The sequence below is a fragment of the Pseudomonas sp. DF5 genome, from assembly GCF_058148225.1.
The window spans coordinates 1-53,572 of the sequence record NZ_JBYVYM010000037.1; the positions used below are offsets into that span (position 1 = coordinate 1).

The window sequence follows — 53,572 nt, forward strand, 5'->3', positions numbered from 1 at the left end:
CTTGATGTTCAGTGAACACGGAATAGGAGACGTCAGCGATCAAGTGTGGGAGCGGGCTTGCCTGCGAAGGCTGCGTTACTGACTCAACGCAATATCGATCAACCGATGCAACTCTTCAACCTCCAGCGCCTGCGCCGCAAACAGGATGCGAAACACCGTCGGTGCCACCACCATATTGATCAGCCGGTCGACACTTGGCCGTGATTGATCGGGATAGCGATCCAGAATCGTCTGCAACTGCCCGCCAATGATTGTCACGCAATAGCCCGGCGTGGCACTGGATTGCACGTCGCGCATCATGTTGCGCCCAGGTTCGGAACTCATTTCGTCCAGATACTGCTCCGCCCAGGCCCGCACGTCCCCGCGCAGGCTGCCGGTATTGGCCGGCTCACTGTCGGGGCGCATGCGGGCGAGGGCGACATCGGCCAGCAGTGCTGACAGATCACCCCAGCGCCGGTAAATGGTCGACGGTGTCACCCCGGCCCGGGCAGCAATCAGCGGCACAGTCACGCAGGCGCGGTCCTGCTCTGCAAGGAGCGCGCGGACGGCCGAATGAATCGACTCTTGAACCCTGGCGCTTCTGCCGCCGGGGCGTAAACCTTCTTTAATAGCCATGCGGCGGACCTTAACACAAAGTATTTGCTTTAAGCGCTGGCCAGTAGCAGACTCCACAAAAGCAAAAAATTAGCTTTTGTGGAGTGTGCTCATGTCTCTTCCGGCGACAAATCGTTCCAGCCTGTGGTTTCTGGCGATCACCTTACTTAGTTTTCTCGCCGCTTCCACCGCGCCGACTCCGTTGTATCACCTCTATCAGGAGCACCTGCAGTTCTCGGCTGCAACCCTGACCCTGATTTTCGGTGTCTACGCCCTCAGCTTGTTGGCGGCGCTGCTCACGGTCGGTTCGCTGTCGGATTATCTGGGGCGCAAACCGGTGATTTTTACCGCCGTGCTGTTGAATATGCTGGCGATGTTGCTGTTCATCAACGCCGACAGCGTCGCCTGGTTGATCGGTGCGCGAGTACTTCAGGGGTTTGCGACGGGAATGGCCACTGCCGTCTTGAGTGCGGCGCTGTTGGACACCGATCGCCAGCAAGGGCCGATGGTCAACAGTGTTGCGCCGTTGCTGGGCATGGCGCTGGGGGCCATGGGGTGCGGATTATTGGCCGAGTTTGCGCCCCTGCCGCTGCAATTGACCTATTGGGTGTTGTTCACGCTGTTTGTGATGCAAGCGCTGTACGTCTGGCGCCTGCCGGAAAGCGTCAGTCGACAACCGGGTGCCTGGGCCTCGCTGCGCCCGACCCTGCACGTGCCGATTCAAGCGCGGCGTATGTTGTGGCGGGTGCTGCCGATAGACCTCGCGGTGTGGGCACTCGGCGGCTTTTTCGCTTCCCTGGCACCGTCCCTGGTACGGACAGCCACCGGGTCCACATCGAACCTGATTGGCGGTGCGACGGTGGCCGTGTTGACGGTGGCCGGTGCCTCGATGATCTACACCTTGCGCAATCGGCCGGCCGACAGGATCTTGCTGCTGGGAGCGAGCTTGCTGCCCGCAGGCGTTACGCTGATTCTGCTGGCGGTCCACAGCGCCAGCCTTCCATTGTTTTTCATCGGCACGCTGGTGGCGGGCAGCGGATTCGGTGCGGGTTTCCTTGGCGCCTTGCGCAGTATCGTGCCACTGGCTTTGCCTCATGAGCGGGCCGGGTTGATGTCGGCGTTTTATGTGCTCAGTTATCTGGCGTTCTGCTTGCCGTCGTTGCTGGCCGGTAATCTGACCCGCAGCTTTGGGCTGGTGGCGACCACCGATGGTTACGGCGCGGTACTGATCATCCTGTCGCTCGGTGCGCTGATCGGGTTGCTTCGTGAGCGGTCCGTCAAGGTCTGTGGCGTCGATGTTCGATGACCGTTAGCCTTGGTGCAGCCATTCATCTCGACGGACCGTCCCATGCAAATCATCCGCAGCAAATCCTTCACCGGTGATCGCGCCTGGGCGGCGCTGGATATCGCCAACATGAACGGTATCTCCATCCGTTTGCACTGGACCGATCAACCGTATAAATGGCACATCAACGATGGCCAGGAAGTGTTCGTGGTGCTCGACGGTCAGGTACAGATGCGTTATCGCGAAGCAGGCCTCGAAAGGGAAATCCTGCTGGAGGTCGGCGATATTTTTTATGCCTCGGTGGGCACCGAGCATATGGCTCATCCGCAGGGCGTGGCGAGGATATTGGTGATTGAGACTGAAGGTAGCGTCTGAAGCTATATCTGCAAAACAGATAACAGTTAGAGAAATTACCCGTTATATCGATATTCTGTTCAGATCTATCATGGGTTCCTACCTCATCAGAGGACAGGAGTTCACCATGACCTGCACCCATAGCGTTAAACCCGGTATCAAACCGCTCAGTCATCTGCAGCATCCTAGAGAAGCCATCCGCCAATTCACCCCGAACTGGTTCGCCGCAACCATGGGCACCGGGGTATTGGCCCTCGCGCTCGCGCAACTGCCCCTCACGATGCCTGGCCTGCATGCATTTGCCGAAGGTTTGTGGCTGTTCAACATTGTTCTGTTTGTGTTGTTCACGGCCATGTATGCCGCGCGTTGGGTCATGTTCTTCGACGAAGCACGGCGGATTTTCGGCCATTCCACGGTTTCGATGTTCTTCGGCACCATTCCCATGGGCCTTGCGACCATCATCAACGGCTTTCTGCTGTTCGGCCTGCCGCGTTGGGGCGACGGTGTGATTCATCTCGCCGAAGTGCTGTGGTGGCTGGACGTGGCGATGTCGCTGGCCTGCGGCGTGCTGATTCCCTACATGATGTTCACCCGTCAGGAGCACAGCATCGACCAGATGACCGCTGTCTGGCTGTTGCCGGTGGTGGCGGCGGAAGTGGCGGCTGCCAGTGGTGGCTTGCTGGCGCCGCACCTCGCCGATGCTCATTCGCAGTTAGTGGTGCTGGTGACCAGCTACGTGCTTTGGGCTTTTTCCCTGCCAGTGGCGTTCAGTATTCTGACCATCCTGTTGCTGCGCATGGCGTTGCATAAATTGCCCCACGAAAACATGGCCGCCTCGAGCTGGCTGGCGCTTGGGCCGATTGGCACAGGTGCGCTGGGCATGTTGCTGCTGGGCGCCGACGCGCCGGCGATCTTTGCCGCGAACGGTCTGCCGGGGATCGGTGAAATAGCTGAGGGCCTTGGGCTGGTGGCCGGGATCACGCTGTGGGGCTTCGGGTTCTGGTGGATGCTGATGGCGCTGCTGATCACCGTGCGTTACTTGCGCGCCGGTATCCCGTTCAATCTCGGCTGGTGGGGTTTCACGTTCCCGCTGGGTGTCTATTTCCTGACTACGCTGAAACTGGCCAGCACCTTGAACCTGACGTTTTTCAGTGTCTTTGGTTGTGTATTGGTAGCCATGCTGGCGGCGATGTGGCTGATTGTCGCCAAACGCACGGTGCAGGGCGCGTGGCGTGGCGAATTGTTTGTCTCGCCGTGTATCGCAGGATTAAAGAAATAACCGGCCAAGATTAGGTAATGTGTGTGGCCTGGATCGACGTTCGATCATTCCAATAACAGTATCCACGCCACCCTTTACCAAAAAAATCAGGGACACATGGAAGATGAGTCACCCCTCGCAGTTCACCTTGCTTCGCACTCGGCGCTTCCTGCCTTTTTTTGTCACGCAGTCCCTTGGGGCCTTTAACGACAATATCTTCAAGCAGTCGCTGATCCTCGCCATTCTGTACAAGCTGACCATCGAGGGTGACCGTTCGATCTGGGTCAACCTGTGTGCGTTGCTGTTTATCCTGCCGTTCTTCCTGTTCTCGGCCCTGGCCGGGCAGTTCGGGGAAAAGTTCGCCAAGGACGCGTTGATCCGTCTGATCAAGCTCGGGGAAATCGGCATCATGGCGGTAGGCGCGGTCGGTTTCATGTTCGATCACCTGTCGCTGATGCTGTTGGCGCTGTTTGCCATGGGGACTCACTCGGCGCTGTTCGGGCCGGTGAAATATTCGATACTGCCGCAGGCCTTGCGCGAAGAAGAGCTGGTGGGCGGCAACGGTCTGGTGGAAATGGGCACCTTCCTGGCGATTCTCGCCGGGACGATTGGTGCCGGGATCATGATGTCCGCCAGCAATTACGCGCCAGTGGTGTCCACAGCAATCGTCGGTGTCGCGGTGCTCGGTTACCTGGCCAGTCGCAACATTCCCCGGGCTGCGGCGGCATCGCCGCAAATGCGCCTGAACTGGAATATCTTCAGCCAGTCCTGGGCCACGTTGAAGCTGGGCCTGGGGCAAACCCCTGCGGTATCGCGTTCGATCGTCGGTAACTCATGGTTCTGGTTTGTCGGGGCGATTTATCTGACGCAGATCCCGGCGTATGCCAAGGAATGGATGCACGGCGACGAGACCGTGGTGACGCTGATTCTTACCGTGTTCTCGGTCGGTATCGCACTGGGTTCGATGCTCTGCGAGAAACTCTCCGGGCGCAAAGTCGAGATCGGTCTGGTGCCGTTCGGCTCATTCGGCCTGACCGTGTTTGGCCTGTTGCTGTGGTGGCATTCCGGCGGAATTCCGGACAGCGTTGCCGGCCATGGCTGGCTCGAAATCCTCGGGTTCGGTCACACCTGGCTGGTGTTGATCGACATCCTCGGGCTTGGGGTCTTCGGCGGTTTCTACATCGTGCCGCTGTATGCGCTGATCCAGTCCCGCACCGTCGAGAACGAACGGGCCCGCGTGATCGCCGCCAACAACATTCTCAACGCCCTGTTCATGGTGGTGTCGGCGATTGTGTCGATCGTCTTGCTGAGCATCGCCAAGCTGTCGATCCCGCAGCTGTTCCTGGTGGTGTCGCTGCTGAACATCGGCGTCAACGCCTACATCTTCAAAATCGTCCCCGAGTTCAGCATGCGTTTCATGATCTGGCTGCTCGGCCATTCCATGTACCGCGTCGAGCATCGCAACCTGGAGTTGATTCCTGATGAGGGCCCGGCACTGCTGGTTTGTAACCATGTGTCGTTCGTCGATGCGTTGCTGATTGGTGGCGCGGTGCGTCGGCCGATTCGTTTTGTGATGTATTACAAAATCTACAACCTGCCGGTGCTGAATTTCATCTTCCGCACGGCCGGCACGATTCCGATCGCCGGGCGTCAGGAAGACATTCAAATCTACGAAAAAGCCTTCACCCGCATTGCCCAGTATCTGAAGGATGGCGAGCTGGTGTGTATTTTCCCCGAAGGCAAGTTGACCGCTGATGGCGAGATCAACGAGTTCAAGGGCGGGCTGACGCGGATTCTCGAAGAAACGCCGGTGCCGGTGATTCCGCTGGCGTTGCAGGGGTTGTGGGGGAGTTTCTTCAGCCGCGATCCGAACAAGGGCTTGTTCCGTCGGTTGTGGTCGCGGGTGACCTTGGTGGCAGGGCCGGCGGTGGCCGTTGAAGTGGCTGAGCCAGCGAAGTTGCAGGCGATGGTGGGGGATTTGCGTGGGGCCGTTAGATAGTTGGTGACTTTGCGGGCCTCATCGCGGGCAAGTCGGGTCGCCGCATCGCTCGCTCCCACAGGTTTTATGTTGTGCCACGTATTGTGGACACACCATCAATCCCTGTAGGAGCGAGGCTTGCCCGCGAAGACGGTAGCGGTCTAAGCGCTGATCTTGAGCCCAACCAGCCCGGTAATGATCAACGCCACACTGGCCAGCCGAAACAGCGCCATCGACTCACCAAACAGAATGATCCCGGCGATCACCGTGCCCACCGCACCCACGCCGGTCCAGATCGCATAGGCCGTGCCCAGCGGCAATTCCTTCATGGCAAGGCCCAGCAGGCCAAGGCTTATCGCCATGGCGGCAACGGTCAATGCGGTAGGGAGAGGGCGGCTGAAGCCGTCGGTGTATTTCAGGCCAACGGCCCAGCCAACTTCGAACAGTCCGGCGAAAAACAGAATGATCCAGGACATAAATGACCTCCATCGATGGATGGGGTCGTCCCCGGATTAAGCACTCGATCGAGCCGCGAGGTCGTCCTCGCGTTGCGCGATAGAGTGCCCATCATTAACCCGAGGATCAAGTTTTCGGATCAGTCAGCCACTTGCTGAGCAGCGATTTTCCGATCCTCTTTTTCGCTCATGCGACGGAAATAGGTGGAGAGCAGCGCCCCCGAAATGTTGTGCCAGACGCTGAACAGCGCGCTCGGCACCGCCGCCAGTGGTGAGAAGTGCGCACTGGCCAGTGCCGCACCCAGGCCGGAGTTCTGCATGCCGACTTCCAGTGCCAGGGATTTGCGCTGGGCCAGGGGCAAGTTGAACAAGCGCCCGGTGAAGTAACCCAGCAAGTAGCCGAAGCTGTTGTGCAGCATCACCACGGCCATGATCAGCAGACCGGATTCGGCAATCTTCGCCTGGCTGGCAGCCACCACGGCCGTGACGATGATCACGATGCTCACCACCGACACCAGCGGCAACACTTCTACCGCGTGACGAACCCGATCACCGAGCACGCGTTGGGCAACCACGCCAAGTACGATCGGCAACAGCACGACTTGCAGGATCGACCAGAACAGCTCCATGAACGATACCGGCAACCAGGCCGAGGCCAGCAGCCAGATCAGCGCCGGTGTCAGCAATGGCGCGAGGAGGGTGGTGACGGCGGCAATGGCCACCGACAACGCCAGGTCGCCGCGAGCCAGCCAGGTCATCACGTTCGACGAGGTGCCGCTCGGGCAACAGCCGACCAGAATCACCCCGACGGCGATCTCTGGCGGCAGATGGAATACCTGGCAGAGCAACCACGCCATACCGGGCATGATCACGAAATGGGCGACCACGCCCAGGGCCACGCGCCACGGATGGCGAGCGACTTCGGCGAAGTCTTCGAGCTTGAGGGTCAGGCCCATGCCGAACATCACCAGCCCCAGCAGCGGCACAATGGCGCCTTTCAAACCGATGAACCAGGCCGGCTGCAGAAACGCCACGATGGCGAAAATCAGTACCCAGTAAGCGAAGGTGTTGCCGACAAAACGACTCAATGCAGCGAGTGCGCGCATGGCCTGATCCTTGTTATTCATATTCGAAAATTGCGCAGATCCAATGTGGGAACGGGCTTGCTCGCGAAGGCGGTCGGACATTCAACAAGGATGTTGTTTGTCATGACGCCTTCGCGAGCAAGCCCGCTCGCACATTTAGACCGCGCGTCGGTTTAGATCCCTTGCGGCATCTCTTCACCACCCAACGCTTCAACCAGTGCCGGCAGGAAGTCGCCGAAGGTCAGCATCATCAGGGTGAAGCTGGCGTCCAGTTGGCCCAGTGCTTCGTCGCCACCGTCCTGTTCCGCCTGATCTTGCAGCAGGTCTTCGAACTTCAGGCGCTTGACCACCATTTTGTCGTCGAGCACGAACGACAGTTTGTCCTGCCAGGCCAGCGACAGTTGAGTGACCACTTTGCCGGTGCTCAGGTGCAGCTGGATCTCTTCGCTGGTCAGGTCCTGACGCTTGCAACGCACGATGCCGCCGTCTTCGTGGGTGTCGCGCAGTTCGCACTCGTCCAGCACAAAGAAGTCATCCGCAGCTTTCTGAGTGGTAACCCACTCGGTCATGGTCGCGGTCGGGGACATCTTCACCGTCAGCGGACGTACCGGCAGCGAGCCGATCACTTCACGCAGGGTGGACAGCAGGTCTTCGGCACGTTTCGGGCTGGCCGAGTTAACCAGGATCAGGCCCTGTTTCGGCGCGATGGCGGCGAAGGTCGACGAGCGACGGATAAAGGCGCGGGGCAGGAAGGCCTGGATGATTTCATCCTTGATCTGATCGCGTTCCTTTTTATAGACCTTGCGCATTTGTTCGGCTTCGATCTCTTCGACCTTTTCCTTCACTGCGTCACGCACGACGCTGCCCGGCAGAATGCGTTCTTCTTTACGGGCGGCGATCAGCAGGAAGTCTCCGCTGACGTGTACCAGCGGTGCGTCTTCGCCCTTGCCGAATGGCGCGACGAAACCGTAGGTGGTCAACTCCTGGCTTGCACATGGACGCGCCAGTTTGGTGGCCAGTGCAGTTTCCAACGCCTCGGCATCAAAAGGCAGATCTTGGGTCAGGCGATAGATAAGCAGGTTTTTGAACCACATGGGGTGAGTCTCTCCTTTATACAAAGGGGGGCATTATTGTCTTCGCCGGGTCATAGGCCAACCCTTCTCTAAGCCTTTGGAAGGCCTGAGAAAATTAATTTAAAAAGTGCTTGCCAGAGGTTGGGTCGCTCCGTAGAATGCGCGCCACACCGAAGCGAAGGGTGATTAGCTCAGCTGGGAGAGCGTCTGCCTTACAAGCAGAATGTCGGCGGTTCGATCCCGTCATCACCCACCATTCGTTTCAAGTGTTTAGCGCAGCGGTAGTTCAGTCGGTTAGAATACCGGCCTGTCACGCCGGGGGTCGCGGGTTCGAGTCCCGTCCGCTGCGCCATATTCGGTAACCTGGACCACTGAACGCCAGGTCACCACGGAAAAACCCGCTGAGGCGGGTTTTTTTCTGTCTCAAGTTTGTACCTTGTTCCATCGGGTTGTGTCGTTTCACCGGTTTTCGGATTTTTTTGAAAAAAACTTCAATTAAATCAACACTTTACGAAAACTTGTGGCATAATACGTCCCGTAACGAAGCGAAGGGTGATTAGCTCAGCTGGGAGAGCGTCTGCCTTACAAGCAGAATGTCGGCGGTTCGATCCCGTCATCACCCACCATTCGTTTCAAGCGTTTCGCGCAGCGGTAGTTCAGTCGGTTAGAATACCGGCCTGTCACGCCGGGGGTCGCGGGTTCGAGTCCCGTCCGCTGCGCCATATTCGGTATCTGGAACACTGAACGCCAGATCACCACAGAAAGCCCGCTTAATGCGGGCTTTTTGCTGTCTGGGATTTGGCTTTTTGCCGGATCCGCTGAAAAACGATCTTCCAGGTCAAGTGCAATCCATGTGGGAGCGGGCTTGCTCGCGAAAGCAGAGCGTCGAGCGACATCAATGTTGACTGTGCCACCATCTTCGCGAGCAAGCCCGCTCCCACAGGTTCCGCGCTTAGCTGAGTGGCATTACTTATTGTTCGGCGTTGCGGCTGTGTCGATAGTCGCTAACGGCTTCGTACACCGCTTTGCGCAACCGGTTGATCCCACCAATCGGCCGATGGGCTTCAAGGCCGAACCATGGATTGAACGACAGGTTGTCGCATTGCAGGTTCAGCGCCGGGGTGTCGAAATCCTGGGCGGGCAGCTTGATCCTGGCCACGGTTTCGAAAGGCGCGTCTTGTTCACGCCACTCGATGCTGGTGTCTTCGATCGGCATGTATTGGCTCGGATCCTGGCGCTGGACCTGTAACACGAAGCAGGCCGGCACCCGATCAGTCGACAGCTGCTGGTTCAGCGCACTGCGCAAGAAGTTCGGCAGGTTTTGATTTTGCGTGGGCAGCGTGTAGGTCGGGCAGCTCTCCGGATCCGGTATTACCCGGAATTTGACGTTGGCCTCACCAAACTTGTACGGCGAAACCGAAAAGTAGGTGGTCTGGGTCGGGCTTGCCGGGGCAGGGGAGAGTGTCGCCAGCGCAATAAACAGATGACGAACCTGCCAGGTGCGCGGGTCCCAGCCCGGGAAGAATGCCATTATCTTTTTGCCGTCAGCCTGAGCGGCCACATTCTGACGATACTCGGCGACATCACTGACAAAGAAGTTCGGATGGTTGAACATCACGAAATCCTGTTCGCTGCGCCCTTGTCGATCATTCAGCAACTGTTTACCCGGCACATCGAACAACTTGATCGCCATGCCCCGGGCATCGCGGATGCTGTCGAACTGCGGATAGGCATTGCCGTTGGACAGCCGCATCGTCGCTTGCCAGGTTTTGCCGGGTTCGCTGAACACGCCTTGGCGCAACGCCGTCGCCAGATCCGGCAGCACCTGAACCTCGGCCTTCACGCAACCATGGGCCTTGGCGTGAGCGTCGCGCAGATAGCGAGTACTTTCGCGGTGTTGATCGACGATCCGCACCGCTGTCTGGATGATGTCCCGGGTCATCGCCGCTTCGCCGTCCGGAATCAGTTCTTCAGCCGATACCGGGCCGCGATGTTGCCAGGCGAGCCATGCCATGGTCAGCGCCCAGCCGAGGACCCCCAAACCCAACATCCAAAGCAGGGTTTTACCAAGGAAGGCACCCAGACGTAGCCAGAGCGTGATCAGCATGGGTCAATCCTTTTGACTGATGAGGTGGTCTGGCAATTGCGACTCCAGCGGGCCGCCCAACACTTTCAGGTATTCCAACAGCGCCCAGCGCTCCTGCGGTTGCAGCAGGCGACCGATCACGCCATTACCGCGCTCGCCGTTGCGGAATTCGTGGCCGCTGTTGTGATTGCCGGTAATACGCGTGTCGAACACAAAACCGTTGGTAAAGGCTTCGGTGCGATAGCCCAGGTGTTTGGGATCGTATTCGAAGGTGCCCTTGTAGAACGTTGTTGCACGTTCATCCTGGGGCGAGAGCAGTTGATAAATGCTCGGCACCGAACCGTTGTGCAAAAACGGCGGCGTGGCCCAGACGCCCGCCAGCGGCCGGGCCTTATAGCTGCGTAATTCCTGGACGCCGATAGGCAAGCCGAAACCGTCCAGGTTCGGCCGCTCCGCCGGCGTCACATTGGCAGCGCGATAGGCCTGGTTCCCCACGAAAGCAGTGACGTAGGCCAGCCCCTTGGCCACTGACAACTGGCTCAAATCCAAGGGCTCCGTGGGTTTTGGATGCAATTGCACGTCCAGTTGCGCAAGCTCTGCCGGATCCCACTTCAAGGCTGTCAGATCGAAGCGATGGTCGGCAATATTGTTGGCGGCGCCGGGGTCTGTGCCAATCATCTCCACGGGCAGTAATTTCAGATGTTGCAACGGTCTGCCGTCGCTTTGGGTGACGCGGGGGACGTGGCACCCGGCGCAGTTTTCGGCGAATAGTGCGCGGCCTTTTGCGGCCAACGGCTTGTCGATGGTGCCCAGCAGGGCTTCCGGCCAGGTGGGCGGTTTGAGTCGTTGCAGGGTTTGTTCGATCCGGTGCAGATCGCGCACCCGGACGCTGGACGGGTAGCGATCGTCGCCCTTGAGAGGCTGCCCGCTGGCGTCGAAGAAATTCAGCGTCGCGCCGACACCCAAAGCCTCGCCGATGTTGCGGGCCATTGGCTGCTGCGCCGAACCGTTCCACTGCACCCAGTCGAAGGTCCACATATCCCACAGTTGCGGGTAGTCCACTGGCGCGTTGGCCACGCGGTAGTTGGCCGGCGAAATGGCGTCGCCGAAACTGGCGTTGGCAATGCGTCCGAAGGCGTCGGTACGGCCGGGGCCTTCTTCGGTGGGGTAGAGCCCGCGATGGGTGTCGTTCCAGGCCACTTTCAAGAAGGTATCGAGTGAGCTTTTAAAGTCCTGGCGTAGCTGTTGATGCCGGGCGTCATAGTCCTGGCCCAGGACGTTGCGCGCGAAACGTTCGAATTTCCACGGGTTGTAATAAGTCGAGGCGAGGCTGGCCACCAGTGCCTGGCCGAAGCTGCCGCCGCGCAGGGTCGGGACGCTGGACGGCAACACATGCTGGGCCGAGCCGCCGTCGATGCGCACGGCCTGGCCATTGAAGCGTAATTCGCCGGTGTGGCAGGCGGCGCAGGTGATGTCCAGAAACTCTTCCTGGCTACCCGCGTTTTGATGACGGGCGAAACCGACGGGCAGGTTGCCGGGGTTGTTCGGTGTGGCTTTCTGGCTCGGATCGATCAGAAAACCAAAGCGTGCGAGGTATTCGGGAGCGGCGAATCGTTTTTGCGAGAAGGGCAGTTCGAGGGCGTTGAACCAGTCATAGCGCAAGCCTTTGACCTGGGTGCCTTGGGGCGTGAAGTAGTAGGCCTGGCGGTCTGCGGCGCTCCATTGCTCCAGGTAATGCACCTGTTGCGCCGGTGACCAGGCTGGTAATTTCGGGTTGGCGACGTAGTACAGCACCACGGCGAGGCCCAGCCCCAGCAGTACTGCGATCAGAATCAGCAAGCGGATTATGAGGCGCACGATAAACATCCTTGTCAGTTTGTAGCTCTCTTATGCCTCAGCTGACGAGGGGCGGCAAGAGGCCATTACGCCAGGGGCTGTGGGAATCGGTCTCCGGGTCTGTGGGGGCCAGATGACAGAAGCTTCATCCTTCTAACCTCGAAATGCGTTTAAACACCTGAACTTATCGGAAGTTTCCTGCTCTCATGCCGGTAGCCATTGGTCGTGGCCGCCTGATAAGCTCGCGGCTTTACTCGATTGCCCTTTAGGCGCATGAACAAGGAAATAGCATGAAACAGCATCGGTTGGCGGCGGCGGTGGCCCTGGTTGGCCTGGTACTTGCGGGTTGTGATTCGCAGACCAGCGTAGAGCTGAAAACCCCGGCGCAAAAAGCTTCCTACGGCATTGGCCTGAACATGGGCAAAAGTCTGGCTCAGGAAGGCATGGATGATCTGGACTCCAAAGCCGTAGCCCAAGGCATCGAAGATGCCGTCGGCAAGAAAGAACAGAAACTGAAGGATGAGGAACTGGTTGAAGCCTTCGCAGCGCTGCAGAAGCGTGCCGAAGAGCGTTTGGCCAAGATGAGCGAAGAGTCGGCAGCCGCCGGCAAGAAATTCCTCGAAGAGAATGGCAAGAAAGCCGGTGTCGTCACCACGGCTTCAGGCCTGCAATACGAAGTGGTCAAGAAGGCCGATGGCGCACAGCCTAAGCCGACCGACGTAGTGACTGTTCACTACACCGGTAAACTGACCAACGGCACCGTTTTCGACAGCTCCGTCGAGCGCGGCAGCCCGATCGATCTGCCGGTCAGCGGTGTGATTCCGGGTTGGGTCGAAGGCCTGCAACTGATGCACGTTGGCGAGAAGTACAAACTGTACATCCCTAGCGACCTGGCTTACGGCGCCCAAAGCCCTAGCCCGGCGATTCCAGCCAACTCGGTGCTGGTATTCGACCTGGAGCTGCTGGGCATCAAGGATCCAGCCAAACAAGACGACGCCAAGTAATCCGCGTCTGCTCGAAAAAACAACGCCTCGCTTATGCGGGGCGTTGTTGCATCTGGGGTTTGGTGAAGGTAAACAAAGCGAACGGATGCGGTACGCTGGAGTCATAGCCAGTGACAGTGCCCGAGCTAGACGTACCGGCGCGCCAAGTCAATGAAATCTTGGGTTTTTTTATGTGAGTAAAAAACGCCCGATCTGAGCAAGACCCTTGTGAAACGGGGCCTCCAGCGGTGAAATGCAGCTCTGTTCACAAGGTTATCCACAATTTGTGTGGATAACATTTCAGTGGGAGGAAAAGATGAAAACGCCCTGGAATTTCGCTCGTTTCCTACCTTTGGCCGGACGCCTGCTCGCCCGTGGTCGATTGCCGACCCTGCTGTTCGCGGTTGCCAGCAAAAGTGCCAGCCAGGGCAATCGCCTGGGCAAACTTAAAGACGATCTGCGGTTGTTGCAGGCACTCTGCCTGGCCTACTGGCGTGGCGAGTACCGGGCCATCAGCCCGAGAGCACTGGTCTCGGTAGTGGCCGGACTGATGTACTTCCTGAGCCCGGTGGATGCGATCCCGGATTTCATCCCGGTGTTCGGCATGCTCGACGACATTGCCGTCCTGGCCTGGCTGATGAAAGTCCTCGATGACGAACTCAACGCCTTCCGCGCCTGGCGCAAGCGTCAGGCGCCGGAAAAACTCGCAGTGGTTGAACGCCTGCCCGATACCCCGGTACAGCTGCAACTTCAGGGCCCGAAAAAAAACTGAACCGATTCAGGATCATCCATATTCATACCCCCCGCGACCTTGGCCGCTGTTAGGATTACACTTCTAAGGAAAAGTGCCGACTCGCTACGTGTCGTTGTCCTACGGGGTAGTCATGGATATTCAGATAATTACACGCGAAGGCGAACCAGAATATGCGGTTCTGCCATGGGCTCAGTATCAGGCTCTACTGAAAGCAGCAGGCATCAACGAACAACCACCGCGCGAAGCCACAGTGCGTCCCGCGGCCACATCAGACCAGACTCTTCCGGGTCTGGATCAACTACGCAGTTTGCGCGAAGGGAAGGGCATCGCCATTGAGGCGCTTGCCCGCACGGTAGGCATCAGCCCGTCATATCTCGCCTTGATCGAAAGCGGTGAGCGTCAACCTGACGCTGCAATTCGCCGCAGCCTCGCCTGGGAATTGACGGTGCCGGGATGGAGGGATGAATCGTGAGCGTACGCATCAGTCGTCAACATTGGGATGGATTGCTGGGGGAACTGGATCAGGCGCGCCGTCAGCGCCATCTTCTGACTTATCGGGCATTGCTGGAGCGATTGCAGCTACCCACGCCCGCCATGCAAACCCTGACCGCCGCCCTTGAACACCTGGCCGCGCTGGACGCCAGGGCCGAGCAGCCACTGCGCAGCTCGCTGGTGATCAGCCAGGGCGCCAGTCGTTTGCCGCGCACCGGCTTCTTCGAATGTGTCGAGCGCCTCGGGCGCTTCTCCGGACCGTCCGACGGCGTGGCTGCCGCGTCCTGGCATGCCTCGGAAGTGGTGCGGGTGTTCGAATACGAGTACCCCGAGTCGGCGGAAGCCTGAGTGTTCCTACGACTCAAGGCGCGGGCCGGTTACTGGCTGGCCCGCCGGTTGTTCCACTGGTCGTGGTTTGTGCGCCAACCGCGAGGCTGGCGCTGGCTCGAGGGCCAGTTCGCGCGCATGGCCAACCTGGGCGATGTCGGCGCCCAGAGCTTCTACGGCCACATCCTGACCTTTCGCGGTGTCGGTCTTGGGGCTCGCGAGGAAGGCATACGATTACTGCGCCTGGCCGCGTTGGCGGGGGATGGCAAGGCGGCGTATCAGGTTGGCGTGATCTGCCTTGCGGGGACGCCGAGTAAGGCGTCGGATCCGGTGGAAGCGGCGCGGTTTTGGCGTATTGCCTTGAAGGCCGGGCATCCGTTGGCTGAGATTAAGTTGAAAGGGTTGGCGAGTGGTGATGCTGAGTAGTGATTCGATGTTCTTCGATGAGCAAGCGTTGTGGGGGGCTAATGATGGTCAATCATAAATTTTATGGGGAGCTGTTTTCGGCCAAAAGTGGACGGTGAACACGGGATGGCTGTCGCCGCAAAACCGCATGCACCAACCTAGGCAGAACACCCGCACGTGCATGCTCCAGGAGGCCTGCTCCGCAGCTTTGAGTCATCAAGTATTTATACGGCTGGCGCGCCATCGGTGACGCAGCCTAACATGCGGCTCAAGCCGCTCTCTAAGCTCGCTCGGGACCCGCTAAAGAAGGCCCCAAACGTTAGGCACTCGTCCAACCTTACCGTTACGGAGCATATAAAATATGTCAAACATCGTCGCATGGACGCTGTTCGCCTTGGGCGCCTTCCATATTCCATTCGGTATTATTAAGTTCAAAGCAGCATTCGCCGCCGCTGTAGACTCTGGCTTCGTTGACCAGTTCAGAGTGCACGAAGATCGGCGTACCGCCCTCTGGTTTACCCTGCTGGGGCCGCTTTTTATGCTCGCAGGGCATACAGCGATTCACGCCGTAGCAGTTGGCGATCTCGCGCTACTTAAAATTGTTGGCATCTATGTGCTTATGATCTCGATCATTTGCGTCATTGCTGTTCCAAAATCGGGTTTCTGGGCAACGCTGCTGGTTTCACCGCTGATCATCGCGGCAGGGTATGGCTTGTACTCCTGACAAACGGTTCATGTCGTTCGCGAGGGCTTCAATGTCCACTCGGGGTCGTTTTCAGCCGGACGCGATAGGCAGAAAACGGCCCGACTTTTTCAACAGAATCGGCCGATTTCTGCCTGTCGCCACCGGCAGCTATAGGTTGAAACCGGCTAGCTCACCGCCAATGAAAAGCAATGAAAAGGGGGCAGACTTATTTATCTGCCATCAGTCTCGACGCAATGAAAAATAAATCCGTCCCCTTTTCACGGTCGTGGTTCGTGCGCCAGCCGCGCGGCTGGCGCAGGCTCGAGGGCCAGTTCGCGCGCATGGCGAACCTGAGGGACGTCGGCGCCCAGAGCTTCTACGGCCACATCCTGACCTTTCGCGGTATCGGTCTTGGGGCTCGCGAGGAGGGCATACGATTACTGCGCCTGGCCGCGTTGGCGGGGGATGGCAAGGCGGCGTATCAGGTGGGGGTGATCTGCCTTGCGGGGACGCCGAGCAAGGCGCCGGATCCGGTAGAAGCGGCGCGGTTTTGGCGTATTGCCTTGAAGGCCGGGCATCCGTTGGCTGAGATCAAGTTGAAAGGGTTGGCGAGTGGCGATGCTGAGCAGTGATTCGATGTTCTTCGATGAGCAAGTGTTGTGGGGGGGCTAATGGTGGTCAACTGTCAGTCACATAGGGCATGCGGCAACATATACGCTCAACACCGTAATAGGGTTTCTCAAAAGATTAACGCTTTATTCCGCGAACAGCATTCCGACAATCCAATAACAAGTCATCCAGGAAGGGATTGATTTCCAGCAACTCCATTAGACCCACCAGCTCTACAGCAGCAGTTCTGATCGGCCACCATTCGTCATGATCAAAAATGAACCAATCATCACAGTGAAATGCAGCCTCAGTAAGGCTATTGCATAGCTCCCAGATGCCTTGTAGCCGTGTTCTGATCTCCGTTGGTAACGCGTTGCCGCAGATTGAAAGAACCTCGTTCAACGGCAGCATCATTTCGGACCAGGCTTCACATGCCGGGCAGTATGGGATTGCGCTCCGCTGCAAATCCGAGGTTAGTGCCAGGAATTGAAGGGCTGGGATTGCCTCACACACGGCGAGAATTCGCTTGTACTCATCCTGGCCGTACCACTCCCACAGTGTTGTTGAAAACCCCATCATCAGACTCCAAAAAATCCATCCAGCCGAACTGTTGCCCGCACTGGGAGTACTCAACTCTATCAGTCAGTTCTTGGTTAGGTCGAACGACTGCTAAGGGGATTCAGCCGGTGGACGCAACAGGCAGCAACCGGCCAAAAGCGGACGTTCTCCTTTAATTTCGGCCACCAAGCGTTCCTCGCCCGCTTCGTCTTGACTAGCCTTCGCTCATATACTTCATATGAGTGTGTTTGTGAACAATCTTAGATCAGCTATTTGTTCATTGCTTTATAGTGCTCAGAGTACCCACACTCTTCAAATATTATTCTCAGCCCATCCCTAAAGGTTTGGTGGTCGAACTCTTTAATATCAAAAATATTCTGACCAAGAGAGTGTGACTCTCTGTTCATATATCTGTAGAAGGTGGCAAATCTATCCGCCGATAAGGCGGGCATCTGAAATACGTTATTGAAGTCTTTCTTCTGAACAAAATTAAAGAAATATTCAATTATATTTCTCATGCAGTTCGCAATGAGTGCAGGTGGCGAAGCAGGGTCTTTTACAATAGACCAGTACGATTGGTAGTCATTTTGTATCTCCTCATATTTCATGGGAATTATACTGCTGCCGTTTGCATTTTTTATAACTCTATAGAGATGCTGCGTTTCTGCGCGTTTATCCTGACTGGTATGCGTGAGTTCGTAGAAAAAATACAAGCTATGCGTAAGCACGAATACTTGCTTGTAACGTGCGTCATTGATGAAATACTTCTTTATTAACTGCCCAATATTGAACACATACAAGTGCGAGAGACTTGAGATAGGGTCATCAATTACGACTACTTTTGTGAGAGGAACGGCCGACGGAGTTTTTTGCCCCTTACATAATTCGATGAAATATAGAAAACTTATGACTGTTTTTTCACCCTCACTGAGTGAGTGAAATGCGTTAGCATGATCTGTGGTTCTGGCAATCCTGTATAGGGTGTCATTATACTTAACTACTGAGAAACCATCGATTCCGATTTCGAGCAAGCCGTTATTTATATTTTGAATTGACTCCTCGATATTAACCGTTTGCTTTCTAAGACTGGCAATCTTGCCATGAGAACTTTCGATAATCTGCTGAATATCTTTGCCGTTTTTACTCACTTTACCAGCTTCTTCCTGAAGTTTTGATGCTGCTTGAGTGTAGGCCGATATTGTTTGATCGTAATCCCAGCGCATTAAGTTCCAGAAGCGAGATTTTATATCATCTTTTGTTTTTTTCTTGTTTGAAAGTTTGTTGTTGTGTTCTCTGATCAATTCATTTAGAGTTGCAATTACGTCATTAATCGACTTTACGGCGGAGTCACTGACCGAAAGAGTTACAGGGGTGCTCGGGCTTTTAAGCTTGTTGCTAATAATCAGCGAATTTTCACGAACTGAGGATTTAAGGGCTTCAGAGGCAAGTTCCCAAGCATTGACGAGTTCCTTGCTTGCTAACGGAAGATTCGATATGTCTTGTATGCTAATGCGCGAAGTAAAGGACTCATATCGAGTCCTAGTATCTTCAAGGGCTTCTATGTCTCGATCGTAGGCTTCATCAAAAATATCACGTATCGATTTTACGATGTTTTGTGTGATCGTATTTTCTTGGCAGAAAGGGCAAGCCTGAGGCTGACTGGTGTTGATATCAATATATTGAAGCCCTTGCTTGACCCAGTCCGAACTCCCAAGCCTGTTGATAAACTCCGCGACCGATCCATCTTGGCTGCCTACTATGACTTTGGACCATATAGGATCTTTCTCGACGTCGAGCCACTCTGCTACCAAGTCAGGAATGGTTGTCAGTTGAATGGCACCTTCACCCTCGATCGAAGAGGCCTCAGCTCTCAAATCATCAATTGTGTAATCTGGGGCCTCCTCAGTACGAACAAGGCTAGTGATGTGCTGAAAAAGAAGCTCTGTTCGCTTTAAGTTATCAAGGCAAAACTCTAATACACGATCGCCGCCTGAGTATTTTGTTTTAATTTCCCACGTCTTGCCACTAGCCTTGGACTTTTCTTGTTCTAGGTGGGTTGTAATATCTCCAGCTGACTCGGAGTTTTTTTGCTGCAAGTTTTGGGCTTTTTCAAGCTCTATAGTTTCCGCTTCGATTTGCTGTAGTGCCTGTTTGTTTTCTTTCGAAAGAGTAAAAATTCCCTTAAGGTTATCTTCTTCAAAAAAATAGTCATTAAGAAAGCTTTGGTTGTAAACTAAAATATCACAAGGCTGGCTGCTCTTGAAGCTACATTTATGATAGGCAGCATTATTAGGCGCATATAAATATTCTGATATAGTGCTTTTTCCTGCGCCGTTCAATCCATACACGAGGCAAGTTTTATTTGTTGGCATCACAGAAGACTTGAGCTTGTAACTGGTCACGCCTTCAATATTTAATTCCGTTATCACGATCATATCCTCTGTGCGCAAAATGGCGATACGCCATTAGTGATGACGTAAAGAAGCATAGATCGCTTTTTTATAAGTGCCACGAGATTGGCGAGGACGGCGCATTCTGATCGGTTAACGATACGTTGACGTTACCCTGTAAGGAGCCAGTCGACAGCTCTGGGCTCTGTCAAACCCCGGCAATCCGGGATCGAGTCAACGCTGTGTTGATCGCCCAACTGGTTATCTGTTGGCCGGTAACTGCCTCATGGCTGAAGAGGAAAAGGGGACGGATATATTTTTAAGAAAATAAATCCGTCCCCTTTTTGGTCCCCTTTTTTCTGGCCCGCATCTCCGTTGTGAGTAAACCGCCTCTGGTTTTGTAGCCACATCGAAGGGTTGCTTTTGGCTGTGGATTCAACTGGTGGACGCAACTCGCAGCAACCGGCCAGATGGCCATTAGGATGGCAAAAATAGGCCGTCCATGGCTTTCGTAAAGCAAGGAAATTTAGTATTCGGACGCCGAGAAGCCTACCAAGCTGTTTCCGACCGGGTTGCGCTCGTCGTTGCGGGATGGCATTTTGACTCTGCTAGCGCTCGCGCTCAAAGGGACTTGCCATGAATAACACTTACAACATTTATAAGGTCAAGCATTCCAAGCTCGCTCAGTTAAAAGAAAAACTAACTGCCGTTGGGCTCCATCAGCAGAAAACCCACGTCTCGAATAACTATTCGATGACCTTCTATTTTTCTGACAAGGTCAAGGGAAATGACATCTGGTGGTGGGAAACTTACCGCGATTTCTTTAATGATGATGTCGCCAAACCCACCAATACTTTCCATTTCGGGATGCTGTTGAGTCACCACGTCGATAAACCGGAGCAAATTTATGCTGTGAGCCTAGGAAAAGCTCATTTTTATCTGTCCAAGTTAATTCAGTACGACTTCGGCATAGATCTAGCCGTGCGTATGGCGGATGAAAATACGATCCTGCTAAAAAAAAGCCGTTATTTTACGGGTACCAAAAGGCAGGACGTATCCTCTTATCAGCGATTCCAACCCAATGGCTATGAGCCCGGAGAGTCGGTCGACCACCTAAAGCTCAGAGCTTCAGACAGAGAATTATGGGGTGAACGTAATATAATTTTTGCTGACTCAATCCAGATGGATATGGACCGAAATCCACTCGACCTTGCCGAAATATTTGATCGTATAGAAGCAGGCCTGAGGGGAGAGGAAGTTATCCGGCTTCCAAAATTGGAAGCAGTTACGGATGAACTACGTGACGAACTTGACAAGCTACTGTTTGTATCACTCAAGAACAGACAGGGCAATGTTCAAGTCGAAGAGTTTCATGTGTATGGCGTAGCGATTTGTTTTAGCTTTCACGATTACGACTATCGTCTCTCTGCCAAGAAGGCCGGGGAGGCAGGAATTTACCGCAAAAATATTGGCAACTCTTTGACGGTCGATCAAATCAGCGACTTCCTCATTGAACACAACGACATTGAGGACATCAATTCCGTAAGCGTGCAGTTCAAGAGCGGCGATCATGGCGTGTTCACTCAAGAGCTCAAAGAAGTACTCGACCTACCCATTGCCTATGACGGCTACCATTATTTCTTGAGGAGTGGCGATTGGTATAAGTTTAATCAGACATTCATGGATTACCTGAAGCACTCGCTTGACATGATCGAAACCATCTTGAGGGAGCCGCTCGATGAAGCAGACTACATACGTTGGCGCGATGAGAAGCAACGTAAGATCGAAGCCGAGGAACCTGTCGACGATAAGCTTACTTACCGCGAATCCTACTTCAATAAAAAACAATGCGCTGACCAAGGGTATGTGCTCCTTGATCGACAACTCACACAATTACAGTCGATGGAGAGAGGTAAGAAGCAGTACCGTGTAGAGGTGGCCGACCTGTTCAAGGATAAGGAGATCATCTCAGTCAAAATTTCGGAGACCAGCCCAGAGCTGATCTACAACATAGAGCAGTCACGTGATGCCGTTGAACTCATCAAGCGAGGTGAGATTAAGTTTGATCAAGAATTCAACGCAGCAGCTCTTTGGTTTGTGTTTGAAGACGAGATCCAGAGGATTACTGAATTCAACTCGATCCAGTTTCTACTAGCCGTCGAGTCTTGGCAAAAATTGGTAAGGAGTTTTGACCTCACGCCGAGAATCTATATCTCAAAACATAATAGATGAGTGATGTCTTGGCTCATTTTGATTGTCCGCTTTTGGCTGCGTGGAGCACTTCATAGCTGGCGGAAATCGCACGAGGGCTAAGCTGGTATTGCCGCTCGTGGTATTAGCGAAGGGGGCAGAAACTCAGTCGAAATGACCTTAGTCACGGCTTGAGCTTGTGGGCTTCGGCTAGGCTACACTTCACGGACCGCATGGTGAATGGAAACTAAACAAATACAGGGGGTGTAACTGTGGTGTTAACCGATGCTTCTCTAGAGTTTGCTCGCAATCATATAATAGCTTTTTACGATACGGACTTTTACCCAAAACCTTTTGAGTTTTATGCAATATGGTATTCTTGGGCCGAGGTTAAAAGCTATCTTCTAGGTACACCGCTCGCTAGCGCACATACGACCAATCCAAGAGTGCTTCCCTGGGCTAAGGCCCGCGGAGGATACCGGATTGTTCATCAGCTTGAACCCTTAGACTCGCTAATATATACCGCTCTGGTTTATTTAGTAGCCGAACAGGTGGAAGCTGCGCGTATGCTACCATCCATCGCTTGCTCTTACCGAATCGAGGTTGATGACAATAGCTACTTCTCGAAAGGTTCCGGATTTCCTGCGTACAGAGAGAGTTGCGAGAGGCTTGGTGATGTGTACGAATATGTGCTTTCGACAGATATTAGTGATTTTTATAATCAGATATATCTCCATCGAGTTGGGAATGTAGTTGATTCTGTCGGAGGAGCAGCTAACGCAGGAAAGGAAATTGAAAACTTTTTATCTCGATTGAATAACAAAGCTTCCCAAGGTATACCGATAGGGCCAGCAGCTTCAATAATTTTGGCTGAAGCAATTTTACTTGATGTTGATCAGTTTATATCAAATCACCATGTTGAGCATGTTCGTTATGTTGACGATATTCGTATCTTCTCTGATTCGGAAGAGCAGCTTTCAGAGATCCTCGAGGATCTCGTGGTTTATCTCCATGACCAACACCGACTTGGCTTGGTCTCAGAAAAAACCTCCATCAGATCATCTGCTCAGTTCCTGCAAGAAGAGCTTCAGAATCAATATCAAATGGAGAAGCTTGATATCCTGAATGAGATTGAGGCTGGAAATCAATATGGGGCTTACGAGTCGGAACCTGACATTGATGATGAGGATTATAAAGAATTCGATGGACACGAGGAATATTTTGAGGGAAGTAACGGCGAATCTGATGGTGAAAGCGAAGATCTAGGGGCCTCACTGTTGGATGCCCTTCTAAGAGCTCGTAACTTCGGTTATGTAGACTTGGCCGTTTTGAGAGCTATCATCAGAAGGGCTAAACATGGGCAAGTAGCCGAGATAGCGGAAGCGATACTCGATGACATTGAGTTTTATACTCCTGTAATTAATGACGTTTGTTTGTACTTGGTTTCATTGTCTACGCCAGCAATTAGAGAAATTTTACCGGCGCTGTCTGCGCTGTGCCAGAACAATAGAATAAGTAAGCGAAGTGTTCGAGTTTGGATGGAGTGGCTTTTTACCCGTGAAGCATTGTTTTTATCCGATCAAAATATTCGCCGTTATGTTTATCAAGGTGCACCAGCGTCCGCTGCCGCAGCTGCATTGTTAGAGGGAAACATCGCTTGGTCAAAAGAAGCGAAGCAGAAAGTCTTGACGTCAGCATCGTGGGACAGAAGAGCTTACATTCATTCACTCAGAATACTTTCAAAGGATGAAGCTGAGAAATATCTAAAATTTGTCAAACAGAATCCATCCTTAACGCACACAGACAAATGGGTGTGCATTTGGGTGTTGGCCGGATGTCCAACATCGTAGGCCTGCTGGCTAGCAATGGATTGCTTTGGCAGCTTGAACCGCCCCTCCGAATGGCAGCTTTTGGCTGTGGATTCAACCCGTGGAGAAATCAAGCCAGCCTTCAGCGAAGCCCTCCGCCACGTTCGCCTTTTTTGAGCGAAATTTCTGGGCAAGGTCTTCGGAAATTTCCTTCAAGTTGTGGCGATTTTCGTGAACTGGTGCGCAGTGAGTTCGATCGCTAGGCTTTAGTGGTCACTGAATATCAGTGAGGGGGTGTAGGAACCCTTTGAGCATCGGTAATGCGTTAGCAATCGAAGTCAGATTTGCGGCCGTCAATGTGCGTCCGTAATATCTGTCGCGGCGGCTGTGCGCGGGCACGTTTCGGCGTGGTCGAGTTTCCGATGCTCGGTATTCCTACCCCGCGTATAGCTGCCACCCATGCCTGTAGGAAGGCTTTTGGCAGCTCCCATTTTCATCGGAAGGTCTCAAATGCCAACACTACATCCTGATCCACCCTACGAAAAACCAATTCCCCATCCCAAAAACCGCTTCATGGCGTTGACCAGCAACTGCACCGACATGCCCACCCTGTTTGTCGACACCCACGCGCCGCTGGACATTCTGACCGAAGCCGCCAGCTATCGAATTCGCGCCGTCACCCAAGTGCTTGAGAACCTGTCCATGCGTGGCTCAGTCGAGTGCGATTCGATGATCCTCAGCGACTTTGCCTTGCTCTGTGCCATTCCGCTGCGCGATGGCTGTGATGTGCTGGATGTGATTGGGCGGCGGTTGCGGGCTCGGTCTTCGGACTAGATCCGAGTGGTTTTTGTGGCGAGGGGGCCTTGCCACAAAAGCAAGATCAAAAGATCGCAGACTTCAGCGGCTCCTACGGATTCGGTGGGGCAAACAAATCCGCAAACATACAAGCGAGGCTTGCGCGCGAAGGATGTACCGTGGTTTTTCAAGTATTACGCGTTATCGTTCTTCGCGGGCAAGCCTCGCTCCTACAGGTTTTGCGTTCAAGATCAAATATGGCAAATCACCGATGCCCGGCAACCAACGCTTCTTCGGTTGTCGGCACCGCCAGGCTATCAATCACATGCACGCTATACCCCGGCACATTCTTGGCGTGGTGTTTGGCCTGGGAGGCCATTTCCGCTAGCTGGCTCGCGTCGAGTTGTCCGCAGGCCTGTGGATGCAGATGTACCACGCCGATGGACAGGGACAGCAGCGGAAACTCCTGGCGCACACCCTGGCGGTTGGGGGCGATGAAGCAGCCGGCTTCGAGGTGTTCGTTGCGGTAGAAGCGTCGGCATTGGCTGTGGAAGTCGTCCAGCAGTTGGTTCAGGCGTTTGCGCCAGTCTTCCGGGCCGAGCACCAGCAGGAAGTCGTCACCGCCGATATGGCCGACGAAGTCGCGGGACGGGTCGACGCGGTCGTTCAGGCATTGCGCCAGGCACAGTAGGACTTCATCCCCGCGACCGTAGCCGTAGATGTCGTTGAAGGGTTTGAAGCTGTCGATGTCCACGTAGCAGATCACCGACTCCCGTTCCTGTTGCAGCAGGCGTGTCAGGCATTGCTGGATCGGCACGTTGCCTGGCAGCAGGGTCAGCGGGTTGGCGTAGCGGGCTTGCTGGATTTTCAGTTCGGTAATCAGTTTGAGTACGTCGATCACTCGGCCCAGGCCCAGATAGCCGCCGTTGAGGGTGATGATGAAGTCTTCTTCGATGCGTTGGCGGGCGCGGCTGGTGATCAGGCGGCTGACCTGTTGCAGCGACTGGCTCAGTTCCACGGCGAGGAAGTCGTCGCTCATCAAGCGGCTGATGGGTTTGCGGGCGAACAGGTCGGTGGCAAAGGGCTTGAGCAGGGCATCCGAAAGCGAATGACGGTGAACAATGCCGCACGGCCGGCCTTGCTTGTCGAGCACCGCCAGGGAGTTCAGGTTGGCCTGGCGACGGAAGGCTTCCAGTACGGTGGCGGTCGGGGTGTCGCTGGCCATCGCCGGTTGGTCGTTGAGCAGGGCGCTGAGGTCACTGGCGTCCTCGTTCAGCATCGCTGCGGCGCTGGTTGGTTTGGGCATCAAGGTTCGGGCATCGCGGGGCGGATGCTCCTGGGGCCGGCAGAGCAGATAGCCTTGCACAAGATCGACGCCCATTTCGGTCAGCACGGCGAGTTCTTCTGGCAATTCGATGCCTTCGGCGATCACTTTTGCCCGCGAAGCCTTGGCGATCTGCAGGATCGAACCGACGAATTCACGTTTGAGCGCGTCCTGATGAATGCCGTCGATGAAGTGCCGATCGATCTTGACGTAATCCGGCCGCAATTCAGACCACAGCCGCAAGCTCGAATAACCCGCGCCCAGATCATCCAGCGCAATCGAAAAGCCCATCGCCCGATAGTGATGCAGGGCGGTTTGCAGCAACTGGAAATCGTCGGTCGGGGTCTGTTCGGTGAGTTCGATCACCACCTGGCTCGGCGGTATGCCGAAATCCTGCAGCAGTTGCAGGGTGCGGCCGGGTTGGTGGGCGGCTTCGAGCAGGGATTCCGGGGACACATTGAGGAACAGTTTGCCGGGCAGTTGCTGTTCATTAAAACGTCGGCAAGCGCTTTGGCGGCAAGCGATTTCCAGTTCGCTGAGGCGACCGGCCTGGCGAGCGACCGCGAACAGGGCAATGGGGGAGTGCAGCGGGCTGTTGGAGGGGCCACGGCTGAGGGCTTCGTAGCCGATGATCTGTCGTTCGGAGAGGGAGATGATCGGCTGGAACAGGCTGTGCAAACCGCTTTGAGTCAGTATTGAGCTCAAGGCACTCAGCTGTTCGGTTGTGGTCATGGCGATCTCTGGCGATAAAAAAAGGACTGAGAGCGCAAAGCTCCCAGTCCTTTATTTCACGACAGAATGATGTCTGTTTGATGACACTCCGGGGAGCGTCAGTATTAAATTGCCATCATCTTGATTGTAAGCACTTAGTGCTTGGCGACCGCGGTGTTGAGTTTCAAGTAATCCAGCAGAATCCGCCCGGTCTCGCTCAGGTAGGCGTCGTCTTCTGGTTTGGTCTTGTCCGGCTCGGCCGCGATGGCATCTTCGTCTTCTTTCTTCAGCTCTTTGAGCGGCTCTTCACCCTTGGCCTTGCGACGGATGTTTTCCATGGCCAGTTGCTTGGCTTCGATATCGGCGTGTTGTGCACGACGGTCGGCTTCATTGAGGCTGACGGTTTTTTCGGCCATCAGCTTCTGGGCCAGGGCCAGTTTGTCGCGAATGAACACGAACTCCGCGTCTTTGGCCGTGCGCACGTCATGCTCGGACTTGAGCTGTGTGATGTACGGTTTGAACGGGTCGAGCGCCGGCTTGATGGCCGCACGGATGGTGTCCCACGGCATGGCTTCCGGCAGGGCGCTTTCGCCGATTTCCTTGGTGTCGATGATCGACGGGTAATCGATGTCCGGCAGTACGCCCTGATGCTGGGTGCTCTGGCCGGAAACCCGGTAGAACTTGGCCAGGGTCAGTTTCAGTTCGCCATGGTTCAGCGGCTGAATGGTTTGCACGGTGCCTTTGCCGAAGGTCTGGCCGCCAATGATCAGTGCACGGTGGTAGTCCTGCATCGCACCGGCGAAGATCTCCGACGCTGAGGCGGACAAACGGTTGACCAGCAACGCCATCGGGCCTTTGTAGAACGCGCCCGGGTTTTCATCTTCCAGTACATCGACCCGGCCGTCGGCGTTACGCACCAGCACGGTCGGACCTTTGTCGATGAACAGGCTGGTCAGCTCGGTGGCTTCCTGCAAGGAACCGCCGCCGTTGTTGCGCAGGTCGATGACCACGCCGTCGACCTTGTCTTTCTGCAGCTCGGTCAGCAGCTTCTTGACGTCGCGGGTGGTGCTCTTGTAGTCCGGATCGCCGGCACGGAAGGCCTTGAAGTCCAGGTAGAAGGCCGGGATCTCGATGACGCCGAGCTTGTAGTCCTTGCCATCCTGCTTGAGGCTGAGGATCGACTTCTTCACCGCCTGATCTTCAAGCTTCACCGCTTCGCGGGTGATCGGCACGATCTTGCTGGTCTGGTCATTCGGCGCGTTGCTGGCCGGAATCACTTCCAGGCGCACCACGGTGCCTTTCGGCCCACGAATCAGTTTGACCACTTCGTCCAGGCGCCAGCCGACCACGTCGACCATCTCTTTGTTGCCCTGGGCCACGCCGATGATCTTGTCGGCCGGAGCGACCTGCTTGGTCTTGTCGGCCGGGCCGGCAGGCACCAGGCGCACGACTTTGACTTGATCGTTATCGCTCTGCAACACGGCGCCGATGCCCTCCAGGGACAGGCTCATGTTGATGTCGAAGTTCTCCGCGTTATCCGGCGACAGATAGTTGGTGTGCGGGTCGTACGACATGGCGAAGGTGTTGATGTACGCCTGGAAGATATCTTCCGCGCGGGTCTGGTCCAGACGCGCCAGCTGATTCTTGTAACGCTTGGTCAGGGTTTCCTGAATCTGCTTTGGCTCTTTGCCGGAGATCTTCATCCGCAGCACTTCGTCCTTGACGCGTTTGCGCCACAGGTCGTCGAGCTCGGCGGTGGTCTTGAGCCAAGGGGCATCCTTGCGGTCGACCAGCAAGGTTTCCTTGGTGGTGAAGTCGATCTTGTCGACGCCCTTGTTCAGCTCGGCAAGGGCAAAGTCCAGACGCGCCTTGACGCGGTCCAGATAGCGCTTGTACATGGTGAACCCGGCGTTCAGGTCGCCGCTCTTGAGGAAGTCGTCAAACTGGGTTTTCCATTTGTCGAATTCGGCAATGTCACTGGCCATGAAGTAGCTGCGCGATGGATCCAGCAGCTTGAGGTAGCTGTCGTAGATGATCGCGGAGCGCGCATCGTCGAGCGGCGGCTTGCTGTAATGGTGACGCTTGAGCAATTCGACGACGTTCAGACTGGCGATGACTTCGTCGCGATCGGGCTGAAGCTTGTCCCAGCTGTTGGCTGCGAACGAATTGCTCGACATCGGCAAGAGACCGAGACCAATGACAAGAGCGAGGGCGGTGCTGGGGAAAAAATGCTTCATGCTGATTCGACGCGGGGACAATTGATCACGCATATTAGGCCGTCTTTGAAGTCGCCGGTTCCCACAAGGGCCGGTCGCATAATGCAAGAAAGCCCGGCGCTATAGCTTCGGGCTCAGTCCAGACTCACTATGGAGGCACTGTGAAAGCATTGCAAGGCGTTGAGGGGCGAGTGGAGTGGGTTGAGGAGCCGAGTCCTACGTGCGATGTAGGACAAGTTCGTATCCGAGTGGCGGCAGCGGGACTCAATCGAGCCGATTTGTTGCAGAAAGCGGGCCTGTATCCGCCACCGCCGGGAGCCAGTCAAGCACTGGGTCTTGAGTGTTCGGGGGTGATCAGCGAGGTCGGCCCGGGCTCGTCCTGGCAGGTCGGAGATCGGGTTTGCGCCTTGCTGGCCGGGGGTGGGATGGCCGAAGAGGTAGTTGTCGACGGACGGCATGTGCTGCCAGTTCCCGAAGGATTGTCCCTGGCCGAGGCCGCGGCGTTGCCGGAAGTGTATGCGACGGTTTGGCTGAATTTGTTTCAACTGGCTGCGCTCAAGCCGGGTGAGAAAGTTCTTCTGCACGCCGGAGCAAGTGGAATCGGTTCAGCTGCCATTCAGCTGTGCAAGGCATTTGGCAACCCGTGCTGGGTCAGCGTCGGCTCCGAGGATCGTCTGGCCTACTGCGAAGCGTTGGGTGCCCAGGGTGGAGTGGTGCGCAATAAGGATCTGGACCGCCTGAACGATCTGGGGCCGTTCGATGTGATCCTGGATCCGGTGGGTGGCAACTATGCGGCGCTGAACCTCAAGCTGCTGGCTCGCGATGGCCGTTGGGTGTTGATCGGTTTGATGGGCGGTCGTGAAGCGCAGCTGGATCTGGCGCAGGTGCTGGCCAAGCGCGTGCAACTGCTGGGTTCGACCCTGCGCAATCGCGACGAGCAGTTCAAGGCCGATTTGTTCAGCGATCTCAGCCAGCACGTCTGGCCGCTGTTTGCCGAAGGGCGTTTGAGCCCGCAACTGGCCAGGACGTTTGCGATCGAGGACGCCGAAGCGGCGTTTGCGGAGCTGGCGACCAATCAGGTGTCGGGCAAGCTGGTGCTGGTGATTGACGACAGCCTGACCTGAACCCAGTAGGAGCGAGGCTTGCCCGCGAATGATGCGACGCGGTATGACAGATACACCGCATCGCATCATTCGCGGGCAAGCCTCGCTCCTACAAGGGCTCTTGGTTACTTCCAGATATGGATCGGCCAGCCGGCTTTTTCGGCGTGTTCGAGCAACACTGGATCCGGATTCACCACATGCGGGAAATCCACCTTCAGCAGCAGCGGCAGATCGTTGCGTGAATCGGAATAGAAACTCGCGCCTTCAAGGTTTTCCTCTTCGGCGTCCAGCCATTCCAGCAAGCGGGTGATCTTGCCTTCGCGGTAGGTCAGGGTGCCCACCGTGTTGCCGCTGTACACCCCGTGCGCCACTTCCAGTTCGATGCCGAGAATTTCATCGATCCCCAGACGGTCGGCAATTGGCTTGACCAAATGCGTGCCCGAGGCCGAGATCACCAGAATCCGGTCGCCGGCCTTGCGGTGGGCGGCGATGGTTTTGGTGGCGTCGCTGAAGATGATCGGCTCGATGAAGTCTTCCACCCAGGGCGCCACCAAGTGCTCGAGCTCTTGCGGCGTGCGACCGATCAGCGGCTCCAGGCTGAAGGCCATGTAGTCCTCCATGGCCAGGTGGCCCCTGCCGTACGCATCCATCAATTCCTTGTCGCGACGCAGGAAGGATTCGCCATCGACCCAGCCGAGGCGGGCCATCTGTTCGCTCCACAGCGAGGCGCAGTCGCCATGGATCAGGGTTTCGTCCAGATCAAAAATTGCCAGGGCCATCAGTACGGTTCTCTCTTCAACATCAGCAAGGTCATCAGGCTACCTCACACAGGGCTGTCGGATCGATGGAAAGTGCCAGGCGCTGACCATCGGGATGCAGATCGGACGCCGAGCGGTTCAGCACATCCACCACCAATTCCACCCCCCGAGCTTCCACCCGATAGCGAATCACGTTGCCCAACAGGCTGTGGCTGCGCACCTGCGCGTCGAGCTCACCGTTCAGGCTCAGTTCGATGGCCTCCGGACGAATGGCGATGCGGTGGGTGATCGGCCGTTGCAGCAGTTTGCTGGCGCTGTCGGCGTCCAGCAGGTTGTAGTTGCCGATGAAGCCTGCGGCGAACACGTCGACGGGCGCGGTGTAGAGGGTTTCGGCATCGCCACTCTGTACGATCTTTCCCTGATTCATCAGGAAGATTCGGTCAGACATGGTCAGGGCTTCTTCCTGATCGTGAGTGACGAAGATCGTGGTCAGGCCGAGTTCGCGCTGGATCTGACGGATCTGTTCGCGCAAGTGCTTGCGAATCCGCGCATCCAGCGCCGACAGCGGCTCATCCAGCAACAACAGCCGAGGCCGGGTCACCAACGAACGAGCGAGAGCGACACGCTGGCACTGGCCACCGGACAGCTGATGCGGGTAGCGGGCGGCGAAGTCATTGAGCTCTACCAGTCTCAGCACTTCGGCGACGCGTTTTTGGCTGTCGTCGGCGTTGACCTTCTGCATACGCAAACCGAAGGCGACGTTCTGCTCCACGGTCATGTTCGGGAACAGCGCATAACTCTGGAACACCATGCCGATCCCACGTTTCTGCGGGCTCAGCGGGACGAGGTCGTGACCTTCCAGCAGAATCTGGCCGCCGTCCACCGAGGTCAGGCCGGCGATGCAGCGCAGCAGCGTGGACTTGCCGCAACCGGATGGGCCGAGCAGGGTGACGAATTCGCCTTTCTTGATTTCGCAGTTGATGTCACTGAATACGGTGGTGCCTGAGTAATCTTTTTGAAGATGTTGGACGCTCACATAGCTCATTCGCTTTTGTCCTTGTTCAAGATATTGGCCACCCAGGTCAGAACCAGCACAAAGAAGAAGTAGGAAATCACCAGCGCACTGGTGAAGTGGCCGCTGCTGTTGCGCATGTTGTTGAGGTAGACCTGCAGGGTTTCGTAGCGGGTGCCGACGAGGATGTTGGCGAACACGAACTCACCGAACAGGAACGAGAAGGACAGCAGCAACGCTACCATCAGCCCCTTGCGCAGGTTCGGCAACACCACCAGGAAGGCTGCTTGAAAAGTGCTGGCGCCGAGCAGTTGCGCGGCGTCCATCAGGTCGCGCAGGTTGATCGCTTGCAGGTTGTTGGTGATCGCCCGGTACATGAACGGCAGCGCCACGGTGAAGTAGCAACCGATCAGAATCCATGGCGTACCCACCATCGCGAACGGCCCCGAACCGTAGAGCTGCAACAGCCCCACCGACGACACCACCGGCGGCACCGCGAAGGGCAGCAGGATCAGGATGTTCATCAGCGCGTCGAGCTTCGGGAAGTGGTAATGCACCACGAACAGCAGCGGCAGGATCAGCACCACCGACAGAATCAGCGAGCCGATACAAACCAGCAACGACTGACCGAACGCGTCGAGAAAACGCGGATCACTCCACAGCTGGATATACCACTTGAAGGTAAAGCCGCTGGGCATAATCGTCGCCGACCAACTGCTGGCGATCGAGTAGATCAAGGTTCCGAGCAGCGGCAATAACAGAATGGCAAACAGCAAATACACGATGACCCGGTGGTAGACACCGACGGGCCCCAGTTCAGCGCGAGACATGGTAGCTCCTCTTCAACAGCAGCTGATGCACGATGGTCACCAGGGTCATCAACGCCACCAGCACCACGGCCAAGGCGCTGGCGAGGTTCGGGTCGAGGGAAATGTCGCCGGACACCATCGCCGCGATACGGATCGGCAACACGTTGAAGTTGCCGGTGGTCAGCGCGTAGACCGTGGCGTAGGCGCCGAGGGCGTTGGCCAGCAGAATCACGAACGTGCCCAGCAGTGCCGGGGTCAGCACCGGCAGACCGATGTGTCGCCAGAATTGCCAGCCGTTGGCGCCGAGCAAGGCGGCGGACTCACGCCAGTCTTCGCGCAGGGCATCGAAGGCCGGGTAGAGCAACAGCACGCCCAGGGGAATCTGGAAGTAGGTGTAGAGAATGATCAGCCCGGTTTTCGAGTACAGGTTGAAATCCTGAATGATTCCGGCCTGTTTCAGCATGATGGTGAAGGTGCCGTTGAACCCCAGCAAGATGATGAACGCGAAGGCCAGGGGCACACCGGCGAAGTTGCTGGTCATGTTGGCGAACGCATTCACGAAGTTGCGCAGTTTCGAGTCGACCCGGCGCAGGGAGTAGGCGCCGAGTACGGCAATGACGATGCCGAATACGCTGGACCAGAAACTGATCTCGAGGCTGTACTGGATCGCCTGCAAATAGAACTTTGAATTGAAGATTTTGCTGAAGTTGGCCAGGCCCCAACCGAACTCTTCCGATTGCAGGCTGTTGATCATCACCCAGAGCAGCGGGGCGATCTCGAACACGAAGAAGAAAATCGCGAAGGGCACCAGGCACAGAGCGGCCAGCCATTTACTGCGGGTCATGGCGTTCACTTGAGCAGCTCCCGGCACACAGGTTTATCGTGGGGCACGCCCAGCAGTTCGCAGACGGTACCGCACAGTTCGGTTTGTTTCGGTGCAGCGCCTTGGTTGAAACTGAAGGCGTCGCCGAGGACGAACAGCGGCACTTCGCGTTCTTCGGGCAGCAGGCCGTTGTGCGAGCGGTCGTTGTTCATGCCATGGTCGGCGGTCACCAGCACCTGGTATCCGGCGTCGAGCCAGCCTTGCAGGTAGTCGGCGAGGATGACGTCCGCCGAGCGGGCGCTGTTGCGGTATTGCGGGGTGTCGAGGCCGTGCTTGTGCCCGGCGTCGTCGATGTTCATGGGGTGGATCAAGAGAAAGTTCGGCGCGTGGCGCAGGCGCAGGTTTTCCGCGTCGGCGAACAGGTGCGAATCCGGGTAGTGGTCGCTCCAGTAGAAGTGACCGTGCTGGATCGGCAGTTTCGGGTCGTCGGTGTGACGGTCCCGGGCGGCCACGAACGGTGAACGGTTATACAACTCGCTGACCCAGTGATAGGCCGCTGCGGCGGTTTTCAGGCCGGCGTCGCTGGCGTAATGGTAGATGCTGCGCTGGTTGGACAGGCGCGAGACGTTGTTGTGAACGATGCCGCTGTCGATCGGCGCAACGCCGGTCAGGATGCATTCGTAAAGCGGTCGGGACAGGGCCGGCAGTTCGCATTCCAGTTTGTAGAGCGCCGCGCGTCCTGCGCCAACGTAAGCCTGCAGATGCCCCATGGCGTGGCGCGCGACTTCGTAATTGAGGCCGTCGAGCACGACAAGGATGACGTTGTGCTTCATGGGGGTTGGGACTCCGCAAAAACAGGTGTTCGAAAAGGCTCAGGCTTCACTCGATCCAGTGTGGGAGCGGGCTTGCTCGCGAAAGCGGCGTGTCAGTCAACAAATGTGTTGAATGTCAGTCCGCCTTCGCGAGCAAGCCCGCTCCCACATGGATCTCCATCAGATCCCCCAATGGGGATCTATTGCCTTACGGCATATTGATGATGACGTCTTCCTGCCACTTCTGCGGCAACGCCTTGGAGGTCTTCTCCCATGCGTCGGCGTCTTTGATCGGCGTGACATTTTTGTACTGCTCGTTAGGCAGCAGCTTGGCCTTGACCTCTTCCGGCAGAGTCAAATGCTCGGCGCGGATCGGACGGGCGTTGCCTTTCGCCAGGTTGATCTGGCCAGCGTCGCTGAAGATGTATTCGCGGGCCAGCTTGGCGGCGTTCGGGTGCTTGGCGTATTTGTTGATGATGGTGGTGTAGCCGGAGATCACCGAGCCATCGGATGGAATCAGCACGGTGTAGTCATCCGGATTGGCCATCTTGGCCTTGTAGCTCAGACCGTTGAAATCCCAGACCACACCGACTTCGATTTCACCCTTTTCCATGGTGGCAATCGTCGGGTTGGCCATGGACAGGCGACCTTGCTTGGCGATGTCAGCGAACAGCAGCAGGGCCGGCTGAATGTTTTTCTCGTTACCGCCATTGGCGAGGGCGGCAGCCAGTACACCGTTGGCCGCTTGAGCCGCGGTGCTCACGTCACCGATGGAAACTTTGTATTTGCCGGTCTTGAGGTCGGCCCATTTGGTCGGTGCCTCGGAACCGTGCAGCAACTTTTTATTGATGATGAACGCGATGGAGCCGGTGTAGGCCAGCGCCCAGTTACCGTCCTTGTCCTTGGCCCAGGCCGGAACCTGTTCCCAAGTGCTCGGCTTATAAGGTTGCACCACGCCTTGCTTGACCGCGATCGGGCCGAAGGCGGCACCGACGTCGCCGATGTCGGCGGTGGCGTTGTCTTTTTCGGCGGCGAACTTGGCGATTTCCTGGGCCGAGCTCATGTCGGTGTCGATGTGTTTCAGGCCGTATTTCTTGGCCAGGTCTTCCCAGGTGCCTTTCCAGTTGGCCCAGTCATCGGGCATGCCGACGCTGTTGACGGCGCCTTCCGCTTTCGCAGCGGCTTCGAGTGTTTTCAGATCGGTATCCGCCGCCATGGCGGCAGTGCACAGGGCAATGGTCGAGCCTAACAGTGATGCCAGGAAAAACTGTTTCATCCGAAGCTCCTTTGGGCGTTTTCAACGCTGCGATTGCGGTTGTGTTGGTCTAGGTCAGCAATACCTGAGCCAATTTAGGCGTCCTGGATGACATTTTGATGTCGACGACCGGTCGGCCTGAATTTCCTGCGCTCGGATACGCGGGGTGCGAGATAAGCGTAGACCATGGCTAAAGGGCTGATATGAAAGGGACTTGGCCATGAAATTGCAGGTGTCTGAAGCAACCGTTCGGCGGCTTTGTCATCTGTCAGTCATCTGCAGTGCCTAGGCTTGCAGGCAGTTGATGGAGCCCGGTTTCGATCGCGGTTCTGCCCTGAATCAGTGCTGGTCTAGTCCAGATAGGTAACGTTGATGCGCATCGAGACAACCAAAGCGGTGACAGCGATCGGGCAGGTTCTGCAAGAACAGCTCGACCATGGCCTGTTGGCGCCCGGGAGCAAGTTGCCGGCCGAGCGCAAGCTCAGTGAGTTGTTCGGTACCACGCGGATCACCGTGCGTGAGGCGTTGTTGCAGTTGGAGGCCCAGGGCCAGATTTATCGCGAAGAGCGGCGCGGCTGGTTCGTGTCGCCGCCACGGCTGGCTTATAACCTGATGCAACGCAGCCACTTTCACGCGATGGTCAGCGCCCAAGGGCGGGTGCCGTCCACTGAGGTGATTTCCGCGCGTTTGCAACCGGCGTCAGCGGCGGTGTGTGCCTGGTTGCAGTTGCCGGCGCTGTCGAGCGTGATCCAGATATGCCGCTCGCGACGGATTGACGGGCGATTGGTGCTGTATGTGGAGCACTACCTGAACCCGCAATATTTTCCGGGGATCCTGGATTTCGATCTGAATCAGTCGATGACCGAACTGTATGCGCGGCATTACGACTTGCACTACGGGCGGGTGCGCTTCGAGATTGTGCCGACCGCGTTGTCGGTGGACGCGGCGGCGGCTTTACGGGTGTCGGTGGGCAGCCCGGGGTTGCGGATTGCCCGGGTCAACTACGATCAGCATCAGCGGCTGATCGATTGTGACCTGGAGTTTTGGCGCCATGATGCGATTCATGTCGGGGTGGATGTGGTCTGAACCCGCGCTGCGCCTGCCCACACGATATTTTTCGTCTACGCAGATTGTTCGCCCCCAGGGGCGATCACCTGAATGCTCATGCGCGGTGTCGCCAGATCCAGCCCGGCCTCATCCAGATGCCGCTTGAGTGACAGGTTGAACGCCCGGGACACTTCCCACTGCTTGATCGGTGCGGTCTTGAAGCGCGCACGCAGAATCGCATTGCCTGACTCGAAACTTTCGACCCCCTGGATCTCCAGCGGCGACCAGATGTTGCGCCGTTGCAGCGGGTCGGTGCGCATTTTCTGGCCGACGTCGCGCATCAGCTTGATTGCCTCGTCGATGTCCATGTTCGAGGGCACCGCCACCCGGAAGATCGCGTAGCCGAATTCCCGAGAGTAGTTCTTGATGCTTTTGATTTCGCTGAACGGAATGGTGTGGACGATGCCGTCGATGTCCCGCAGGCGCACGGTGCGAATGGTCAGGCCTTCGACCGTGCCCAGGTGGCCGCCGACGTCCACGTAGTCGTCGATGGCCAGGGAGTCTTCGATGATGATGAACAGCCCGGTGATCAAGTCGGCCACCAGCGATTGCGCGCCGAAACCGATGGCCAGGCCGATGACACCGGCACCGGCCAGCAGCGGCGTGACGTTCATGCCCATGTTCGCCAGGGCGACGATCAGCGCAATGATGAAAATCGCCACGAACAGCACGTTGCGGATCAGCGGCATCATCGTCTGCGCACGGGCGTTGGCCGGACCTTTGCGTGAGCGGGTGAGGGCGTGATGCACGGCGGTGTCGCTGAGGATCCAGATCAGCCAGGCAAAAATCAGTGTGCCACCGAGGCTGAACAGTTTGACGCTGACTTCATGGCCTTCGCCTTCGGTGAAGCGAATCAGCGACATGCCCCAGACCCGCAGGCCGAGTTCGATGAACGCCAGCCACACCAGCAGATGGGCGAGGGTGTAGAAGAAGCTTTTCAGGCGATCCGAATACAGCGCATGGCGCTTGGGGCCGCGTTGAGGCTTGAGTGAATGACGGCGCACCAGCCCGTTGATGACCATGCACAACACCAGCAGCACGGTGCAGATCAGCGACTGACGCAACGCTGTGCTGGTGTCGCCGGCGGAGACGAAGGTGGCGAACAGCGAAATGCCCACCAGCACCAGCGCCGGCAGATACCAGAAAGTGCCGAGGATTTCGATCGTGTCGCTCAAGGCGCGGCGGGTCAGGCGCCGAGACAGCGGCTGGTTGCGGATCAGGTGTGCGATGGGCCGGCGGAAACGCAAAATGAAAAAACCTGTGAAGATCGCCGCCAGTACATTGGCGAACGTCGCCGCCGTATGGGCCAGATGTTCACCGAGGCTGGCGATCAGGCGCGGATCGTTCAGGGCTTCACCGAAGGCGGCGAAACTGCCGATCAGCCACAACGGGCGGAAGGCCTGATGACGCAGGATGTACAAGGCGCGATGGCGATGCGGGCCATCGAGCAGGGAAAACGCGATGACGCAGATCGCCGAGAAACAGGTGCCGACCACCAGCGCATAAGCCAGCACCATGGCCAGGCTTTTGCCCAATGACGAGGGCAGGGCGTAGGTCATGTAAACCGTCATGACCAGGGCGATCATCCACGGCCCGAGTTTGCGCAAGGCAAAGCGCAGCATGTCCAGCGCCTTGGGGTGTTGCGGCAGTTCTTCGGTGAGGCCGAAGCGCATGCGCACCCGGTGGCCGAGCCAGATCAGGGCGGCGGCCAGCAGGCTCCAGACCATCAGGATCATGGCGAAGGCAAAGATAATCGGTAGCCATTCATTGGCCGGCAGCATCAGTGCCACCAGTTCATCCTTGGCCTGGTCGACTTCTTCAGACCAGCGTGTGACGGGGCTGTCGGCGCCGGAAAATTTCTTTTCGAAACTGGCCAGGGTGCCGCCGATCAGGCCCAGCACGCCTTCTTCCGTGGTCGGTTGGGCTTTTTGGGTGACGTCGCGCAACTTCTTCAGGTCCGCCAGCAGTTTGGTCCGCTGCTGATCGTTTTCCAGAGACTTGATGACTTCGTCCAGCGACTGTCCCAGCGGAGCTTGCGCTTCGGGCTGGGCCTTCGCCGAGCCACCGAGCAGCCCCGGCAAGCCGACCGCCTGGGCAGGCGTCAGCGGCAGCAGCGTCATCAGGCAGACAAGGAACAAACAGGGCAGGGCAAAAAGACGAGCGAGCACTAGGCGGTTAACCTCGAATGAGCGGATCGGCCGAGTGTACGAGCCCATCAAAATCAATGCGAGCCAGGTGAAAGGGTTTATTCGTTGAGCTTGGCGAGGATCTTGTAGATCACGGTGGCGAGGATCATCAACATGCCGACCCACATCGCGAACACACCGACGTTCTTGTCGCGAAAGTTGAAGCCGACGGCCAGCATGATCATCCCGGAAAGAATCGGAACCAGCATGGCGTGAAACGAAGACATCGAGATCATGGCGACAGCCTTGTCGAAGGAGGGTACTGCAAGTCTAGGCGGCTTTCGGGCGGGCGTTGGTGATGTGTGGCAGGAATGGATCGCAAGATCATTGTGGCGAGGGAGCTTGCTCCCGTTGGGCTGCGAAGCAGCCCCAAAACAAAGCAACATCGGCTAATCAGCCAGACCGAGTTTGCCAAGTTACGACTGCTTCGCAGCCGAGCGGGAGCAAGCTCCCTCGCCACAAAAGTTGCCTTTTAATCACAAGGGTTATGGCAACTCGTGGCAGGCGTAGAACGCGCTCAGCACTTTGACCAGGTGCGCCAGGTCATGGCTGCCGCACAGTTCGCGGATCGAGTGCATGGCGAACGTCGGCAGGCCGATGTCCACGGTGCGCACGCCCAGGTGGCTGGCGGTGATCGGGCCGATGGTCGAGCCGCAGCCCATGTCGCTGCGCACCACGAAGCTCTGCACCGGTACTTCTTCGGCCATGCACAAATGACGGAAGAACCCGGCGGTTTCGCTGTTGGTGGCGTAGCGCTGGTTGCTGTTGACCTTGATTACCGGGCCGGCGTTGAGTTTCGGACCGTGGTTGGCGTCGTGCTTGTCGGCGTAGTTCGGATGCACGCCGTGGGCGTTGTCGGCCGAGACCAGCAGGGATTTCTGAATGGTCCGTACGAATTCATCCCCTTCGGGCAACAGGCGACGCAGGGTTTGCTCAAGCATCGGACCGTCGGCGCCACAGGCCGAGCAAGAACCGACTTCTTCGTGATCGTTGCAGACCAGTACGCAGGTTTCATCGGTATCAGTGGTCAGCAACGCTTGCAGGCCGGCGTAGCACGACAACAGGTTGTCCAGGCGCGCGCCAGCGATGAAGTCGCCATGCAGGCCGATGACCGCGGCGCTTTGGGTGTCGTAGAAACTCAGCTCGTAATCGAGCACCACGTCGGCATTCAGGCCATGTTCGCGGGCCAGTTGATCGGTGAGCACGGCGCGGAAGTCCACGCGCTCGTCACCGGCGAATTGCGCGAGAATCGGCGGCAGTTCGGTCTGGGCATTGATCGCCCAGCCCATATTGGCTTCACGGTTGAGGTGAATGGCCAGGTTCGGAATGATTGCAACGGGGGCCTTGAAGTCGATCAATTGGCTCTCGACCTTGCCATCGCGGCGGAAGGTCACGCGGCCGGCCAACGACAGATCGCGGTCGAACCACGGCGCCAGCAGTGCACCGCCATAGACTTCGACGCCCAATTGCCAGAAACCCTGGCGTTGCAGTTCCGGCTGGGGTTTGACCCGCAGGCACGGGCTGTCGGTGTGCGCGCCGACCAGGCGAATGCCGCCGTGCAGGGGCGAATGACGGCCCATTTTGAACGCGACGATCGAAGAGTCGTTACGGGTGACGTAGTAACGGCCATTGGCTTCGGTGGCCCACGGCTCACGCTCGTCGAGGCGCACAAAACCGGCCGCCTCCAGGCGCTGGACAAGGCTGGCAGTGGCATGGAACGGGGTAGGGGAGGCCTTGAGAAAGTCGATCAGGCCTTGGTTCAACTCTTCGCGCATAAGAAGCTCCAGACAGCAGTGGCGCCAGTTTAACGTATTGAAAGCGCAAAGTGCGGCGGGCCTGATATTGGCGGCGCGTGAGATTTAATGTGGCGAGGGAGCTTGCTCCCGCTCGGCGGCGCAGCGGCCGCAAATCCTGCTTGCGCGGTGTGCCCGACAGAATACGGTCGCTGGTTTTGGGAGTGCTCCGCACTCCAGCGGGAGCAAGCTCCCTCGCCACAACAGCTCCCTCGACACCGAAGCCTGGGCATCACCGTTAGAACGGTGCCGGGCACTCGAAGCGCAGGCGTTCGCCGCTTTGCGGATGCGTGAAGCTCAGCATGCTTGCGTGCAGGCACAGGCGTGGCCAGGCAGCCAGGGCTTGCGGATGGGCGTAGAGCCCGTCACCCAGCAGCGGGTGGCCGATGGAGAGCATGTGCACGCGCAACTGGTGAGAACGGCCGGTGATTGGCGTCAGCTCGACGCGGCACCAGTCGCCACAACGCTCCAGTACACGCCAGAAAGTCAGGGCGTGCTTGCCGAATTCGTGGTCCACCACATGCCGTGGCTTGGTCGGCGGATCGTAGCGCAGGGGCAAGTCGATGCTGCCACTGTCCAGTTCCGGTTGTCCCCAGCACAGGGCGGTGTAGGCCTTTTCGGTTTCGCGGTCGTGAAATTGCCGAGACAGCTCGCGATGAGTGTCCGGGTCACGGGCCAGCAGAATGATGCCGGAGGTTTCCCAGTCCAGCCGATGGACAATTCGCGCTTCCGGGTAGCCGTTTTCTTGCAGGCGCGTAATCAGGCAGTCCTTGTTGTCATCGGCCCGTCCGGGGACGGAGAGCAACAGGGTCGGTTTATCCACCACCAGTACGGCGGCGTCCTGATAGATGATGCGGATGTTGGACAACGGCATTAAAACAGCCTCGTAACAAACGCCAACGGCGGCTCAGGCCCCCGCCCCTGTAGGAGCGAAGCTTGCTCGCGAAAGCATCACCTCGGTTTATCGAATAGACCGAGTTGCCTGCTTCGCGAGCAAGCTTCGCTCCTACAGATGGCTGGAGAGCCTGAGCCGCCGTGGCTCCCGCCGGATCGACTCAGCGATCGGGCAGGGTGATATTGAGTTCCAGAATCGAGCAGCTACCCTGGTTTTCCAGAGCGACGTGCACGTCATCGGACCCGATATTGACGTACTTGCGGATCACTTCCACCAGTTCCTTCTGCAAGGCTGGCAAGTAGTCCGGCGTACTGCGTTGGCCGCGTTCATGCGCCACGATGATCTGTAGACGCTCTTTCGCTACCGAGGCGGTACTGGGCTTTTTGTTGGCACGAAAGAAGTCAAAAAGGTTCATTACCTACCTCCAAAAAGTCGCTCGAAGAATCCCTTCTTCTCGACATCGAGGAAACGATGGTCCACGGTCTTGCCCAACAGACGATCGACGGCATCGCTGTACGCCTGGCCGGCGTCGCTCTGGTCGTCGAGAATCACCGGCACGCCCTGGTTGGAGGCCTTGAGGACGGCTTGCGATTCTGGAATCACGCCCAGCAGGGTCACCGCGAGGATTTCCTTGACGTCTTCGACGCCGAGCATTTCGCCGTTGACGACGCGCGTAGGGTTGTAGCGGGTCAGCAACAGGTGTTCCTTGATCGGGTCTTCGCCGTTTTCGGCGCGACGGGACTTGCTGGCCAGCAGGCCCAGCATGCGGTCCGAGTCTCGTACGGAGGAGACTTCCGGGTTGGTCACGACGATCGCTTCGTCAGCGAAGTACATGGCCAGGTGGGCACCTTTCTCGATACCGGCCGGGGAGTCGCAGACCACGAATTCGAAGTCTTCTTTCAACTGCATCAGGACTTTTTCTACGCCTTCCTGGGTCAGCGCGTCTTTGTCGCGGGTCTGACTGGCGGCCAGCACGTAGAGGTTTTCCAGGCGCTTGTCTTTGATCAGGGCCTGTTGCAGGTTGGCTTCGCCGTTCACCACGTTGACGAAGTCATACACCACGCGGCGCTCGCAACCCATGATCAGGTCGAGGTTACGCAAGCCGACGTCGAAGTCGACGATAACTGTTTTGTGACCACGCAGAGCGAGGCCGGTACCGATAGCGGCGCTGGTGGTGGTCTTACCCACACCACCCTTGCCGGATGTAACCACGAGAATCTTGGCCAAGGTGTTTTACCCCTAAGGAAAAAGGACGTTTAGCCCCTGAAAAACATCTCTTGAAAAACTACTGCAGTCGGACAGCCTTGGCTGGAATCCGGTTTTGAGCGGTATCTACCCCCGGTAAACACTGCCTTTAGCCTTTTTCCTACTTCGTTTGAGCCGTTTTCGCTACGTTTTAGAGATGCTTGGAAAATGCGGCAGTATCCGTTAAAGCCGAATGATGTTCAACACGTCACCCGACAGGCTGACTTGTACTCCGGCGCCCCACAATGGATCGCGGCGCAGGTCCTCGGAAACCTTGTAGTGACCGGCGATGGAGACCAGTTCAGCGGTCATTTGCTGACAGAAAATCCTGGCTTTCGTATCACCTTTGACGCCGGCCAGCACACGACCGCGCATCGCGCCGTATACATGGATGTTGCCGTCGGCGAGAAGTTCCGCCCCCGGGCTGACCGACGAAATCACCACCAGATCGCTGCCCTGAGCATAAATCTGCTGGCCACCACGTACTGGCGACGTGATGATTTTGGTCGGTTTGATGGTCGGCTCCGGTGGTTTTTCCGGTTTTTTCGCCACGACGCCTTCGAGCGGGTCGAGCGGGCGTTCCCGCGCGCCGGACGGCGGCAGCACTGGCAGATCGACCGCAATGGCGGCGGCGATGTCTTCAATGCGGCTGGCACGGATCGCCAGGGTGCGCAGGCCATGCTGGCGGCAGATGCGCATCAATCCCGGCAGGTCGACCGAGCCTTCGCTGGCCGGGAGTTTGTCCAGGGCCAGTACCAGCGGCGCGTTACTGAAGAAGTTGGGCGCCTGGGCGACCTTGGCGGCCAGTTGCCGATCAAGGTTCTCGAGGTCGTTACGGGCCAGTTCCAGCACCGTAATGGCCAGCATGCTGCCCTTCAACTGGAACACGGGATCTTGGTCTAGCGGTTCGGTTTGGCTCATGGTCGGCATACAACGGCTTGTCACTAAAAGTGCCGAGACTTATAACGAGAACGCCCGCAGGCCGCAAGCCGGGTCGAACGATGTAGAATGCGCGGCCATTAACTTTCCGGAACCTTTAATGGAACGCCCGCGATTTCGAACAGCATTTCTTTCTCCGCGTTTCTGGCCGCTGTGGTGTGGCCTGGGGCTGTTGTGGCTGATTGTGCAGTTGCCGTATCCGGCGTTACTGGCGATCGGTCGCGCCCTGGGTGCATTGATGTACCGAGTGGCCGGCGACCGACGGCGCATTGCCAAGCGCAATCTTGAGCTGTGTTTCCCTGAAAAATCCGCTGCCGAGCGCAAACGCCTGCTCAAGGAAAACTTCGCGTCCACCGGCATCGCCTTCTTCGAGATGGCCATGAGCTGGTGGTGGTCGCGCAAGCGTCTGGCGAAATTGGCCCATGTCGAAGGCCTGGAACATTTGAAACAGGCTCAGGCGGACGGCAAGGGCGTGATTCTGATGGCCGTGCACTTCACCACGCTGGAGATCGGCGCAGCGTTGCTCGGTCAGCAACACACCATCGATGGCATGTACCGCGAACACAAGAATCCGCTGTTCGACTACATCCAGCGCCAAGGCCGCGAGCGGCACAACCTCGACTCGCTGGCGGTGGAGCGCGACGACGTGCGCGGCATGCTCAAGCTGCTGCGGGCAGGGAGAGCGATCTGGTACGCACCGGATCAAGACTACGGCGCCAAGCAAAGTATCTTCGTGCCGCTGTTCGGGATTCAGGCGGCAACTGTCACCGCCACCAGCAAATTCGCACGTTTGGGCAAGGCGCTGGTGGTGCCGTTCACCCAGGAGCGCCTGGCTGACGGCAGCGGTTATCGACTGGTGATTCATGCCCCGCTCGAAGGCTTTCCTGGCGAGACGGAAGAGGCCGATTGCATTCGGATCAACCAATGGGTGGAAGGTGCGTTGCGCGAATGTCCGGAGCAATATCTCTGGGCGCATCGGCGCTTCAAGAGCCGCCCACCGGGCGAGCCGAAACTGTACTCCAAACGCGGTTGAGTCACCGATCCCTTTAAGCACCATGGAGTGTTGCAATGAGTCCTGCTGAACCGGTTACAGGGTTGATTCTTTCCGGCGGTGGGGCTCGTGCGGCCTATCAAGTAGGCGTGCTGGCAGCGATTGCCGAGCTGCTGCCGATGGGGGCGACGAATCCGTTTCCGGTGATCGTCGGCACCTCGGCCGGTGCGATCAATGCGGTCAGCCTGGCCAGTGGGGCGATGGATTTTCGTGGCGCGATCGAGCGTCTGACGGCCTTCTGGCAAGGTTTTCGTAGCCATCTGGTATTACGCAGCGATTGGCCGGGGGTGATCCATCAGGCCACCCGTTTTGTCAGTCACAACCTGATGGGCATTGGCTCGCCGGTGCCGGTGGCCCTGCTTAACAGTTCGCCGCTGCGCCGCTTGCTCAATCACAAACTGCACATGCCCGGGATCGCCGAAGCGATTGCGCAAAAGCAATTGCGGGCCGTAGCGGTTACAGCGTTCGGCTACGAGTCCGGCCAGGCCGTCACGTTTTATCAGGGCGGCGGCACCATCGAGTCCTGGTTGCGCCATCGGCGAATCGGCGTGCCGACCCAGCTGACTGTCGACCATCTGCTCGCCAGTTCCGCGATTCCATTGCTGTTCGCACCCGTAAAAATCGGCGAAGAATATTTCGGCGATGGCGCGGTGCGTCAATCGGCACCGATCAGCCCGGCCCTGCACTTGGGCGCCAGTCGCGTGCTGGTGGTGGGCGTCAGCGGCAACCCGCGCGGGATCGATCCGCAACAGCCGCTGCAACGTGCCTACACCGGTCAGCAGCCGACCCTGGCGCAAGTCGGTGGGCACCTGCTCAACAGTACGTTCATTGACAGCCTGGAAAGTGACATCGAGTTGTTGCAGCGTCTGAACCAGTTCAGCCATCTGCTGCCCGACGGCATCTCGAGTCGTGCATTGGGAGCGGCGCCAGTGGATGTGTTGGTGATTTCACCGAGTCAGCCGATCGATGAAATTGCCGCGCGGCATCGCCAGGAACTGCCGGCAGCCTTGCGCCTGTTTTTACGCGGGCCGGGAGCGACCAAGACGAGCGGGGCGGGGGTACTGAGTTATCTGTTGTTCGAGGCGGGGTATTGCAGCGAATTGATTGATCTGGGGCGGCGCGATGCGTTGGCCAAGCGCGATGAGCTGTGCCGGTTTCTGGGGTTGGTGGAGCCTGCTGTTCCGGCTTGAGATTTGCGGTGTGGCTGTTCGCGGGCAAGCCTCGCTCCTACGGATTTGAGTCGTTCACATAACCGGTGAACGACACAAGACCTGTAGGAGCGAGGCTTGCCCGCGAAGCTTTTACGATCAGAAGTGGAACTTCACCAGCAAGCTCGTGTTGCTCTGATCGGTCTTGAAGTATTGGCTGTCCCTGATCCCGTACTTGTCCGACCAGTAGTCGTACTCGACACCCACATACAACTGCTTCTCGCCAATGTTCAGCGCCTTGCCCAAGTCGTATTTGATCTGCGGGTTGAAGTGCAGGTTGGCGTGGTAGGTGCCTTTGCTGTTCTTGTCGTTGTCGACCACCCAGTCCATGAAGCCATCGATCAGGATGTTCGAATCGCCCACCGGAATGGTGTAGGACCAGACCGGGGTGATCTGCCAGACGTTGTCACCCGGGCGGCTGCCTTCGGTGTGACGCTGGTAGAAGTTCAGCTGGAAGTAGTCGAAGCCAGGAATCGCCAGGTCGAAGCCAGGACCGATCAGGTAAGACTCGGTATCGCCTTCACCGAACTCGTACGTCATGGCCAGCAGCACGTCCTTGATCGGACCGAACTCCAGTTTCTGGTCGAAGATCTTGCCAAACGACAAGCGTGGGCTGATTTCGCCGTAGTAGGTGTTCGAACCGACGCCGGGGTCGTCCTTGCCGTTGTAGAAAATCTTGTCGACGAACATGAAGTTGTCGCCGTATTTCCATGCATCGGCGTGCTCGAAAGTGACGGTTTGCTGAATGCGCGGGTTGACCTGGAAGTCCTTGCCATAGAGGTAGGTCAGGCTGTTGTTCTGCCATTGCAGCAAGTCGCCGGCCATGGCCTGGCCCCCGGCCAGCAAGGATCCCGCGAGCATCAGGCTGGTGCACGTACGTTTCATTCGGTTGCTCCCAAAAAGTAGGTGGTTCCACGTTATTTTTCTAAGGTCGGCGCTCTGGTGTGGCGCCTTTTCTTGCTGCTGTAAAAAATCATCCATGCGGTCAGCTTTGGTGCTGTTAGCAAGAGCTGAGCCAAGGCTTTCAAAAAGCCAAAGAACGCCCGTCCGGCTGTTCGAAAACAGTCGATCGAGCGTTATTTTTGAATGCCTTGATACTGCCCAGAGCCGGGGTAAGTTGGCTTTCTGGTCAGGAATTAAATCCGGGCTTTTTTTTAGACCGGATTCGGGCGGCCGCGGAGAATACTGACTCCTTGGCCAGGTCTCAAGTGCCCCGCAACAGAGCACTGGCGACCGGTATGGGGCATTGCCGAACGACAGACTTGTCTGGGTTCGAATCATCTGTTGCTCCCTCTTGTTTTTATTGTTTGAGGTGCAGGCAGCCACCCCTGTGGGAACTCGCCACAGGGTGTGTACTTTGTACTGGGTCAGTGCGTGTGGGCGTGGCAGTCGTTGACGGCTGCGCGTTCGTGACCGCCGAGGATGTTGAACAACAGGTTCAATGCTAGGGCGCTAAGCGTGGCCATGGCGATGCCGCTGTGGGTGATCGGGCTCATCCACATGGGCAGGTGGGCGAAGAATTCCGGGCGCACCACCGGGATCAGCCCCATGCCGATGCTCACCGCCACCAGCAACTGGTTGCGTCGGTCACCGATGTCGGCTTCCTGAAGAATCTTGATCCCGGTGGCGGCGACCATGCCGAACATCGCGATTGCCGCACCGCCCAAGACCGCCGGCGGAATCGACGCCACCAGGAACGCGGCTTTCGGCAGCAGGCTCAGCACGATCAGTAAGCCACCGGCGACGATGGTCACCGAGCGGCAACGTACGCCGGTCATTTGTACCAGGCCGATGTTCTGAGCGAATGAGGAGTGGGTGAAGGTGTTGAAGAAGCCGGCGAAAAACGAAGCACCGGCATCGCACAGCAAGCCGCGACGCAGCATCCGCGGCGTGACGTCCTGGCCGGTGATTTTGCCCAGCGCCAGGAACATCCCGGTGGACTCGACGAAGATGATCACCACCACCAGGCACATGGACAGAATCGGTGCGAGCTCGAATTTCGGCATGCCGAAATGCAGCGGGGTGACGATTTGCAGCCATGGCGCCTGGTCCATGCCGCTGAGGTCGACCATGCCGATCACGCCGCAAATCGCGTAACCCAGGCACATGCCGATCAGCACCGAGATGTTGACCCAGAATCCGCGCATGAAGCGATGGACCAACAGAATGGTGGCCAACACCAGTGCGGCAACGGCCAGATAAACAGGCGAACCGAATTGAACCGCGCCAGCACCGCCACCGGCCCAGTTCACGGCCACGGGGAACAGCGACAAACCGATCGAGGTGATGACGGTGCCGGTCACCAGCGGCGGGAAGAAGCGCACGACCTTGGACATGAACGGTGCGATGAGCATGCCGAAGAAACCGGCGGCAATGGTCGCGCCGAAGATCCCTTGCAGACCGATGCCGGGCATCCCGGCCATGGCCACCATGCTGCCGACCGCGGCGAAACTGGCGCCCATCATCACCGGCATGCGAATGCCCATCGGGCCGATGCCCAGCGACTGGACGATGGTGGCGATGCCGGCCACCAGCAGGTCGGCGTTGATCAGAAAGGCGATTTCTTCACGGTTCAGGCCGGCGGCCTGCCCGATGATCAGCGGCACTGCAATGGCGCCGCCGTACATCAGCAGAACGTGTTGCAGACCGACCAGAATCAGTTGCACAAGGGGTAAACGTTGAATGGCGGGTGCGTCGGGGATGCGCGCTTCGGATAGCTCGGACATGCAACACCTCGGATCTTTTTTATTCTTGTGATTTTTGTATCAGGGGGACCGCAGTGCGGCCGTTCGCGGGCAAGCCTCGCTCCTACAGGGGGGGTGGTGTTGACCTTGTAGGAGCGAGCGGGCGGCGATCCGACTTGCCCGCGAAGCTTTTCAACGATTAATGGGTCGGAGCTCCCTGAACAATCCACGCGCCGATCAGGTCACGTTCCTGCTGGGTCATTTGGGTGATGTTGCCCAGTGGCATGATCTGGCTGGTGACCGCTTGAGCCTGGATGCGGGCAGCGTTTTGGCGGATCTGTTCTGGCGTGTCGAACATCACCCCGGCGGGTGCGGCACTGAACAGCGGGCTGGTGGGTTTGGCCGAGTGACAGACCGCGCAACGTTCCTGAATCACGCTATGAACCTTGTCGAACGTCGGGCCCTGATTCGAGGCTTGGGCCGGTGCAGCGGCAGGTTCAGCGGGTTTCGCCGCTTCAGGTTTGGCACCACCGCCCAGGGCGGTTTCCGGCAGCGGCTGGTACTCGATGGTCCCAGGAGCCTTGGCCACTTCAGGTGCGCTGGACATCGGCGCCGGGCCGGTCACGTAGGCCAGGCAAATCATGCCGACCGCCGCAACGGGCAGGGTCCAGGCGAATTTGTGGCTGTCGTGACGGGTGTTGAAGTAGTGACGCACCAACACCGCCAGCACCGCGATCCCGGCCAGGATCAGCCAGTTGTACTGGCTGCCGTACGTGCTCGGGAAGTGGTTGCTGATCATGATGAACAGCACCGGCAAGGTGAAGTAGTTGTTGTGCCGCGAACGCAGCAAACCTTTGGCCGGCAGCGCCGGATCGGGCGTGCGGTTTTCGGCGATCGCCGCCACCAGTGCGCGCTGGGCCGGCATGATGATGCGGAACACGTTGCCGACCATGATGGTGCCGATGATCGCGCCGACGTGCAGGTATGCGCCACGACCGCTGAACACTTTGCTGAAACCGTAGGCGGCGCCGATGATCAGCACGAACAGAATAAAGCCGAGCAGGGCAGGGCGTTTGCCCAGGGCCGAGTCGCAGAGGAAGGAGTAGATGAACCAGCCGATGAACAGCGAGCCCAGGCCAATGGCCACGCCTTCAGGACCACTCAGGGTGCTGCCCGGTGCCAGCAGGTACAACGTCGGGTTGGAGTAGAACACCACGCACAGCAGCGCGATCCCCGACAACCAAGTGAAATAGGCTTCCCATTTGAACCAGTGCAGGTTGTCCGGCATGGTCGGTGGAGCCAGTTTGTATTTTTCCAGGTGGTAGATACCGCCGCCATGGATCGCCCACAAATCGCCCGCCAGCCCGTTTTTCGGGTTGACCCGATTGAGGTTGTTTTCCAGCCAGACGAAATAGAACGACGCGCCGATCCAGGCCACGCCAGTGATCATGTGAACCCAGCGCACGCTCAGGTTCAGCCATTCCAACAGATGTGCTTCCACAGTCTTTACCTCTCGCCTGTCACCCTTGTTGTCGAGTGATCAGACCTTCTCTTATTGGTGGGGGGCGAGGATCAAACACTCATCCTCTTGGAAAAAATGCTCATCGCAGTTATTGCCTGTGCCACTGCGATCAACCACCAGGAAGTCATCCCGCTTTTCGATCGTCAGCACCGGGTGGTGCCAGACGCCGCGATGGTAATTAATGCCCTGCCTGCCGTTGGTGACGAAGGCGCGGACCAAGCCTGATACAGGTGCATCGCCAAGTGGCGCGACCACGATCAGAAAGGGGTTGCCGAGCAGCGGAATGAACGCCTGACTGCCCAGCGGATGGCGCTCCAGCATGCGCACGGTCAACGGCATGTCCTGCGCGTCGGCGCGGAAGATGCTGATGATCGCCTTGTCCTCTGGCGTGGCGGTTTCCACCGTCGCCAGTTTGTGGAAGCGCATGGTCGAACCGTTGTTGATCATGAAGTGATCGCTGCCGTCGGTTTCGATCACGTCACCGAAAGGGGCGAAGGCTTCTTTGGTCAGCGGTTCAATCGTCAATGTGCGCATGCTGGTCTTCTTATCCAAATTCTGTGTTGTTTGTTCTATCGCCATCGCGGGCAAGCCCGCTCCCACAGGTTTTGTGAACGCCACAATTCCTTGTGGGAGCGGGCTTGCCCGCGATTGGGGCGACGCTTATTTAACGACCTTGCCGAGGACTCGCAGGCGGCTCACACCACCATCCGGGAACACGTTCAGGCGGATGTGGGTGATCGGGCCCAGCGCCTTGATCTGCTCGGCGAAGGTGTGTTCGGCGTGCATTTCCAGCTTCTGGCTTGGCAGCAGTTCGCGCCAGAACAGCGATTGGGTTTCGATCTGGCTGTCGGTGCCGCCCTTCACGAATGCGCCCTGGATCGAGCAGCTGTCCGGGTAGTTGCCCTTGAAGTGCAGGGTGTCGACGATGACTTTCTCGACTTCACCGGCATGGCCCAGCGCGACGATCACCCAGTCATTGCCCGGGGTACGACGACGTGCGGTTTCCCAGCCATCGCCCATGTTGATGCCACGGCCCGGGTTGAGGATGTTGCTCATGCGGCCGAAGTGTTCATCGGAGCAGGCGAGGGCGCGACCGCCGTTCAGGGCCGCAGCCAGGTCGACTTGTTCGTTGTCGCCAACGGCCGACCAGTCGCGGAACGGAATGCCGTACACGCGCAGACGGGCCACGCCACCATCCGGATAGATGTTGAAGCGCAGGTGGCTGAACGCCTGGTCGTTATTGATTTCGTGGTAGTGGTGGCTGTTGCCCTGCAGTTCGACGGCCGACAGCACTTCAGTCCACTGGGTGTTTTCGTCCGGCTCGCCCGAGGCCAGGAAGCAGGCTTCCAGGGAGGCCGATGGCGGGTAGTTGCCGGTAAAGAATGAAGTGTCGATGTCCACGCCTTTGATCGAACCCGGTACGCCCAGGCGGATCACCGCGCTGTCGTAGCCTTCGAAGCGCTTGCGGCGCGACTCCCAGCCGTCCATCCACTTGCCGTTGTCATCGAACACGCCCTCCTTCCACACGGCCGGGGTCGGCTGGAACAGACGGTTGGCGTCTGCGAACCAGTCATCGGTGACCGAGATGATTTTGGTGCCCAGACGGGCGTCGGCCAGGTTGACGAACTTCTCGAAAGGTACGGCGTAAGCTTTCATTCTTCTTGTCTGCCTTTAATAAGTTGGCTTGGGATGCTTGCAGGGCCCTGGGCTCGTTCTGCGTTCGGGAACTCGCTCGGGCCAAGGTCGCTATAGGGTCAGTAATCGGAACAACGCGATTTTGTTGATCTCCGCCAGCGCGCATTTGAATTCGGTGTCGACCGGGTTGTGAATGCGAGTTTCGAACGCCGCGAGGATCTGATGCCGGTTGCTGCCTTTTACCGCCATGATGAAGGGAAACTTGAACTTGGCCTTGTAGGCGTCGTTCAGCTCGGTGAAGCGCTCAAACTCTTCGGCCGTGCATTGGTGAATACCGGCGCCAGCCTGTTCATTCGTGCTGGCTTCGGTCAGTTGGCCCTGGACGGCAGCTTTGCCGGCCAGGTCCGGGTGCGCGTTGATCAGGGCCAGTTGGCTGGCGTGATCGGCGCTCAACAGGATGTCGCTCATGCGCTGGTGCAGGGTTTCGATCTGGTCGATCGAAGCGTCCTGGCCCAGGTCGAAGGCTTTTTCGGCCACCCATGGCGAGTGTTCGTAGATGTCGGCGAAGGCGGCGATAAATGCGTCGCGGCTCAGGGTCGAGGGTTTCAGCGTTTGAAAGGTGCTCATTTGGCAGCCCCTTGGTACGGGTGGGTTTGCTGCCAGTGGCGAGCGATGTCGACGCGGCGGCTGAACCACACCTGTTCATGACTTTTAGCGTATTCGATAAAGCGCTTGAGTGAGGCCAGGCGCGCCGGGCGGCCGATCAGCCGGCAGTGCAGGCCGATCGACAACATTTTCGGTGCCTCGGCGCCTTCGGCATACAGCACGTCGAAGGCGTCTTTCAGGTATTCGAAGAAGTCGTCGCCCTTGTTGAAACCCTGGACCTGGGTGAAGCGCATGTCGTTGGTGTCCAGGGTGTACGGAATCACCAGGTGTGGCTTGCCGGTCGGGTTGTTCGGTTCCCAGTAGGGCAGGTCGTCGTCGTAGGTGTCGCAGTCGTAGAGGAAACCGCCTTCCTCCATCACCAGCCGACGAGTATTCGGACCGGTGCGGCCGGTGTACCAGCCCAGTGGGCGCTCGCCGGTGATTTCGGTAAGGATGCGGATCGCTTCGAGCATGTGCTCGCGTTCCTGCGCTTCGTCCATGTACTGGTAGTCGATCCAGCGATAGCCGTGGCTGCAGATCTCGTGGCCGGCCTCGACCATCGCGCGGATCACGTCCGGGTGACGCTGGGCGGCCATGGCCACGGCGAAGATGGTCAGCGGGATGTCGAATTCCTTGAACAGTTTCAGAATCCGCCAGACGCCGGCACGGCTGCCATACTCGTAAAGGGATTCCATGCTCATGTTGCGCTCGCCTTGCAGCGGCTGCGCCGAGACCATTTCCGAGAGGAAGGCTTCGGACTCTTTATCACCGTGAAGGATATTGCGCTCGCCACCTTCCTCGTAGTTGAGCACGAAGGACAGGGCGATGCGGGCATTGCCCGGCCAGTGTGGGTGAGGAGGGTTACTGCCGTAACCGATCAGGTCGCGTGGGTAGTCAGCGCTCACTGCAGTCTTCCTTCTTGTTCGTGTCGACTTGTTCAAAGTCAGGGTGTGTGTGGCGGCCTGGCGATGAGAGGGCAGGCTGGCGTCACAGCGATGGAGTGATTGTATACAACTTTATATTCACTTTGTAAGCCTGATTTTTTGCATTTTTCACTCACTGCCCTCATTGGAGGGTACTGCAATAAACCTGCCTGAGTGGTCAGCTAATGGATGGAAGGTCCACTGATCTTATGGTTTTGCGCAAGATTCGCTTGCAAACACTGAATGACGTTGGTGGTGGTAAAAATGTCGTTTTTATTGTGTACAATTTTTTTGAAAAATGTCTTAATCAGTCGCTCGCCGCAACTTTTCGTGCTCCGGAACGGTGCGGTCTCCTTTTCAACTGACTTCGGGAGGCGCGAGGTCTGACTGCTCCACGCAGGCAGGCGCGCAGAATCAATGGGACGTTTGACTACACACGTTTTGGACGCTGCACACGGTTGCCCGGGCAGTTCGATCAAGGTCGAGCTGTACCGCGTCGAAGGCTCGCAGCTGGAACTGGTCGCCACGGCGCTCACCAACAGCGACGGCCGGGTCGATGCGCCGTTGCTGCAAGGCGATGACTACCGTACCGGGGTCTATCAGCTGCAATTTCATGCGGGCGATTACTACCGCGCCCGGGGCGTTCAGCTGCCTGAGCCTGCGTTCCTCGACGTGGTGGTGCTGCGGTTTGGCATCTCTGCGGAACAGGATCACTACCATGTGCCTTTGCTGATTTCGCCATACAGCTATTCCACGTATCGCGGCAGCTGATCCCCCAAGCAGCTGCCTCAACCTGGAAGCGACTGCGCATATAGCTTCTTTGGTCTTTCGCCCGCTCACACTGCGGGCTTTTTTTGTCTTTGGAAATGTGGTGTTGCCAATGACGCCTTCGCGGGCAAGTCGGATCGCCGCACCG

49 protein-coding genes and 4 tRNA genes are annotated in these 53,572 nt (G+C 57.5%); 23 read left to right on the forward strand and 30 right to left on the reverse strand.

Features of this window, described 5'->3' with window-relative positions:
• Positions 1 to 75: 75 nt before the first annotated feature.
• Entirely contained in the window at positions 76 to 615 is a 540-nt protein-coding gene (locus AC30D7_RS26370) for a TetR/AcrR family transcriptional regulator (protein WP_490136034.1), read from the reverse strand.
• Between the two features lie 91 nt (positions 616 to 706).
• On the opposite strand from AC30D7_RS26370, the gene AC30D7_RS26375 reads away from it, so the two are divergent.
• From AC30D7_RS26375 to AC30D7_RS26390, 4 genes are all read left to right on the forward strand, one after another.
• Positions 707 to 1,900 carry an MFS transporter gene (locus AC30D7_RS26375; protein ID WP_490136035.1) on the forward strand — a complete coding sequence of 398 codons (1,194 nt, stop codon included), beginning with the start codon at positions 707 to 709 and terminating at the stop codon, positions 1,898 to 1,900.
• Positions 1,901 to 1,942: 42 nt separating this feature from the next.
• Positions 1,943 to 2,254: a cupin domain-containing protein gene (locus AC30D7_RS26380; RefSeq protein ID WP_490136036.1), complete on the forward strand. Its 312-nt coding sequence runs from the start codon at positions 1,943 to 1,945 to the stop codon at positions 2,252 to 2,254.
• Between the two features lie 106 nt (positions 2,255 to 2,360).
• Positions 2,361 to 3,512, forward strand: a complete 1,152-nt coding sequence (locus AC30D7_RS26385) for a TDT family transporter (RefSeq protein ID WP_490136037.1) — start codon at positions 2,361 to 2,363, stop codon at positions 3,510 to 3,512.
• A 103-nt stretch (positions 3,513 to 3,615) separates the two neighbouring features.
• Positions 3,616 to 5,490 (forward strand): MFS transporter, encoded by a 1,875-nt coding sequence (locus tag AC30D7_RS26390; RefSeq protein ID WP_490136038.1) that lies wholly within the window; start codon positions 3,616 to 3,618, stop codon positions 5,488 to 5,490.
• Positions 5,491 to 5,630: 140 nt separating this feature from the next.
• Here AC30D7_RS26390 and sugE read toward each other — a convergent pair whose 3' ends face one another.
• From sugE to rdgC, 3 genes are all read right to left on the reverse strand, one after another.
• Entirely contained in the window at positions 5,631 to 5,945 is a 315-nt protein-coding gene (gene sugE / locus AC30D7_RS26395) for a quaternary ammonium compound efflux SMR transporter SugE (protein ID WP_007936130.1), read from the reverse strand.
• 119 nt (positions 5,946 to 6,064) lie between these two features.
• On the reverse strand, positions 6,065 to 7,030 hold the full coding sequence (locus AC30D7_RS26400) for a bile acid:sodium symporter family protein (protein ID WP_018925159.1): 966 nt from the start codon (positions 7,028 to 7,030) through the stop codon (positions 6,065 to 6,067).
• Between the two features lie 152 nt (positions 7,031 to 7,182).
• Positions 7,183 to 8,103, reverse strand: coding sequence for a recombination-associated protein RdgC (rdgC, locus tag AC30D7_RS26405; RefSeq protein WP_019579659.1), 921 nt, complete (start codon positions 8,101 to 8,103; stop codon positions 7,183 to 7,185).
• 159 nt (positions 8,104 to 8,262) lie between these two features.
• Here rdgC and AC30D7_RS26410 point away from each other — a divergent pair.
• From AC30D7_RS26410 to AC30D7_RS26425, 4 genes are all read left to right on the forward strand, one after another.
• Positions 8,263 to 8,338, forward strand: a tRNA-Val gene (locus AC30D7_RS26410).
• 19 nt (positions 8,339 to 8,357) lie between these two features.
• Positions 8,358 to 8,434 (forward strand) — tRNA-Asp (locus AC30D7_RS26415).
• A 198-nt stretch (positions 8,435 to 8,632) separates the two neighbouring features.
• A tRNA-Val gene (locus tag AC30D7_RS26420) sits at positions 8,633 to 8,708 on the forward strand.
• Between the two features lie 19 nt (positions 8,709 to 8,727).
• Positions 8,728 to 8,804, forward strand: a tRNA-Asp gene (locus AC30D7_RS26425).
• A gap of 248 nt (positions 8,805 to 9,052) precedes the next feature.
• On the opposite strand, the gene AC30D7_RS26430 is transcribed toward AC30D7_RS26425, so the two are convergent.
• The gene (locus AC30D7_RS26430) at positions 9,053 to 10,189 is read right to left on the reverse strand and encodes a catalase family protein (RefSeq protein WP_490136039.1); all 1,137 of its coding nucleotides are present in this window, start codon (positions 10,187 to 10,189) and stop codon (positions 9,053 to 9,055) included.
• Between the two features lie 3 nt (positions 10,190 to 10,192).
• A complete protein-coding gene (locus AC30D7_RS26435) occupies positions 10,193 to 12,025 on the reverse strand; it encodes a di-heme-cytochrome C peroxidase (protein WP_490136040.1) in 1,833 nt (610 codons plus the stop codon).
• A gap of 269 nt (positions 12,026 to 12,294) precedes the next feature.
• Here AC30D7_RS26435 and bamJ point away from each other — a divergent pair, with 269 nt between their 5' ends.
• The 7 genes from bamJ (at position 12,295) to AC30D7_RS26470 (ending at position 16,282) form a co-directional block, all read left to right on the forward strand.
• Positions 12,295 to 13,008, forward strand: a complete 714-nt coding sequence (gene bamJ, locus AC30D7_RS26440; protein WP_018925162.1) for a BamJ family beta-barrel-assembly machinery protein — start codon at positions 12,295 to 12,297, stop codon at positions 13,006 to 13,008.
• Positions 13,009 to 13,303: 295 nt separating this feature from the next.
• Positions 13,304 to 13,759: a YkvA family protein gene (locus tag AC30D7_RS26445; protein WP_490136041.1), complete on the forward strand. Its 456-nt coding sequence runs from the start codon at positions 13,304 to 13,306 to the stop codon at positions 13,757 to 13,759.
• A 112-nt stretch (positions 13,760 to 13,871) separates the two neighbouring features.
• Positions 13,872 to 14,213 carry a helix-turn-helix domain-containing protein gene (locus AC30D7_RS26450; RefSeq protein WP_026286335.1) on the forward strand — a complete coding sequence of 114 codons (342 nt, stop codon included), beginning with the start codon at positions 13,872 to 13,874 and terminating at the stop codon, positions 14,211 to 14,213.
• Positions 14,210 to 14,581: a hypothetical protein gene (locus AC30D7_RS26455; protein ID WP_007898892.1), complete on the forward strand. Its 372-nt coding sequence runs from the start codon at positions 14,210 to 14,212 to the stop codon at positions 14,579 to 14,581. The genes AC30D7_RS26450 and AC30D7_RS26455 overlap by 4 nt, the downstream gene beginning before the upstream one ends.
• A complete protein-coding gene (locus AC30D7_RS26460) occupies positions 14,582 to 14,986 on the forward strand; it encodes an SEL1-like repeat protein (RefSeq protein ID WP_490136042.1) in 405 nt (134 codons plus the stop codon). It abuts the gene before it with no gap.
• Between the two features lie 340 nt (positions 14,987 to 15,326).
• Positions 15,327 to 15,689 (forward strand): DUF6463 family protein, encoded by a 363-nt coding sequence (locus AC30D7_RS26465; RefSeq protein WP_028940044.1) that lies wholly within the window; start codon positions 15,327 to 15,329, stop codon positions 15,687 to 15,689.
• A gap of 215 nt (positions 15,690 to 15,904) precedes the next feature.
• A complete protein-coding gene (locus AC30D7_RS26470) occupies positions 15,905 to 16,282 on the forward strand; it encodes an SEL1-like repeat protein (RefSeq protein ID WP_490136043.1) in 378 nt (125 codons plus the stop codon).
• Positions 16,283 to 16,397: 115 nt separating this feature from the next.
• Here AC30D7_RS26470 and AC30D7_RS26475 read toward each other — a convergent pair whose 3' ends face one another.
• Together AC30D7_RS26475 and AC30D7_RS26480 are read right to left on the reverse strand one after the other, a co-directional pair.
• Positions 16,398 to 16,835: a hypothetical protein gene (locus AC30D7_RS26475; RefSeq protein WP_490136044.1), complete on the reverse strand. Its 438-nt coding sequence runs from the start codon at positions 16,833 to 16,835 to the stop codon at positions 16,398 to 16,400.
• Positions 16,836 to 17,086: 251 nt separating this feature from the next.
• Complete coding sequence (locus tag AC30D7_RS26480) at positions 17,087 to 19,246, reverse strand: AAA family ATPase (protein WP_490136045.1); 2,160 nt, start codon at positions 19,244 to 19,246, stop codon at positions 17,087 to 17,089.
• A gap of 597 nt (positions 19,247 to 19,843) precedes the next feature.
• Here AC30D7_RS26480 and AC30D7_RS26485 point away from each other — a divergent pair.
• The 3 genes from AC30D7_RS26485 to AC30D7_RS26495 all read left to right on the forward strand — a co-directional run bounded on the left by AC30D7_RS26485 (position 19,844) and on the right by AC30D7_RS26495 (position 24,039).
• Positions 19,844 to 21,439, forward strand: coding sequence for a DUF6119 family protein (locus AC30D7_RS26485; protein ID WP_490136046.1), 1,596 nt, complete (start codon positions 19,844 to 19,846; stop codon positions 21,437 to 21,439).
• A 230-nt stretch (positions 21,440 to 21,669) separates the two neighbouring features.
• On the forward strand, positions 21,670 to 23,247 hold the full coding sequence (locus tag AC30D7_RS26490) for an RNA-directed DNA polymerase (protein WP_490136047.1): 1,578 nt from the start codon (positions 21,670 to 21,672) through the stop codon (positions 23,245 to 23,247).
• A gap of 468 nt (positions 23,248 to 23,715) precedes the next feature.
• Positions 23,716 to 24,039, forward strand: coding sequence for a hypothetical protein (locus tag AC30D7_RS26495; protein WP_026286336.1), 324 nt, complete (start codon positions 23,716 to 23,718; stop codon positions 24,037 to 24,039).
• A 226-nt stretch (positions 24,040 to 24,265) separates the two neighbouring features.
• On the opposite strand, the gene AC30D7_RS26500 is transcribed toward AC30D7_RS26495, so the two are convergent.
• On the reverse strand, positions 24,266 to 26,056 hold the full coding sequence (locus tag AC30D7_RS26500; RefSeq protein WP_490136048.1) for a bifunctional diguanylate cyclase/phosphodiesterase: 1,791 nt from the start codon (positions 26,054 to 26,056) through the stop codon (positions 24,266 to 24,268).
• Between the two features lie 134 nt (positions 26,057 to 26,190).
• Positions 26,191 to 28,272 carry a carboxy terminal-processing peptidase gene (locus AC30D7_RS26505; RefSeq protein ID WP_490136049.1) on the reverse strand — a complete coding sequence of 694 codons (2,082 nt, stop codon included), beginning with the start codon at positions 28,270 to 28,272 and terminating at the stop codon, positions 26,191 to 26,193.
• A 140-nt stretch (positions 28,273 to 28,412) separates the two neighbouring features.
• Between AC30D7_RS26505 and AC30D7_RS26510 the strand changes: the two genes are divergently transcribed.
• Positions 28,413 to 29,375: a zinc-binding dehydrogenase gene (locus AC30D7_RS26510; RefSeq protein WP_490136050.1), complete on the forward strand. Its 963-nt coding sequence runs from the start codon at positions 28,413 to 28,415 to the stop codon at positions 29,373 to 29,375.
• Between the two features lie 104 nt (positions 29,376 to 29,479).
• Here AC30D7_RS26510 and AC30D7_RS26515 read toward each other — a convergent pair whose 3' ends face one another.
• The 6 genes from AC30D7_RS26515 to AC30D7_RS26540 all read right to left on the reverse strand — a co-directional run bounded on the left by AC30D7_RS26515 (position 29,480) and on the right by AC30D7_RS26540 (position 34,844).
• Positions 29,480 to 30,133: an HAD family hydrolase gene (locus tag AC30D7_RS26515; RefSeq protein WP_007936171.1), complete on the reverse strand. Its 654-nt coding sequence runs from the start codon at positions 30,131 to 30,133 to the stop codon at positions 29,480 to 29,482.
• A gap of 34 nt (positions 30,134 to 30,167) precedes the next feature.
• The gene (locus AC30D7_RS26520) at positions 30,168 to 31,157 is read right to left on the reverse strand and encodes an ABC transporter ATP-binding protein (RefSeq protein ID WP_138866072.1); all 990 of its coding nucleotides are present in this window, start codon (positions 31,155 to 31,157) and stop codon (positions 30,168 to 30,170) included.
• Positions 31,154 to 31,954, reverse strand: a complete 801-nt coding sequence (locus AC30D7_RS26525; protein ID WP_105339723.1) for an ABC transporter permease — start codon at positions 31,952 to 31,954, stop codon at positions 31,154 to 31,156. The genes AC30D7_RS26520 and AC30D7_RS26525 overlap by 4 nt, the downstream gene beginning before the upstream one ends.
• Entirely contained in the window at positions 31,941 to 32,777 is an 837-nt protein-coding gene (locus AC30D7_RS26530; protein ID WP_490136051.1) for an ABC transporter permease, read from the reverse strand. Before AC30D7_RS26530 ends, AC30D7_RS26525 begins: the two co-directional genes overlap by 14 nt.
• A 5-nt stretch (positions 32,778 to 32,782) precedes the next feature.
• Positions 32,783 to 33,589 (reverse strand): alkaline phosphatase family protein, encoded by an 807-nt coding sequence (locus tag AC30D7_RS26535; protein ID WP_490136052.1) that lies wholly within the window; start codon positions 33,587 to 33,589, stop codon positions 32,783 to 32,785.
• A 187-nt stretch (positions 33,590 to 33,776) separates the two neighbouring features.
• A complete protein-coding gene (locus AC30D7_RS26540; protein ID WP_490136053.1) occupies positions 33,777 to 34,844 on the reverse strand; it encodes an ABC transporter substrate-binding protein in 1,068 nt (355 codons plus the stop codon).
• 351 nt (positions 34,845 to 35,195) lie between these two features.
• Here AC30D7_RS26540 and AC30D7_RS26545 point away from each other — a divergent pair, with 351 nt between their 5' ends.
• Positions 35,196 to 35,909, forward strand: coding sequence for a UTRA domain-containing protein (locus tag AC30D7_RS26545; RefSeq protein WP_007940851.1), 714 nt, complete (start codon positions 35,196 to 35,198; stop codon positions 35,907 to 35,909).
• Positions 35,910 to 35,944: 35 nt separating this feature from the next.
• Here AC30D7_RS26545 and AC30D7_RS26550 read toward each other — a convergent pair whose 3' ends face one another.
• The 7 genes from AC30D7_RS26550 to minC all read right to left on the reverse strand — a co-directional run bounded on the left by AC30D7_RS26550 (position 35,945) and on the right by minC (position 42,970).
• Entirely contained in the window at positions 35,945 to 38,098 is a 2,154-nt protein-coding gene (locus AC30D7_RS26550; protein WP_490136054.1) for a mechanosensitive ion channel family protein, read from the reverse strand.
• Positions 38,099 to 38,175: 77 nt separating this feature from the next.
• Positions 38,176 to 38,352 (reverse strand): hypothetical protein, encoded by a 177-nt coding sequence (locus AC30D7_RS26555; protein ID WP_019579691.1) that lies wholly within the window; start codon positions 38,350 to 38,352, stop codon positions 38,176 to 38,178.
• 249 nt (positions 38,353 to 38,601) lie between these two features.
• Positions 38,602 to 39,891 carry a M18 family aminopeptidase gene (locus tag AC30D7_RS26560; protein ID WP_490136055.1) on the reverse strand — a complete coding sequence of 430 codons (1,290 nt, stop codon included), beginning with the start codon at positions 39,889 to 39,891 and terminating at the stop codon, positions 38,602 to 38,604.
• A 256-nt stretch (positions 39,892 to 40,147) separates the two neighbouring features.
• Positions 40,148 to 40,783, reverse strand: coding sequence for an RluA family pseudouridine synthase (locus tag AC30D7_RS26565; RefSeq protein ID WP_018925180.1), 636 nt, complete (start codon positions 40,781 to 40,783; stop codon positions 40,148 to 40,150).
• Between the two features lie 181 nt (positions 40,784 to 40,964).
• Positions 40,965 to 41,219: a cell division topological specificity factor MinE gene (gene minE, locus AC30D7_RS26570; RefSeq protein ID WP_007940845.1), complete on the reverse strand. Its 255-nt coding sequence runs from the start codon at positions 41,217 to 41,219 to the stop codon at positions 40,965 to 40,967.
• Positions 41,219 to 42,031: a septum site-determining protein MinD gene (minD, locus tag AC30D7_RS26575; protein WP_007940844.1), complete on the reverse strand. Its 813-nt coding sequence runs from the start codon at positions 42,029 to 42,031 to the stop codon at positions 41,219 to 41,221. Before minD ends, minE begins: the two co-directional genes overlap by 1 nt.
• 201 nt (positions 42,032 to 42,232) lie before the next feature.
• Complete coding sequence (minC, locus tag AC30D7_RS26580; protein WP_026331736.1) at positions 42,233 to 42,970, reverse strand: septum site-determining protein MinC; 738 nt, start codon at positions 42,968 to 42,970, stop codon at positions 42,233 to 42,235.
• Between the two features lie 118 nt (positions 42,971 to 43,088).
• Between minC and AC30D7_RS26585 the strand changes: the two genes are divergently transcribed.
• Together AC30D7_RS26585 and AC30D7_RS26590 are read left to right on the forward strand one after the other, a co-directional pair.
• A complete protein-coding gene (locus tag AC30D7_RS26585; RefSeq protein ID WP_490136056.1) occupies positions 43,089 to 44,021 on the forward strand; it encodes a lipid A biosynthesis lauroyl acyltransferase in 933 nt (310 codons plus the stop codon).
• A gap of 35 nt (positions 44,022 to 44,056) precedes the next feature.
• Entirely contained in the window at positions 44,057 to 45,229 is a 1,173-nt protein-coding gene (locus AC30D7_RS26590) for a patatin-like phospholipase family protein (RefSeq protein WP_019579694.1), read from the forward strand.
• Between the two features lie 117 nt (positions 45,230 to 45,346).
• Here the strand turns inward: AC30D7_RS26590 and AC30D7_RS26595 are convergent, their stop codons facing one another.
• The 7 genes from AC30D7_RS26595 to puuE all read right to left on the reverse strand — a co-directional run bounded on the left by AC30D7_RS26595 (position 45,347) and on the right by puuE (position 52,638).
• A complete protein-coding gene (locus tag AC30D7_RS26595; protein ID WP_490136057.1) occupies positions 45,347 to 46,132 on the reverse strand; it encodes an outer membrane protein OmpK in 786 nt (261 codons plus the stop codon).
• 482 nt (positions 46,133 to 46,614) lie between these two features.
• The gene (locus AC30D7_RS26600; protein WP_028941052.1) at positions 46,615 to 47,973 is read right to left on the reverse strand and encodes a nucleobase:cation symporter-2 family protein; all 1,359 of its coding nucleotides are present in this window, start codon (positions 47,971 to 47,973) and stop codon (positions 46,615 to 46,617) included.
• 157 nt (positions 47,974 to 48,130) lie between these two features.
• A complete protein-coding gene (locus AC30D7_RS26605; protein WP_490136058.1) occupies positions 48,131 to 49,432 on the reverse strand; it encodes a urate hydroxylase PuuD in 1,302 nt (433 codons plus the stop codon).
• A gap of 51 nt (positions 49,433 to 49,483) precedes the next feature.
• Positions 49,484 to 49,987 carry an ureidoglycolate lyase gene (locus AC30D7_RS26610; RefSeq protein ID WP_018925187.1) on the reverse strand — a complete coding sequence of 168 codons (504 nt, stop codon included), beginning with the start codon at positions 49,985 to 49,987 and terminating at the stop codon, positions 49,484 to 49,486.
• Between the two features lie 126 nt (positions 49,988 to 50,113).
• Positions 50,114 to 51,109: an allantoicase gene (gene alc, locus AC30D7_RS26615; protein ID WP_490136059.1), complete on the reverse strand. Its 996-nt coding sequence runs from the start codon at positions 51,107 to 51,109 to the stop codon at positions 50,114 to 50,116.
• A 90-nt stretch (positions 51,110 to 51,199) separates the two neighbouring features.
• Positions 51,200 to 51,715 carry a 2-oxo-4-hydroxy-4-carboxy-5-ureidoimidazoline decarboxylase gene (gene uraD / locus AC30D7_RS26620; protein WP_490136060.1) on the reverse strand — a complete coding sequence of 172 codons (516 nt, stop codon included), beginning with the start codon at positions 51,713 to 51,715 and terminating at the stop codon, positions 51,200 to 51,202.
• On the reverse strand, positions 51,712 to 52,638 hold the full coding sequence (gene puuE, locus AC30D7_RS26625; protein WP_007940832.1) for an allantoinase PuuE: 927 nt from the start codon (positions 52,636 to 52,638) through the stop codon (positions 51,712 to 51,714). The genes uraD and puuE overlap by 4 nt, the downstream gene beginning before the upstream one ends.
• Positions 52,639 to 53,073: 435 nt before the next feature.
• On the opposite strand from puuE, the gene uraH reads away from it, so the two are divergent.
• Positions 53,074 to 53,427: a hydroxyisourate hydrolase gene (gene uraH, locus AC30D7_RS26630; RefSeq protein ID WP_007940831.1), complete on the forward strand. Its 354-nt coding sequence runs from the start codon at positions 53,074 to 53,076 to the stop codon at positions 53,425 to 53,427.
• Positions 53,428 to 53,572: the final 145 nt, after the last annotated feature.

Coding starts and splice junctions, on each gene's coding strand:
- AC30D7_RS26400 (WP_018925159.1), bottom strand. CDS start 7,030: ATGCGCGCACTCGCTGCATTGAGTCGTTTTGTCGGCAACACCTTCGCT.
- AC30D7_RS26535 (WP_490136052.1), bottom strand. CDS start 33,589: ATGAAGCACAACGTCATCCTTGTCGTGCTCGACGGCCTCAATTACGAA.
- AC30D7_RS26585 (WP_490136056.1), top strand. CDS start 43,089: ATGGAACGCCCGCGATTTCGAACAGCATTTCTTTCTCCGCGTTTCTGG.
- uraD (WP_490136060.1), bottom strand. CDS start 51,715: ATGAGCACCTTTCAAACGCTGAAACCCTCGACCCTGAGCCGCGACGCA.
- alc (WP_490136059.1), bottom strand. CDS start 51,109: ATGAAAGCTTACGCCGTACCTTTCGAGAAGTTCGTCAACCTGGCCGAC.
- AC30D7_RS26375 (WP_490136035.1), top strand. CDS start 707: ATGTCTCTTCCGGCGACAAATCGTTCCAGCCTGTGGTTTCTGGCGATC.
- AC30D7_RS26600 (WP_028941052.1), bottom strand. CDS start 47,973: ATGTCCGAGCTATCCGAAGCGCGCATCCCCGACGCACCCGCCATTCAA.
- uraH (WP_007940831.1), top strand. CDS start 53,074: ATGGGACGTTTGACTACACACGTTTTGGACGCTGCACACGGTTGCCCG.
- AC30D7_RS26390 (WP_490136038.1), top strand. CDS start 3,616: ATGAGTCACCCCTCGCAGTTCACCTTGCTTCGCACTCGGCGCTTCCTG.
- AC30D7_RS26445 (WP_490136041.1), top strand. CDS start 13,304: ATGAAAACGCCCTGGAATTTCGCTCGTTTCCTACCTTTGGCCGGACGC.
- AC30D7_RS26430 (WP_490136039.1), bottom strand. CDS start 10,189: ATGCTGATCACGCTCTGGCTACGTCTGGGTGCCTTCCTTGGTAAAACC.
- minE (WP_007940845.1), bottom strand. CDS start 41,219: ATGAACCTTTTTGACTTCTTTCGTGCCAACAAAAAGCCCAGTACCGCC.
- AC30D7_RS26465 (WP_028940044.1), top strand. CDS start 15,327: ATGTCAAACATCGTCGCATGGACGCTGTTCGCCTTGGGCGCCTTCCAT.
- AC30D7_RS26525 (WP_105339723.1), bottom strand. CDS start 31,954: ATGTCTCGCGCTGAACTGGGGCCCGTCGGTGTCTACCACCGGGTCATC.
- bamJ (WP_018925162.1), top strand. CDS start 12,295: ATGAAACAGCATCGGTTGGCGGCGGCGGTGGCCCTGGTTGGCCTGGTA.
- AC30D7_RS26610 (WP_018925187.1), bottom strand. CDS start 49,987: ATGCGCACATTGACGATTGAACCGCTGACCAAAGAAGCCTTCGCCCCT.
- AC30D7_RS26565 (WP_018925180.1), bottom strand. CDS start 40,783: ATGCCGTTGTCCAACATCCGCATCATCTATCAGGACGCCGCCGTACTG.
- AC30D7_RS26540 (WP_490136053.1), bottom strand. CDS start 34,844: ATGAAACAGTTTTTCCTGGCATCACTGTTAGGCTCGACCATTGCCCTG.
- AC30D7_RS26370 (WP_490136034.1), bottom strand. CDS start 615: ATGGCTATTAAAGAAGGTTTACGCCCCGGCGGCAGAAGCGCCAGGGTT.
- minC (WP_026331736.1), bottom strand. CDS start 42,970: ATGAGCCAAACCGAACCGCTAGACCAAGATCCCGTGTTCCAGTTGAAG.
- AC30D7_RS26385 (WP_490136037.1), top strand. CDS start 2,361: ATGACCTGCACCCATAGCGTTAAACCCGGTATCAAACCGCTCAGTCAT.
- AC30D7_RS26500 (WP_490136048.1), bottom strand. CDS start 26,056: ATGACCACAACCGAACAGCTGAGTGCCTTGAGCTCAATACTGACTCAA.
- rdgC (WP_019579659.1), bottom strand. CDS start 8,103: ATGTGGTTCAAAAACCTGCTTATCTATCGCCTGACCCAAGATCTGCCT.
- AC30D7_RS26590 (WP_019579694.1), top strand. CDS start 44,057: ATGAGTCCTGCTGAACCGGTTACAGGGTTGATTCTTTCCGGCGGTGGG.
- AC30D7_RS26495 (WP_026286336.1), top strand. CDS start 23,716: ATGCCAACACTACATCCTGATCCACCCTACGAAAAACCAATTCCCCAT.
- AC30D7_RS26515 (WP_007936171.1), bottom strand. CDS start 30,133: ATGGCCCTGGCAATTTTTGATCTGGACGAAACCCTGATCCATGGCGAC.
- sugE (WP_007936130.1), bottom strand. CDS start 5,945: ATGTCCTGGATCATTCTGTTTTTCGCCGGACTGTTCGAAGTTGGCTGG.
- AC30D7_RS26545 (WP_007940851.1), top strand. CDS start 35,196: ATGCGCATCGAGACAACCAAAGCGGTGACAGCGATCGGGCAGGTTCTG.
- AC30D7_RS26560 (WP_490136055.1), bottom strand. CDS start 39,891: ATGCGCGAAGAGTTGAACCAAGGCCTGATCGACTTTCTCAAGGCCTCC.
- AC30D7_RS26485 (WP_490136046.1), top strand. CDS start 19,844: ATGAATAACACTTACAACATTTATAAGGTCAAGCATTCCAAGCTCGCT.
- AC30D7_RS26470 (WP_490136043.1), top strand. CDS start 15,905: ATGAAAAATAAATCCGTCCCCTTTTCACGGTCGTGGTTCGTGCGCCAG.
- AC30D7_RS26475 (WP_490136044.1), bottom strand. CDS start 16,835: ATGGGGTTTTCAACAACACTGTGGGAGTGGTACGGCCAGGATGAGTAC.
- AC30D7_RS26520 (WP_138866072.1), bottom strand. CDS start 31,157: ATGAGCTATGTGAGCGTCCAACATCTTCAAAAAGATTACTCAGGCACC.
- AC30D7_RS26555 (WP_019579691.1), bottom strand. CDS start 38,352: ATGATCTCGATGTCTTCGTTTCACGCCATGCTGGTTCCGATTCTTTCC.
- AC30D7_RS26530 (WP_490136051.1), bottom strand. CDS start 32,777: ATGACCCGCAGTAAATGGCTGGCCGCTCTGTGCCTGGTGCCCTTCGCG.
- AC30D7_RS26450 (WP_026286335.1), top strand. CDS start 13,872: ATGGATATTCAGATAATTACACGCGAAGGCGAACCAGAATATGCGGTT.
- AC30D7_RS26380 (WP_490136036.1), top strand. CDS start 1,943: ATGCAAATCATCCGCAGCAAATCCTTCACCGGTGATCGCGCCTGGGCG.
- AC30D7_RS26595 (WP_490136057.1), bottom strand. CDS start 46,132: ATGAAACGTACGTGCACCAGCCTGATGCTCGCGGGATCCTTGCTGGCC.
- AC30D7_RS26505 (WP_490136049.1), bottom strand. CDS start 28,272: ATGAAGCATTTTTTCCCCAGCACCGCCCTCGCTCTTGTCATTGGTCTC.